Origin of the sequence: Pseudomonas thermotolerans DSM 14292 (assembly GCF_000364625.1) — a bacterium.
Classification (GTDB): domain Bacteria; phylum Pseudomonadota; class Gammaproteobacteria; order Pseudomonadales; family Pseudomonadaceae; genus Aquipseudomonas; species Aquipseudomonas thermotolerans.
Window position 1 is genome coordinate 54,377 of sequence record NZ_KB822614.1, and the last position, 42,418, is coordinate 96,794.

Here is a 42,418-nt window from a genome sequence, read left to right on the forward strand (position 1 = left end):
GCCCGAGGCGCGCCGCCTGACTCGCGGCTACACCCTGCACCTGCAGCTGGAGCCGGTGGCTCCCAACAAGCTGGTGGGCGACTTCCACCTGGTGCTGCCGCCTCAGTTCCATACCGCGCTGACCGGCCGCATCGAGCTGTTCAGCGACCGCCTGCGCTATCGCAACGGCAAGGTGGACACCCGCTACGATTCGCGGGAAACCCTGGAATACGTGGTCACCGACTACCTGCAGCGGCGCTTCGCCACCCGCCAGGTGCGCCTGCAGGCGCTGCCGCCGGTCAACCTGCCGGTCAGCAGCCTCGACCTGCAGGTGGAGGCCGAGGTGGCCGGCAAGCCCCGGCGCCTGCCGCTGCAACTGCGCAAGGGCAAGCGCGGCTGGGCGGTGCAGGGCGATCAGTACCCGGCGCTGCCGGCCGAGCCGGCGCCCCGAACGCTGGAGGTGACGTCCGCGGTCGAGCCCGAACGACCGAAGATCACCCGCCGGCCCCTGAGCCTGGACCTGCTGCAGGGTGATCCGGCTACCTACCGGAACCTCGCCATGCGCGTGGAGACCCAGCGCGGCGCCCAGGCCGAAGGCCGCTTCGCCGGTCTGGACGCTGAGGGCCGGGTGGTCATCCGCCGCAACCTGGGCCGCGGGGCGGGGGAGGCCAGCTTCGCCCTGACCCCCGGGGAGATCATCCGCATCGAGCTGCTCGAGCCCTGAGCCCGCCCTCCGGCGCGGTTCACGCCGCGCCGCCCGCCCCCGTCTGGATGTCCGTACGGCGGGCAAGCTCTTGAAATTCCAGCCAAAGCCCCCACTTGCCAGACATTCGCCGCCGTAGTCGCGGTTCGTGCTATCGAACGAGTGGAGTCAGACGATGAGTGTGGAGACTCAAAAACAGACCCTGGGCTTCCAGACTGAGGTGAAGCAGCTGCTGCACCTGATGATTCATTCCCTGTACTCGAACAAGGAAATCTTCCTCCGCGAGCTGATTTCCAACGCCTCCGACGCCGCCGACAAGCTGCGTTTCGAAGCGCTGGCCAAGCCCGAGCTGCTGGAGGGCGGGGCCGAGCTGAAGATCCGCGTGTCGTTCGACAAGGCCGCCAAGACCCTGACCATCGAGGACAACGGCATCGGCATGAGCCGCGACGAGGTGATCGCCCACCTCGGCACCATCGCCAAGTCCGGCACCGCGGAATTCCTCAAGAACCTCACCGGCGACCAGAAGAAGGACGCCCACCTGATCGGCCAGTTCGGCGTGGGTTTCTACTCGGCGTTCATCGTCGCTGACCACGTCGACGTCTACACCCGCCGCGCTGGCCTGCCGGCCAGCGAGGGCGTGCACTGGGCTTCGAAAGGCGAGGGCGAGTTCGAGGTGGCGACCATCGACAAGCCCGAGCGTGGCACCCGCATCGTCCTGCACCTGAAACCGGGCGAGGAGGAGTTCGCCGACGGCTGGCGCCTGCGTAACGTCATCAAGAAGTACTCCGATCACATCGCCCTGCCCATCGAGCTGCCCAAGGAACATTTCGGCGATGACAAGGACAAGCCGGCCGAGCCCGAGTGGGAGACCGTCAACCGCGCCAGCGCGCTGTGGACTCGCCCGCGCGGCGAGATCAAGGACGAGGAGTACCAGGAGTTCTACAAGCACGTCGCCCACGACTTCGAGAACCCGCTGACCTGGAGCCACAACAAGGTCGAGGGCAAGCTGGAGTACACCTCGCTGCTCTACATCCCCGGCCGCGCGCCCTTCGACCTCTACCACCGCGAGGCGCCACGCGGCCTCAAGCTGTACGTGCAGCGCGTGTTCATCATGGACCAGGCCGACCAGTTCCTGCCGCTGTACCTGCGCTTCGTCAAGGGCGTGGTGGACTCCAACGACCTGTCGCTGAACGTTTCCCGCGAGATCCTCCAGAAGGACCCGGTGATCGACTCCATGAAGTCGGCGCTGACCAAGCGCGTGCTGGACATGCTGGAGAAGCTCGCCAAGGACAAGCCCGAGGACTACCTGAAGTTCTGGAAGAACTTCGGCCAGGTGCTCAAGGAAGGCCCGGCGGAGGACTTCGCCAACCGCGAGAAGATCGCCGGCCTGCTGCGCTTCGCCTCGACCCATGACGCCTCCGGCGAGCAGAGCGTGTCCCTGGGCGACTACCTGGGCCGGGCGAAGGACGGCCAGGACAAGATCTACTACCTCACCGGCGAGAGCTACTCGCAGATCAGGAACAGCCCGCACCTGGAGGTGTTCCGCAAGAAGGGCATCGAGGTGCTGCTGCTCACCGACCGCATCGACGAGTGGCTGATGAGCTATCTCACCGAGTTCGACGGCAAGCAGTTCGTTGACGTCGCCCGTGGCGACCTGGACCTCGGCAAGCTGGACTCGGAAGAGGACAAGAAGGCTCAGGAGGAGCTCGCCAAGGCCAAGGAAGGGCTGGTGGAGCGTCTCAAGGCTGCTCTGGGCGACGAGGTGGCCGAGGTGCGGGTGTCCCACCGCCTGACCGACTCGCCGGCGATCCTCGCCATCGGCGAGCAGGACCTCGGTCTACAGATGCGCCAGATTCTCGAGGCCACCGGGCAGAAGGTGCCGGAGTCGAAGCCGATCTTCGAGTTCAATCCCGGTCACCCGTTGATCGAGAAGCTCGACCAGGAACAGGACGAGGAGCGCTTCGGCGAGCTGTCGCACATCCTCTTCGACCAAGCCGCGCTGGCCGCCGGCAACAGCCTGAGGGACCCGGCCGAGTACGTACGCCGGCTCAACAAGCTGCTCGTGGAACTCTCGGCCTGAGTCGCCGGAAGCGCCTGGAGAACCCGCCTTTTCGGCGGGTTTTCTTTGCCCGGCGCTGGCCGGCTCCGCCCTCAGCGCGGCAGCTCCAGCCGCTCGGTTTCCCCCGGCACCTTCGGCCAGTCGCCGAGTGCCCAGCGCCGCCGTGCCTCCTCGATGCGCTCCGGATCGCTGGCGACGAAGTTCCAGTTCATCCGCCGCGGGCCGACGCGCTCGCCGCCGATCATCACCAGCCAGCAGCCGGTGCAGGCGCTCAGGGTGTAGCTTTCGCCCGGCGGCAGTACCACCAGGCCGTGGCGGGGTAGCGGCTGGTCGTCCAGCAGGGCCTCTCCGTCGAGCAGGTAGAGGGCGCGCTCGCGGTGCTCGTCGGGGATCAGCTGGGTGGCGCCGCTTTCCAGTTGCAATTCGGCGTACAGGGTCGGCGAGCGCACCGGCACCGGCGCCTGCAGGCAGAAGCCGTGGCCGGCGATCAGGCGGATGCGCACCCCCAGCGCCTCACTGACCGGCAGGCTGGCGGCCGGGAGGTGGCTGTAGCTGGGTTCGCAGTCCTCGTCGGCCTCCGGCAGCGCCAGCCAGACCTGCAGACCGTGCAGCCGCGAGCCGCTGCGTCGCAGCGCCTCCGGGGTGCGCTCGACATGGGCGACGCCATGCCCGGCGGTCATCCAGCTGACGTCGCGGGGCTGCACTCGCTGGTCGGAACCGAGGCTGTCCTTGTGCTGCAGCTCGCCTTCGAACAGGTAGGTGAGGGTGGACAGGCCGATGTGCGGGTGCTGGCGGATGTTCACCCCGCTGCCGGGCGGGTAGTCGGTGGCCAGCATGTGGTCGAAGAACACGAAAGGGCCGACGCTGCGGCAGTGCGCCGAGGGCAGCGGGCGCAGGATCGGCTGGCCCTCGACGCTCTCGCGGCGTGGCTGGATCAGCAGCGGTCGGTTCATGCGCCGTCACCCAGACGAGTTTCCACCTGCACCTCGGTGCTGGTCATCAGCTTGTGCACCGGGCACTTGTCGGCGATGCGCAGCAGCTGCTGGCGCTGCGCGTCGTCCAGCGCGCCATGCAGCTCCAGCTCCACGGTCAGGCGGTAGAGGCCCTGGCGCTCCTGGCCGTCGTCGCGACTGACGCGCACCTCCAGGCTATCCAGCGGCAGGCCGCGCTGGCGGGCGTAGAGCATCAGGGTCAGCGCCTTGCAGGCGCCGAGGGCGGAGTCGAACAGGTCGTGGGGCTCGGGACCGGAGCCCTCGCCACCGAGGGATGCCGGCACGTCGGTGTGCAGCAGGTGGTCGCCGACCTCGATGCGGTGGCGCAGGCCGGCTTCGGTGCGGATGCGGATCATGCTGGCTCCTAGGCTAGGTGGATGCTTCCAGCCTAGCCCAGGCGGCGCCGCTCAGGGCAGCGTGGAGAGCCGCACGTCGGCGCCGGGCACCAGTTCGGCGTCCAGGCTGGTGGTGATCTGCTCGCTGGCGAGGCGGGCGCCATTGCGCCAACGGGGGCGTCGGTTGCGCTATTGCGGTGCGCGCGGCCGGTACCAGAGCTCCTCGCGTTCCAGGGGGAGGGGCGGCAGCAGCGGGTTGTCCAGCTCGATCACCCGGCGCCTGTCGAGCTGCAGGCTGGCCAGCGCCTCGCCGAAATGCTGCTGGAACAGGCGCTCGGCGCTGCCGTCGGCGAGCGCCGCCTCCAGACCTCGGCGGATGGTTTCCGCCAGTTCCGGGCGCTGCCGCGCGGTGAAGTAGTAGAAGGCGCTGGGGTAGTGCAGCACCAGGTAGGGGTCGATGGCCAGCTGCAGGCCTTCGCGGGCCATGTTCCGCTGCTCCTGACGAACCAGCACCGCCTCGCGGGGGAAGAGGTCGAAGCGCCCGGCGGCCAGCATGCCGAACAGCCCGGTGTAGCTGTTACTGGTGCGCACCTCGAAGCCGTTGGCACGGAGGATCGAGGTGTCCGGCCAGCCCTGGCGCTGGCCGATGCTGAAGGACTGCAGGTCCTCGCGGCCGTACACGTGGGCGAGCCGCTCGGGGTTGTCGCCGCGCAGCAGGCAGATCCGCCAGCCGATCAGGCCCTTGTAGATGGGGATGCGCACTGGCTGCAGGCGTTCTTCGTTCTCCCGGGTGGTCATGGTCCAGATCACCTGCACACGGCCGTCGTTGTGCGCCAGTGAATGGCGAGCGCGGATCGGCGTCATGGGCTCCGGCGTGGGTTCCAGTCGGTAGTCGCTGCCGCTCCTGGCCAAGGCCAGGCGGAGCAGCTCGATCGGGTAGATCTCCGGACTCTCGCCGCGCTGGTGCAGGGGGTAGACCAGACGTTCCTCCGCCGATGCGCCGAGCACCGCGAGCAGCAGGAAAGGGGCTAGGTAGTAACGAAGCATGCGCAGCATCGACAGCTCCGTGCCAGTGCTCCAAGGATACGCTTCCACCAGCGATTCCGACAGGCGCGGAAGCTGAACCCCGGAGCCGCTGTGGGGTCTACCACTGTCCGAAGCCCAGGAGGATCCCGTGCCCGCCATCCGTTCCTGTCTCGTGCTGGCCGCCCTGTTGCTCGCCGGCGCCGCCGCGGCGCGTGACTACCGCTACAGCGACGCCCACCTGCACTACGTGGACTTCTTCCAGGAAAGTGCCGGCATGGACGAGCTGCTGGCCAGCATGGCGCGCAACCGGGTCGACCACGTGATGCTCGCCGGCATTCCGGTAGCCAAGAAGTGGCACGAGGACGAGCCCAAGCGCCCGCGCTACTACGCCGGCGACGATGCCGCGGCCTACTGGTACAGCGCCACCGACGTGCTGGTCGCCGCGGCGGTCAAGCGGTTGCCGGCGGAGCAGCGCAGGCGCTTCCATCCCTTTCTGTCCGGCTTCAACCCCAACGACAAGAACTCCGACGCCCACATCCGCCGCATGCTGGAGCTGGAACCGGGGCTCTGGCAGGGCATCGGCGAGGTGTTCACCCGCCACGATGACCTCACCTCGCTGACCGAGGGCGACACCCCGCGGGCCAACAACGAGGCCATGGCGCGGATCTACCACCTGGCCGCCGAGCACGATCTGCCGGTGCTGCTGCATTCCAACATCACCTCCAAGCGCGAGCGCAACCCGCTGTACCTGCACGAGATCGAGGAGCCACTGCGCAACCATCCCCATGTGCGCTTCATCTGGGCCCACGCCGGCACCAGCATGGAGATCCACCGTCACCAGAAGCGCCTGGACTTTCTGCTGCCGGTCCTGACGCGCCTGCTGGACGACTATCCGAACCTCTACATCGACCTGTCCTGGACGGTGCTGCGTCCCTACCTGCTGGACGAAGAGGGCAAGCCCGATCCCGACTGGCTGGCTCTGGTCCGCCGCCATTCCGGGCGCTTCATGATCGGCTCGGACGTAGTGGGCAGCTTCGACGGCCTGGGCGAGCAGCTCGGCGCCTTCGACGCCTTCCTCGATGCGCTTCCGGAGGGGGTGGCGCGCAAGGTGGCGCGGGACAACTTCCTCGCCGTGCTGCCGCGCTGGGCACGCGGCAATGCCCCGGCACCCTGAACGAACCTGCGGATTCCCTGTCTGCCGCCGTTAGAGCCAATCGGTATTTGGCGGATCTGTTCTGTGTCGCCGACTATTCGAGTGACTGTACCGGTACAATTGATGAGTCGTCGTCTACTGTTATGGTTCACGAACCTAAGGGAGGCAGGCATGACCAATCTGTTGCTCTATCAGCGCATCGCCCAGCAACTGGCTGATGACATCCGCCGCGGCGTCTATCAGCCCGGCGAGCGTGTACCCTCGGTGCGCAAACTGAGCCAGCAGTTGAGCGTCAGCCATGCCACCGTGCTGCAGGCCTATGCCAGCTTGGAGGACCAAGGGCTGATCCGCGCCCGCCCGCAGTCCGGCTTCTACGTGCACCAGACCCCGGCGCTGACCGCGCCCACCCCCGACATCGCCCGGGTGGAGCGGCCCAGCCTGGTGACCCGCAGCAGCATCATCAACCAGGTGCTCGCCGAGTCGCGCCGCGAGGGCGTGTTCCCCCTGGGCGCCGCGGTGCCCCACGTCGAGTATCTGCCGGTGCGCGCCCTGCACCAGCAGCTCGCCAAGGTCACCCGCTTCCAGAGTCCGCGGGCCTTCAGCTACATGTTCAGCCCGGGCTACGAGCCGCTGCGCCGTCAGGTGGCGATCCGCATGCGCGACGCCGGGGTGGTGGTGGACCCGGCCGAGGTGGTGATCACCCACGGCTGCGTGGATGCCCTGCAGATGTCCCTGCGCGTGCTGACCAAGCCGGGAGATCTGATCGCCACCGAGTCGCCGACCTACTACGGCCTGCTGCAGCTGGCCGACCTGCTTGGCCTCAAGGTCATCGAGATTCCCTGCGATCCAGCCACCGGGATCAGCCTGGAGGCCCTGCAGTTGGCCGCCAACCAGTGGCCGATCAAGGCCCTGGTGCTCACCGCGCGCCTGTCCAACCCGCTCGGCGGGACCATCCCCGAGGAGCGCCAGAAGCAGCTGCTGAGCCTGGCCCGGGACTTCGACATCCAGATCGTCGAGGACGACATCTACGGCGAGCTGCTGTTCGAGCAGGGCACCACCAAGGCCCTCAAGTCCCAGGACCGCGAAGGAAGGGTGGTGTACTGCTCGAGCTTCTCCAAGACCCTCTCGCCCGGGGTGCGCATCGGCTGGATCATCGCTGGCAAGTACCAGGCGGAGATCCAGCGCCTGCAGACCTTCAGCACCCACTCGGCGTGCAGCGTGACCCAGATGGCGGTGGCCGCCTACCTGGAGAACGGCGGCTACGACCGCCACCTGCGCTACATCCGCCAGGAGTACCGCAAGAATCTCACCGCCTTCCAGCTGGCGGTGCAGCAGTACTTCCCGGACGGCACCCAGATCACCCGGCCGAAGGGCGGTTTCATCCTCTGGGTCAGCCTGCCTGCGCGGGTCAACACCAAGGAGCTGCACGTGCGTGCCCTGGACCAAGGCATCAGCATTGCCCCGGGGCTGATCTTCAGCAACACCGAGCAGTTCAACCACTGCATGCGGATGAACTGCGGCATTCCCTGGAACCGCGAGGCGGAACGGGCACTGATGACTCTCGGCATGCTCGCCGGGCAGCTCTGCCAGGAAGTCGCTTAACCCGGATCGCCGCGTGGCTCCGTCTACCTGGGCGAAAGGGATGCTTCGCCCAGGAGAGACGCCATGCTGCCCACCCCGCTTCGCCCGCCACTGCTTTGTGTCCTATCGCTGGCCCTGATCGCCTGCAGTCAGCCACCGGCCGAGCCGCCGCGTGAAGAGGCCGCCGTCCAGCAGAAGGCGCAGAGCCGCGCCCTGGCTGCCGGCAAGGCCAGGCTCGCCGCCCGCGTGCCGCTGGCCGCCATGCCCACGGTGATGCCGGCGCCCAGGGCCGAACGGCTGCCGAGCCATTACCGCGACGAGGGGCGCGAACGCTACCAGCGCTTCGCCGACAACCCGGTGCAGGCGGTGGCCGAGGCGCCGGTGTCCACCTTCAGCACCGACGTGGACACCGGCGCCTATGCCAACGTGCGGCGCTTCCTCGACAGCGGCCGGCTGCCACCGGCCGAGGCGGTGCGCCTGGAGGAGATGGTCAACTACTTCCCCTACGCCTATCCGCTGCCCAAGGGTGACGCGCCCTTCGGGGTGAGCACCGAGCTGGCGGTGACTCCCTGGAACCCCGAGACCCGCCTGCTGCGCATCGCCATCAAGGCCTCCGATCGCCGGGTGGAGGAGCTGCCGCCGGCCAACCTGGTGTTCCTGGTGGATGTCTCCGGCTCCATGGAGCGCCCCGAGGGCCTGCCGCTGGTCAAGGCCACCTTGGGCCTGCTGGTCGAGCAGCTGCGCGAAGAGGACCGGGTATCCCTGGTGACCTACGCCGGCGACTCGCGGCTGGTGCTCGCCCCCACCTCGGGACGCGACAAAGCCAGGATCCGCGCGGCCATCGAGGAGCTGAGCGCCGGCGGCGCCACGGTCGGCGAGGCGGGCATCCAGCTGGCTTACCAGCAGGCCCGCCAGGGTTTCATCGCCGGCGGCATCAATCGCATCCTGCTGGCCACCGACGGCGACTTCAACGTCGGTACCAGCGACTTCGAGAGTCTCAAGCAACTGGTTACCAGTCAGCGGCGCAGCGGGGTGTCGCTGACCACCCTGGGCTTCGGTACCGGCAACTACAACGAGCAGCTGATGGAGCAGCTGGCCGATGCCGGCGACGGCAACTACGCCTACATCGACAACCTGCGCGAGGCGCGCAAGGTGCTAGTGGAGCAGCTCAGCTCCACCCTGGCCACCGTGGCCCGCGACGTCAAGCTACAGATCGAGTTCAACCCCGCCTGGGTCAGCGAATACCGCCTGCTCGGCTACGAGAACCGTCAGCTACGCCGCGAGGACTTCGCCAACGACAAGGTGGATGCCGGGGAGGTCGGGGCCGGGCACACGGTGACCGCGCTCTACGAGATCGTCCCGGCGGGCGCCCGTGGCTGGCTGGAGCCGCTGCGCTACCAGCCGGCCAGGATGACGGAGAACGACAGCCAAGAGCTGGCCTGGCTGCGCATCCGCTACAAGGCGCCGGAGGCGGAACGCAGCCGCCTGCTGGAGGTGCCGGTGCTCGCCGAAGCGCCGCGAGCGATCGCCCAGGCCAGCGAGGACCTGCGCTTCGCCGCGGCGGTGGCGGCGTTCGCCCAGCAGCTCAAGGGCGGCCAGTACACCGGCGACTTCAGCATGGCGGACAGCGCCGAGCTGGCCCGTGGCGCCCGCGGCGAGGACCCCTTCGGCCTGCGCGGCGAATTCGTCCAGCTGGTGGAGCTGGCGTCCGTCCTGCAGGCATCGCAGAATGGCCGCTCCGCCACTGCCAGGGTCGAATGAGGGTGCCCGTCATTCCCGTCACCGACAGTCCGCTCGCCGACGCCGAGCTGCTGCGCCGCTACCGGCGCGGCGATGCCGAGGTCTTCGCCGTGCTCTATGCGCGGCATCGCCTCGGCCTGTTCCGTTTCCTCTGCGGCCTGTGCGGCGACCAGAGCCTGGCCGAGGAAGTCTTCCAGGAAACCTGGCTGAGCCTGATCCGCAGCGCCAGCGAGCAGCGCGAGGCGGTGCAGTTCAAGACCTGGCTGTACCAGATCGCCCGCAACCGACTGATTGACCACTGGCGCAAGCTGGGCCGGCGCGAAGCGCTGTACGACCAGTTCGACGAGCGCCAGCACGCCGAGGCGGATCCGGCGCCGACTCCGGAGCAGCAGCTCGGCCTGGCCCGCGACCGCGAGCGCCTGCAGGCCGCCCTGGCCGACCTGCCGGCCGAGCAGCGCGAGGTGTTCCTGCTGCGTGCCCATGCCGACCTGGAACTGGTGGAGATTGCCGAACTGACCCAGACCCCGGCGGAAACCGTGAAGAGCCGGCTGCGCTACGCCGTGAACAAGTTGCGGCGCCTGCTCGCCGACCCGACCGCCGAGGAGGTATCCGCATGACCAGCGCCCGTCAGCCGGAACGCGAACCCGGTCGCGAACAGCAACTGCTGGAGCATTTCCGCCAGCACACCAGGGACGAGCCCTCGGCGACCCTGGACGCCCGCATCCTCGCCGCGGCCCGTGCCGCCTGCCAGGCGCCCGGGCCATCCCGCTGGCAGCGCCTCAAGGCCTGGCTGGCCGGCGGCGGCCGCCAGCCGCGCTGGTCCCTGGCGCTGGCCGGGGTGGCCTGTCTGGGCATCGGCCTGAGCCTGACCTGGCGCACCCTGCAGCAGGTGCCGCCGGCAGGCCTCGACGCCCCGGTCGAGGCCATGACCTACGACGCTCCGGCGCCCCAGCCCCGGGCCAAGAGCGCGCCGCCGCCGGAGTTCCAGCCGCGGCTCGCCGTCCCGGCCGCTGCCCCCCTGCGCGCCGAACAGGCGCTCCGTGAGGCCGAGCGCAGTGCCGCCAAGGTCCTCGCCGAGCCGCAGCGGAGCCTGCAGCGCCTGCTGGAGCTGCGCCGTGAGGGCCGGGCGGCAGACGCCGAACGGCTGCAGGAACGGCTGCGTCAGGACTGGCCGGAGCTGGACATCGAGGCCGAGCTGCAACGCCTGGAGCGGGCGCGCTGAGCCGGGGGGCGCGGTCGTGGCGTGAACGGGCGCCGGGAGAGGGAACCGGGGCGGTTAGGCCCCGGCGGCTGGGTCAGAAGCGATAGTCGCCGCGCTGGATGCGCTGGTACAGCTCGGCATCCAGGACGCGGTAGCCGGCCTCGCCGGGCAGGCGGACGAACAGCGGGTCGGTCACCTGCTGCGGATCGTAGGCGGCCTTCTTCAGGTCGGCCTTCTTGTACTTGAAGGTGCCGGTGGTCTCCACCTGGGCCAGCAGGCGCAGGAACAGCGGGATGGCGTAGGCCGGCAGCTCGCGGTCCAGGTGCGCGGCCAGGGCCTCGCGGTCCAGCTCCGTGCCGGCGCGCAGGCGCAGCGCGGCCATGCCGCAGCGGCCGTTGGTGCCGGGGATCTCCACGCCGTACACCACCGCGTCCTCGATGCCCGGGAAGGTGGCCAGGACGTTCTCCACCTCGGTGGTGGAAACATTCTCGCCCTTCCAGCGGAAGGTGTCGCCGAGACGGTCGACGAACTGGGCGTGCTTGAAGCCGATGTCACGCATCAGGTCGCCGGTGTTGAACCAGGCGTCGCCCTTCCTGAACACGTCGCGAAAGATCACCGCCTCGCTCTTTTCCGGATCGGTGTAGCCGTCGAACGGCCATTTGTCGGTGATCTCGCTGATCAGCAAGCCAGGCTCGCCCTTGGCGACCTTCTCCATGAAACCCTTCTTGCCGCGCACCGGGCGGTCGTTCTCCAGGTCGTAGCGGACGATGGCGTAGGGCGCTGGGGAGAAGCCTACGGTGTTGTCGAAGTTGAAGACGTTGGTGAAGCCGATGTTGCCCTCGCTGGAGGCGTAGAACTCCACCACCCGCTCGATGCCGAAGCGTTCCTTGAACTCGTTCCAGATCGACGGGCGCAGGCCGTTGCCGATCATGCAGGTCAGGCTGTTGTCGATCTCCTCCGGGCACTCCGGCTGGTTGAGCAGGTAGCGGCACAGCTCGCCGATGTAGCCGAAGCAGGTGGCGCGGTAGCGGGCCACGTCGGCCCAGAAGGCGCTGGCGGAGAACTTGCGGCGCAGGGCGATGGCGGCGCTGCCGGCCAGGGCCGCGCCCCAGCACACGGTGACCGCGTTGTTGTGGTAGCAGGGCAGGGTTAGGTAGAGCACGTCGGCGCTGGTCAGGCCCAACCCGGAATGGCCGAAGCCGCCATAGGCCTTGATCCATTTGCCGTGGCTCATGATCGAGGCCTTGGGTAGGCCGGTGGTGCCCGAGGTGTAGATCAGGAAGCAGGCGTCCTTCATGCGCACCTGGGCGCTGCTCGGCAGGTTGCCTTCGGCCTGGCCTTCGGCCAGGCGCGCCAGGTTGGCCCAGCCGGCCGGTGCCTCGCCGGGGTCCACCAGGGTGTCGCGGTCGGCCAGCCAGTAGAGGTGGCGGTCGGCGTGATGTACCGAGGCACGCACGCTCTCGAAGACCTCGTGCAGCTCCTCCCCGACCACGAAGTGGCTGGGCTTGACCAGGTTCAGGCTATGGGTGAGCACCTGGCCGCGCTGGGTAGTGTTGATCAGCGCGGCCACGGCGCCGAGCTTGGCCAGGGCGGCGAGCACCGCGAAGATTTCCAGGCGGTTCTCCAGCATCACCGCCACCACGCTGCCGTGGCGTACTCCCTCGGCTTGCAGGGCGCGGGCCAGGCGGTTGGCCCAGGCGTTGAAGGCGGCGTAGCTAAGGCGTCGCTGGTCCTGGAGCAGCGCCGGGCGTTCCGGGTTGAGGCGCGCGGCGCGCTCCAGGGCCCAGGCCAGGGAGAGGTTCTTCTCGCGGTTGCGGATCCCGGTGTAGTAGAGGCCGCGCAGTGCCCGCGGGGCGCGGATGGCCATGGACGGCAGGCGGCGCAGGAATCGGGCTGTGGTGATCAGGTCGACGTCGGACATGCTTTTCGCGCTCGTGGTCAGCGTTCTTGCTGTGGCGAGGGACTGTAAAGGCAGGTTGCGGGGACGCCTATGACCCTGGCGCGTGCCACCAGGGGCAGATCGGCGAATGGCCGGGCACGGCGCAGGACCGCCCGGCCCATCCTTTCTCCTCTGGGAGGGGGCTGCTCAGTCGAGAAACAGGTCGCTGGTCAGCGGGCCGCCATCGGGATCGACGCGGTACTGCTCGAAGTCGCTGACTCCCCGTTCGCGGAGGATCTCCTCGTCGATCAGCAGGCGTCCGGTGATCGTGCGGCCGCTGCTGCTGAGGATGGCGTGGGCGGCATCGGCCATGATCGCCGGGGTGCGCGCGTATCTAAAGATCTCCCGACCGCCCAGCTCGAACTCGATGGCCGCGGTGGCGATGATGGTCCGCGGCCAGAGGGCGTTGACGCTGATGCCGTACTTCTTGAACTCCTCGCTCATGCCCAGGGTGAGCATGCTCATGCCGTACTTGGTGACCGTGTAGGGGCCGTGGCTGGCGAACCACTTGCTGGCCAGGTTGAGCGGCGGCGACAGGCTGAGGATGTGGCCGTTGGCGCTCTGCTTGAGGTAGGGCAGGGCCGCCTGGCTGCAGACCAGCACCGCGCGGGTGTTGATCTGGTACATCAGGTCGAAGCGCTTGGGCTCCAGCTGTTCGACGCCGAGCAGGCGGATCGCCCCGGCGTTGTTGACCAGCGCGTCGATGCCGCCGAACTGCTCGGCGGCCCGGGCCATGGCGGCGCGCACCGCCTGCTCGTCACGCACGTCCAGCTGCAGGGGCAGGGCCTTGCCGCCGGCGGCCTCGACCTCCTCGGCGACGCTGAAGATGGTGCCGGCCAGCTTGGGATGGGGTTCGGCGCTCTTCGCCGCGATCACTACATTGGCGCCGTCGCGAGCGGCGCGCAGGGCGATCTCGCGGCCGATGCCGCGGCTGGCGCCGGTGATGAACAGGGTCTTGCCTTGCAGGGACATGCTGCTCCTCCCTCCTCGTGCCGCGAGGGCCGGCCCCGGCGGGACCGGCCGCGCTGCGGATCAGCCTTCGGCCGCCTCGACCTCCACCAGCACCTGGCGGCTCTTCACCTGGTCGCCCTTGCTGGTCTGGATGCGCCGGACGATGCCGTCCACCCCGGCCTTGAGCGGGTGTTCCATCTTCATCGCCTCCAGCACCACCAGCAGCTGGCCCTTGGCGACCCGGTCGCCCTCGGCCACCAGCACGTCGACGATGGCGCCGTCCATGGGCGCCTTGACGGTGCCAGAGCTGGCGGCGTCCTGGGCGCCGGCCGGCTCGTGGGTGACGTCGAGCAGCTCCAGGTTGCCGGCGTGGCCGTGCAGCCAGAGCCGCTGGCCATCCAGATGATAGGCCAGGCGGCGGCGCACGCCGTCGATCTGCAGCGTGGCCCAGCGACCGTCGCTGGCCAGCAGCACCAGCTCCAGGCTGGTTTCGCCGATCCGCGCGGTGAAGCCCGGCTGGTCGCCGCTGGCGGTGACTTCAAGAGCCACCACGTGCTTCTGCTCGCCGTGCCTGAGGGTGAAGCGCCAGGGCGCGTTCTCCACGTTGCGCCAGCCGGCCAGGCCGTGCTGATGGGCGTTGGCCAGCGCCGAGGCTTGGTAGAGCAGGGCGGCGGCCACCGCCAGTTCGGCGGCGCGCGGCGGCTGCGGGGCCAGGCTGGGGTCGGCGGCGAAGTGCTCGGCGATGAACGCGGTGGTGGCCCCGCCTTCGGCGAACACCGGGTGGGCCAGCAGGTTGGCGAGGAAGCGCTGGTTGGCCTTGACGCCGAGCAGCACGCAGTCTTCCACGGCGCGGATCAGCTTGCGGCGCGCCTCGTCACGGGTCGCTCCGTAGGCGATCAGCTTGGCCAGCATGGGGTCGTAGAAGGGCGTCACCGGCTGGCCCTCGACCAGGCCGTGGTCGATGCGGATGCCGTCGAACAGCTCCGGCTCCCAACGCAGCACCTGGCCGGTCTGCGGCAGGAAGTTGCTGGCGGCGTCCTCGGCGTACAGGCGCACCTCGATGGCGTGACCGTCGATGCGGATGTCCTCCTGCTTGAGCGGCAGCGGCTGGCCGGCGGCGACGCGGATCTGCCAGGCCACCAGGTCCTGGCCGGTGACCAGCTCGGTGACCGGGTGCTCCACCTGCAGGCGGGTGTTCATTTCCAGGAAGTAGAAGGCACCGCTGGCGTCGAGGAGGAACTCCACGGTGCCGGCGCCCACGTAGTTGACCGCGGCCGCCGCCTTGACCGCCGCCTCGCCCATGGCGCGGCGCAGCTCCGGGGTCATCACCGGGCAGGGCGCTTCCTCGATGACCTTCTGGTGGCGGCGTTGTACCGAGCAGTCGCGCTCGCCCAGGTAGACGATGTTGCCGTGCTGGTCGCCGAACACCTGGATCTCCACGTGGCGCGGCTGGATCACCGCCTTCTCGAGGATCAGCTCGCCGGAGCCGAAGGCGTTCTGCGCCTCGGAGCGGGCGGTGCGCAGCTGGGCCACCAGTTCCTCGGCGCGCTGCACCAGGCGCATCCCGCGCCCGCCGCCGCCGGCACTGGCCTTGATCATCAGCGGGTAGCCGATGCGCTCGGCCTCGCGGATCAGGGTCTCGTCGTCCTGGTCGGCGCCCTCGTAGCCGGGGATGCAGGGCACGCCGGCCTCCAGCATGGCGATCTTCGACAGGCGCTTGGAGCCCATCAGGTGGATGGCCTCCACCGTGGGACCGATGAACACGATGCCGGCGGCTTCGCAGGCGCGGGCGAAGTCGGCGTTCTCGGAGAGGAAGCCGTAGCCGGGGTGGATGGCGTCGGCGCCGGTTTTCTTCGCGGCGGCGATGATGTTGTCGATCACCAGGTAGGACTGGTTGACCTGGGCCGGGCCGATGCACACGGCCTCGTCGGCCAGCTGCACGTGGCGGGCGTTGGCGTCGGCCTCGGAGTAGACCGCCACGGTGCGGTAGCCCAGGTCCCTGGCGGTGCGCATCACCCGGCAGGCGATTTCCCCACGGTTGGCGATCAGGATCTTGTTGAAAGCGGGCATCTGGGTGCTCCTGCTGAAGTTGGTTCTTTCACCCTCTCCGCCGCGGAGGAGAGGATCAGGGAGAGGTGCTGCGACTCACTGCGCCCACTTGGCCGGGCGTTTCTGCACGAAGGCCATGGTTCCCTCGATGCCTTCCGGGCCGGTCACCGCGGCGGCGAACTGCTCGGCGGCGCGGTCCAGCAGGGCGCCCAGCTCCTCCTGCTCGGTGGCCAGCAGCAGGGCCTTGGTCTGGGCGTTGGCCTGGGGCGCGCACTGGCGGATCTGCTCGAGTACCTCGCCGAGGCGGTTCTCCAGGCGCTCGGCGGGCTCGCAGTAGTGCACCAGGCCCAGACGCAGGGCTTCCGCACCGTCGAAGCGTGCGGCGGTGAGGGCCAGGCGGCGCGCCTGGGTGAGGCCGACGCGCTTGACCACGAAGGGAGCGATCTGCGCCGGGAGGATGCCCAGAGTGGTTTCCGGCAGGCCGAACTTGCTGGTTTCGGCGGCGATGGCGATGTCGGACACGCAGGCCAGACCGAAGCCGCCGCCCAGCACCGCGCCTTCCAGCACCGCGACCAGTACCTGGGGAATGCGTTGGGCTTCCTCCAGCATGGCGCCGAAGGCGCGGTTCAGTTCGCGGTAGGCGTCCGGGCCCTTGGCGCGGGCGCTGGCCATGTCCTTGATGTCGCCGCCGGCGCAGAAGTGGCCGCCGGCGCCGCGCAGCACCAGGGCGCGCACGCTGCCGTCATGGCGCATGCTGTCCAGCACCGCGCGCAGCTCATACACCATGGCCAGGCTCATGGCGTTGCGGCTGTCGGGACGGTTCAGAGTGACGTGCAGCACGCCGGCGTCGAGATTCAGCAGCAGGGTTTCGCAGTTGGGTAGATCAGCCATGGCAGGCTCCTTGAACGATTCTGGCTTGCCCCCGTCCGGCGCCGCTCCCCAGGAGCGGGGAAACGGCGCCGGACGAGGGCAGGCGCACTCAGCCCTTCTTCTTGCCCGGCAGGATGCCCATCAGCTTGCAGATGATGCCGAGCATGATCTCGTCGGCACCGCCGCCGATGGACACCAGGCGCACGTCGCGATAGGCGCGGGACACCGGGTTGTCCCACATGAAGCCCATGCCGCCCCAGTACTGCAGGCAGCTATCGGTGACCTCGCGGCCCAGGCGGCCGGCCTTGAGCTTGGCCATGGAGGCCAGCTTGGTGACGTCGCGGCCTTTGGTGTACTGCTCGGTGGCGTGATAGACGAGGGCGCGCAGGGCCTCGATTTCGGTCTGCAGCTCGGCCATGCGGAAGTGGATGACCTGGTTGTCGATCAGCGGCTGGCCGAAGGTGTGGCGCTGCTTGCAGTAGTCGATGGTGACGTCCACGCAGTATTCCAGGCCCTTGATGATGTTGGCCGCGCCGAACAGGCGTTCCTCCTGGAACTGCAGCATCTGCATCATGAAGCCGGCGCCTTCCGCGCCGATGCGGTAGCGCTGCGGCACCCGGACGTTGTCGAAGAACACCTGGGCGGTCTGCGAGGAGCGCATGCCCAGCTTGTCCAGCGGCGGGCTGACGGTGATCCCCGGGGTGTTCATCGGCACCACGATCAGCGACTTGTTGACGTGCGGCTTGTCGTCGCTGGTGTTGGCCAGCAGGCAGATGAAGTCGGCCTGCGGGGAGTTGGTGATCCACATCTTGTGGCCGTTGATCACGTAGTCGCCGCCGTCCTTGCGGGCGGTGGTCTTCAGGCCCGCCACGTCGGAGCCGGCGCCGGTCTCGGAAACGCCGATGCAGCCGATCATGTCGCCGGCGATGGCCGGGCGCAGGAACTCCTCGCGCAGCTCGTCGGAGCCGAAGCGGGCCAGGGCCGGGGTGCACATGTCGGTCTGCACGCCGATGGACAGCGGCACGCCGCCGCAGTGGGCGGTACCGAACTCCTCGGCGGCGACGATCGAGTAGCTGTAGTCCAGGCCCATGCCGCCGAACTTCTCCGGCTTGGAGATGCCCAAGAGGCCCAGGTCGCCGGCCTTCTTGAAGATCTCCCGCATGGGGAAGCGGCCTTCCTTCTCCCACTCGTCCACGTAGGGGTTGATTTCCTTGTCGACGAAGTTGCGGACCGTGCGGCGGATTTCTTCGTGTTCCTGGGTGAAGAGCATGTTCTTGTTCTCCTGCGTTCGGGACTTCGTCTGCCCCTTTCCCTGGCCCGGCCCGGAAGGGGCGGCGGGCGATTCATGCGTGCCGGCCTGGTGTGGCGGGCCGGCGGCGCGGTGGTTCGCTGCGACCCCCGCCGCGGCAGGGGCCTGACTGCGCCGGCTTACAGCCGCGCCACGCCGAAGGTGTTGGGCTTCAGCGGGCGCACGGCGGCCTCGGCGCAGATGTCCAGCAGGTAGCCGAGCAGCCGGCGGGTGTCGCGCGGGTCGATCAGCCCGTCGTCCCACAGGTTGGCGGTGCCGTACAGCGCGGTGGACTGGCTGTCGAGCTTCTGCGCGGTCATCTGTTCCAGCATGTCGAGCATCTTCGGATCCGGCTCCTTGCCCTCCTTGGCATGCTTCTCCTCGGTGACGATGCGCAGCACCTTGCCGGCCTGGGCGCCGCCCATCACCGCGGTGCGGCTGTTCGGCCAGGCGAAGATGAAGCGCGGGTCCAGGCCGCGCCCGCACATGGCGTAGTTGCCGGCGCCGTAGGAACCGCCGACCACGATGGTCAGCTTGGGCACCCGGGCGTTGGCCACCGCCTGGATCATCTTCGAGCCGTGCTTGATCACGCCGTTCTGCTCCGACTCGGTGCCGACCATGAAGCCGGTGGTGTTGTGGAAGAACAGGATCGGCGTGTTGCTCTGGTCGCAGAGCTGGATGAACTGCGCCGCCTTGGCCGCGCCCTGCGGGGTGATCGGCCCGTTGTTGCCGATGAAGCCGCATGGCTGGCCCTCGATCTGCAAGTGCCCGCAGACGGTCTGGCTGTCGAACTCGTTCTTGAAGTCGAGGAACTCCGAGCCGTCGGCGATGCGCGCGATGATCTCGCGCACGTCGTAGGGCTTCTTGGCGTCCGCCGGGACTATGCCGAGCAGCTCCTCGGCCGGGTACAGCGGCTCGCGCCAGGTTCTGGCCGGGCGGGCCGGCAGCTGCTGGTTCCAGGGCAGCATGGCCATGATGTCGCGAGCGATGCGCACGCCGTCGGCATCGTTCTCGGCCAGGTATTCGGCGGTGCCGGCCACCTGGGCGTGCATCTCGGCGCCACCCAGCTGTTCGTCGGTGGCGATTTCCCCGGTGGCGGCCTTGAGCAGCGGCGGGCCGGCGAGGAACATCTTGGCCTTGCCGCGGACCACCACCACGTAGTCGGAGAGGCCCGGCTGGTAGGCGCCGCCGGCGGTTGAGGAGCCGTGCACCACGGTGATCTGCGGCAGGCCCATGGCCGACATGCGCGCCTGGTTGGCGAAGCCGCGGGCACCCTCGACGAAGATCTCCGCCGCATAGTTGAGGTTGGCGCCGCCGCTCTCCGCCAGGGTGACCACCGGCAGCTTGTTCTCGAAGGCGATCTGCTGCAGGCGCAGGGATTTCTTCAGGCCGCTGGGGGAAATGGTGCCGCCCTTGATGGCGCTGTTGTTGGCGATCACCAGGCAGCGCACCCCGGCGACGTAGCCGATGCCGGCGATGATGCCGCCGCCGGCTTGGGTGCCGTCCTTGTCGTCGTGCAGCTTGTAGCCGGCCAGGGAGCACAGCTCGAGGAAGGGGGCGCCGGGGTCGAGCAGCAGGTTGAGGCGCTCGCGGGGCAGCAGTTGGCCGCGTCGCTCGAACTTCGGCTTGGCTTCCTGGGCCTTTTCCAGCACCTTGCGCTCTACTTCGCGGAAGCTGGCCACGGCCGCCAGCATGGCCTCACGGTTGCGGGCGAAGTCTTCGCCGTGGACGTCGATTGCTGACTGGATCACGGGCATTTTTCTTATTCTCCGTCCTTCAGTACGTCGGGTTGGTAGGCGCGGTGGAAACCGTTGTAAGACTCGCTGTTGCGGGCCTTGCCCAGGGTCCAGGCGCGGGTGCCGAGGCTGGCGGCGCCGTCGATGCGCAGGGTGGCGCCGCTGATGAAGCTGGCGCCGGGGGACAGCAGGAAGACGATGGCCGAGGCGATCTCCGCCTCGGTGGCGATGCGCTGCAGCGGCACGTGATCCTTGAGGGAGCGGATCATGTTCTTCATGGCGTCCGGGTAGGTGTCCATGCCGCTGGAGGCCACCCAGCCGGGGGCCACGGCATTGACCCGCACCCCGGCGTGGCCCCATTCGTAGGCGGCGGTCTTGGTGAAGTTGTCCATGCCTGCGCGGGCCGCCCCGGAGTGGCCCATGCCCGGCATGCCGCCCCACATGTCGGCGAGCATGTTGACGATGCTGCCGCCGTGCTTGGACATGCTCTGCATGAAGACTTCCTTGGCCACCAGGAAACCGCCCACCAGGTTGGTGCGTACCACCGCCTCGAAGCCCTTCTGGTTGATCCCCACCAGCGGCGCCGGGAACTGCCCGCCGGCGTTGTTGACCAGGTGGTGGATGCGCCCGCGTTCCTCGACCACGGCCCGGACCATGGCCTTGACCGCTTCCTCCTCGCGGATGTCGCAGGTGTGGAAGCTGACGCTGCCGCCGTCCTCGACGATCTCCGCGGCGGTCTTCTCGAGTTTCTCCGGCTTGCGACCGACCAGCACCACATGGGCCCCCAGGGACGCCAGTTCGTGGGCGGTGCAGCGGCCGATGCCGCTGCCGCCGCCGGTCACCAGGATGGTCTGGCCGGCGAAGAGATCGGGTCTGAATACCGAGTCGTAGCGCATTGTCGAGTTCCGAATTGGGTTGAAGCCAGGGGCGGCGCGCTGGCCGCCCGTGCATGGGTCAGAGTTGTTCGGCCAGCGCCCTGGGCACCGCCACCGGGAACTCCAGCAGCTGCTGGGCGAAGGCCTTGCCCTGGGGGTCGATGCGCAGGCTGGCGACACCGCCGCCGCCCAGGGCGTTCTCCAGCAGGAAGTTCAGGCTGTGGCTGCCCGGCAGGTACCAGCGGCTGACCTTGCCGGTCTGCGGATCCAGCACATGCTGCATCCACTCGGCCACCGCGCCGGGGGTGAGTGCGCGGGCGATCCATGGCAGGTATTCGGGCTTGCGAGCCATCACCCCGATGTTGCTGTGGTTGCCCTTGTCGCCGGAGCGGGCCACCGCCAGCTTGACCAGCGGCACGCTGACCTCGCCGGCTTCGCTGGCTTCCGGTGCGGGGAGGTCCTCGGCCAGTTGCGCCGGGTCGAAGCGCTCGACGCTGGGCAGAACGACCGGGGTGCGCTGGCCGTCGATCTCCACTTCCAGCTGACAGGCGCTCTTGTCCACCAGGAAGGAGAACAGGCGGATCACCGGGTAGACGGTGGGCCGGCCGCCGACGATGCCGGTGAGGCCCGGGGCCATGCCGGTGGAGGCCTGGGCGATCTCCTTGGAGAACAGCACCAGGGCTTCCTTCTTGGCGTGGCTGACCGCCAGCTTGACCACCAGCTCGCGGGTGTCGCCGCGTCGGCCGTGGGCGCCGTAGGTGGCCTCGCTGCCGAGCAGCTCGATGCTCACCTCGCGGTACGGGCCCCAGCCGCGCTCGGCGAACATCTCGCTGGTCTTGTTGATGATGGCCTGACCGACCCGCTCGGCCTTGGCCTTGGCGTCGATGCCGGCCAGCACGCAGCTGGCGGTGCAGCGGAAACCGTCCGGGTAGGTGGCGCTGACCTTGTAGCTGTCGGTGGGCGGCAGGCCACGGGCGCCGCTGACGCGCACGCGGTTGTCGCCGGCCTGCTCGAGCTTCACCTGGGTGAAGTCACAGACCACGTCGGGCAGCAGGTAGGCGCGCGGGTCGCCGATCTCGTAGAGCATCTGCTCGCCGACGGTGAAGGGGGTGACCAGGCCGCCAGTGTTCTCCGGCTTGGTAATCACGAAGCTGCCGTCGGCCTCCACTTCCAGCACCGGGAAGCCGATGTGTTCGTAGTCCGGCACCAGCTGCCAGTCGGTGAAGTTGCCGCCGGTGCTCTGCGCGCCGCATTCCACCAGATGGCCGGCCAGGGCGGACTGGGCCAGGCGGTCGTAGTCGTTCCAGGCCCAGCCGAATTCATGGACCAGCGCGCCGGTGACCACCGCGCTGTCCACCACGCGGCCGGTGATGACGATGTCGGCACCCTGCTTGAGCGCCTCGACGATGCCCGGGGCGCCCAGGTAGGCATTCACCGAGACGCACATGGGCGGCATGGGCGCGCCGCTGAACATCTCCCTGGTGCCGGCCTTGGCCAGTTCGCCCACCTTGTTCTGCAGGCTGTCGCCGTGCAGCACGGCGATCTTCAGGTTCACGCCGGCCTTCTCGCAGGCGGCGGCCATGGCCGCGGCGCAGGCGCTGGGGTTGACCCCGCCGGCGTTGCTGATGACGCGGATCTTCTTCGTGGCGATCTCGCCCAGCAGGGGCGCCAGCACTTCGACGAAGTCCTTGGCGTAGCCCTCCTGGGGATTCTTCAGGCGGGCCCCGGCCATGATCGACATGGTGATCTCGGCCAGGTAGTCGAATACCAGATAGTCCAACTCGGCACCGCGTACCAGTTGTGCGGCAGCGGTGGAGGTGTCGCCCCAGAAGGCCGAGGCGCAGCCAATGCGTACGGTCTTGCTCATTGGAATTGTTCCCGTCACATAGGATGTGCGATGACATTACCAAGCAAGCGCTTGGTTTGAAAGTCCCCGCGACAAATTTATTCGCCGGAGATACCCCGAGCGCTTGCTTGGTGGGCGGTCCAGCGCATAGATTGCCAGCCATCGAGCGATGGCCGTGGCCGTCCGGACGGGAAGGAGAAACGAAGGTGGAAGAACAGAAGTCCCGCGAAGTGCTCCGCACGCTGGTCGAGAGTGGGCAGGTGACGGACCCGGAAAGCCCGCGTGGCAAGCTGCTGCAGACGGCGGCGCACCTGTTCCGGACCAAGGGCTTCGAGCGCACCACGGTGCGCGACCTGGCCAGCGCAGTGGGCATCCAGTCCGGCAGCATCTTTCACCACTTCAAGAGCAAGGACGAGATCCTCCGCTCGGTGATGGAGGAGACCATCCTCTACAACATTGCGCTGATGCGCGCGGCGCTGGCCGAGGCGGGCACGGTGCGCGAACGGGTGCTGGCGCTGATCCGCTGCGAACTGCAGTCGATCATCGGCGGCACCGGCGAGGCCATGGCGGTGCTGGTGTTCGAGTGGCGCTCGCTGTCGGAGCAGGGCCAGGCCCACATCCTCAAGCTGCGCGACCTCTACGAGGAACTCTGGATGGACGTGCTGAGCGAGGCGAAGGAGGCCGGCTATTTCAAGGGCGATCCCTTCATCCTGCGCCGTTTCCTGACCGGCGCGCTGTCCTGGACCACCACCTGGTACCGCGCCGAGGGCTCGATGAGTCTGGATCAGCTGGCCGAGGCGGCGCTGACCCTGGTGATCAAGGAGGGCTAGCGCCTCAGCTCGCCATGCTGAGGCGGTTGCGGCCTTCGCGCTTGGCGACGTAGAGCGCGTCGTCGGCGCGGCGCAGCAGACTGCGGGCCGACTCGCCCGGCTGCAGGGTGGCGCAGCCGAGGCTGATGGACAGCTGCAGCGGCTTGCCTTCCACGGCGCACTGGAGGTTCTCCACCGCATGGCGCAGGCGTTCGCCGACCAGCGCGGCGGCTTCGCGGCTGGTGTTGGAGAGCAGCACGAGGAATTCCTCGCCGCCGAAGCGGAACACCATGTCCACGTTGCGCAGCTGGCGCTTCAGGGCGCCGGCCACCGAGCGCAGCACCTCGTCGCCGACCCCGTGGCCGTGGGTGTCGTTGATCCGCTTGAAGTGATCCAGATCCAGCATCAGCAGGGACAGTGGCTGCAGGCTGCGCCGCGCCAGGTCCACCTCGCGCTGCAGGGCCTGGTCCATGGCGATGCGGTTGCCGGTACCGGTCAGCGGGTCGCGCAGCGCGCTCTGCACCGCGGCGCGGTAGAGCAGGGCATTGCGCAGGGGGAAGAGCAGACAGGCGAGCAGCGATTCCAACTGGCCCAGCTCTTCGTCGCTGAAGCGCTGGTTGCGGCGGAAGGTCAGCTCGCCCAGGTAGTCGCCGTCGTGGCTGAGGTGGTAGCTGGCCGAATGGGTGGCCCGTTCACCGAACTCCAGGCGCAGGTCGTGGGCCGGCATCTGGTAGACCAGGGCATTCAGCGGAATCAGCTGCTGCACTTCCTGGAAGAACACCTCGAGGATGCGCTCCAGCTCCAGGCTGGTCTGCAGCTGCAGGTTCAGCTGCTGGCGCAGCTGGGCGAGGCTGCGCGGATGCAGAGTGGCCTTGCGCCTGGCGGGAAAGCCCAGACGCTGGAGTTTGGCGGCATCGAAGTCGATGGTGTTGGAGTGGCTTGGGGGCAGCATGATTTCGGTAGAGCCTCTGATGCATAAAGCAGCGATGCAGGGCTTTGAGCGATTTTCATGCCAGTTGGTTCAAAAAGCCTAAAAATCCTTATTTTTCAATAATTTGGCTGTTCTTCTCGATGGCTGGGTGCCATCATTCGCCAGTAAACCGGCGAATGATGGCAAAGAGCTGTCATTTTTCTGGCGAGGCGTCTAGAACGGCTCATTGGGCGTTGAACGCCTGGCCGTTGACGCCCCGGCTGTCCGGTCCCATCAGGTACAGGTAGACCGGCATGATCTCTTCCGGCAGGGGGTTGTTCAGCGGGTTCTCCGCCGGGTAGGCCTGGGCGCGCATGGCGGTGCGGGTGGCCCCGGGGTTGACGCTGTTGGCGCGCACGTTGGCGACGCCGTCCAGCTCGTCGGCGAGGGTCTGCATCAGGCCTTCGGTGGCGAACTTGGAGACCCCGTAGGCGCCCCAGTAGGCGCGTCCCTTGCGACCCACGCTGCTCGAGGTGAAGATCACCGAGGCGTCCGGCGAGAGCTTGAGCAGCGGCAGCAGGGTGCTGGTAAGCATGAAGGTGGCGTTGACGTTGATGTGCATGACGCGCATGAAGTTCTCGCCGGAAAGCAGCTCCAGCGGCGTGCGCGGGCCGACGATGGAGGCGTTGTTGAGCAGGCCGTCGAGGCGCCCGAAGTTGCTCTCGACGGTCGCCGCCAGCTCGTCGTACTGGTGCGGCAGGGCGGTTTCCAGGTTGAAGGGGATGACCACCGGTTGCGGATGGCCGGCCGCCTCGATCTCGTCGTAGACCTGGTTGAGGTTTTCCTCGGTCTTGCCCAGCAGTAATACGGTGGCGCCGTGGGCCGCGAAGGTCTTGGCGGCGGCCGCGCCGATGCCGCGCCCGGCGCCGCTGATCAGGATCACTCGGTCCTTGAGCAGGTCGGGGCGGGCGGTGTAGTCGAACATGGGGGTGTCTCCTCGGAAGGGCTGCGGGCGTCGCGCCGCAGGCTTCAGGTTAAGGCGGATGGCGTCAGGGGCGGCAGGCTAGCAGCCGCACAGCGCCCGATCCAGGATGGCGCGCAGCTCCAGCGGGTGGTCGACCACCACGTCGGCGCCCCAGTGGCGGGCGTTGTCGTCCGGGTGGATGTAGCCGTAGCTGACCGCCGCGGTGCGCGTGCCGGCGGCGCGGCCGGCCTCGATGTCGCGCAGGTCGTCGCCGATGAACAGGGCTTCCGCCGGCTGGATGCCGAGCTTCGCACAGGCCAGCAGGAGCATTTCCGGATCCGGCTTGCTGCGGCTGACGTGGTCCGGGCAGACCAGTACCGCCGAGCGTTCGGCCAGGCCCAGGTCGCGCATGATCGGCTCGGCGTAGCGCAGCGGCTTGTTGGTGACCACTCCCCAGCGCAGGCGGGCGCGCTCGATGTCCTCGAGCAGCTCGGGGATGCCGTCGAACGGCCGGGTCAGCACCGCGCAGTGATTCTGGTAGCGCTCCAGGAACTCCTGGCGCAGCGGTTCGAAGTCCGGGGCCTCGGGATCGAGGGCGAAGCCGGTGGCGACCATTGCCCGAGCGCCGCCGGAGACCACGTCGCGGATGGTCTTCTCGGGCAGCGGCGGCAGGCCGCGCTCGGCGCGCATGGCCTGGGTGATGGCGATGAAGTCCGGCGCGCTGTCGAGCAGCGTGCCGTCCATGTCGAAAAGTACCGCGCGCAGCCGCATCACGCCTCCTTGAGCGTCTGGATCATATAGTTGACGTCGACGTCCGCGGCCAGTTTGTAGTGCTTGGTCAGCGGGTTGTAGGTCAGTCCGACGATGTCCTTGACCTCCAGGCCGACATTGCGGCACCAGGCGCCCAGCTCCGAGGGGCGGATGAACTTCTTGAAGTCGTGGGTGCCGCGCGGCAGCAGGCGCAGCAGGTACTCGGCGCCGATCACGGCGAACAGGTAGGACTTGGGATTGCGGTTGATGGTGGAGAAGAACACCTGACCGCCGGGCTTGACCAGGCGCTGGCAGGCGTCGATCACCGAGGCGGGGTCGGGCACGTGCTCGAGCATCTCCAGGCAGGTGACCACGTCGAACTGCCCGGGCTGCTCCTCGGCCAGGGCCTCGGCGGTGATCTGCCGGTACTCCACCGCCACCCCGGACTCCAGCTGGTGCAGCCGGGCCACGGCCAGCGGCGCCTCGCCCATGTCGATGCCGGTCACCGTGGCGCCGCGCTGGGCCATGGCTTCGCTGAGGATGCCGCCGCCGCAGCCGACGTCCAGCACCTTCTTGCCGGCCAGGCCGCCGACGTGTTCGTCGATCCAGTTGACGCGCAGCGGGTTGATGTCGTGCAGCGGCTTGAACTCGCTCTCGCGGTCCCACCAGCGGTGGGCGAGGGCCTCGAACTTGGCGATTTCGGCGTGATCGACGTTGCTCATGACGACTCCTTGGAAGGGGAAATTCAGTGGACCTTGCCGGCGATGCGTTCACCCCAGGTGCGACTGGTGGCGAGGATGCGCTCTTCGTCCAGGCGGGTCAGCCGGCCAGCGTCGAGCAGTTGCTTGCCGCCCACCCAGAGATGCTGCACGCAGTCGCGGGTGCTGGCGTAGATCAGTTGCGACACCGGGTCGTAGATGGGTTGCTGGGCCAGACGCGAGAGGTCGAAGGCAACCAGGTCGGCAAGCTTGCCGAGTTCCAGGGAGCCGGTTTCCTCCTCCAGACCCAGGGCGCGAGCGCCGTTCAGGGTGGCCATGCGCAGGGCGCGGTGAGCGTCCAGGGCGCTCGCCGAGCCGGCCACGGCCTTGGCCAGCAGGGCCGCCGTGCGGGTCTCGCCGAGCAGATCGAGATCGTTGTTGCTGGCCGCCCCATCGGTGCCGATGGCGACGTTGACGCCGGCGTTCCACAGACGTTCCACCGGGCAGAAGCCGCTGGCCAGCTTGAGGTTGGATTCGGGGCAGTGGATCACGCTGCTGTTGGTTTCCACCAGCAGGCCCAGGTCCTCGTCGTTCACCTGGGTCAGATGCACGGCCTGGAAGCGCGGGCCGAGCAGGCCTAGGCGGGCGAGCCGGGCCAGAGGGCGCATGCCGTGCAGCTCGAGGCTCTGCTGGACCTCGAAGGCGGTCTCGTGGACGTGCATGTGGATGCCGGCGTCCAGCTCCTCGGCCAGCACGCGGACGTTCTCCAGCCGGGCGTCACCCACCGAATAGGGCGCGTGGGGACCGAAAGCCACCTTGATGCGTGGGTGCAGCTTGAGGTTGTCGAACAGCTCCAGGCCCTTGCGCAGCGCCTCGTCGGCGTCGCGGGCGCCGGGGGTGGGGAAGTCCAGCACCGGAATGCACATCTGCGCGCGGATGCCGCTCCTGTGCACCCGTTCACTGGCCACTTCCGGGAAGAAGTACATGTCCGAGAAGCAGCTGATGCCGCCCTTGATCTGCTCGGCGATGGCCAGCTCGGTGCCGTCGCGGACGAACTCCTCGTCGACCCAGCGCGCCTCGGCCGGCCAGATGTGCTCCTTGAGCCAGGCGAGCAGCGGCAGGTCGTCGGCCAGGCCGCGGAACAGGCTCATGGCGGCATGGCCGTGGGCGTTGATCAGGCCGGGGGCGAGGAGGTGGCCGGGCAGCTCGCGGATTTCCCGGGCGGCGTGGCGCATGGCCTCGGCGCGTGGGGCGAGCAGCACGATGCGGCCGTCGCGCACGCCCAGGGCATGGTCCTTCCAAACGACGCCGGCCGGCTCGACGGGAACCAGCCAGGTCGGCAACAGCAGCAGGTCGAGTGGTGTAGACAGGTCGGACATGGTCGGCGTTCTGCGCGCTATCCCGGAGAATCCGGCAGTATAACCGAGCACCCGGTCGGGAGGATGGCTATAATCGGCGGTTTTGTTCTTCAGGTGGGGTAGGTGATGCGCGAACGCATGCTGGCAACGGAAAGGGTCAGGGCCGTCGAATGGCGTGACGGCCGGTTGTACCTGCTCGACCAGCGCCGCCTGCCGTTCGAGGAGCGCTGGCTCGGTCACGATACCGCGGCGGAGGTGGCTGCGGCGATCCGTCACATGGTGGTGCGCGGCGCGCCGGCGATCGGCATCGCCGCTGCCTACGGTCTGCTGCTCGGCGTCCGCGACCGGCTGGCGGCCGGCGGCGACTGGCGGGCGGCGCTCGAGGAGGACTTCGCCGAGCTGGCCGCGGCGCGGCCTACCGCGGTCAACCTGGCCTGGGCGTTGCAGCGCATGCGCGCCCGGCTGGATCGTCTGCGCAACGACGCCGGGGTGCTGGAGGCCCTGGAGGCCGAGGCGCGGGAGATCCACCAGAGCGACCGCGAGGCCAACCTGACCATGGCCCAGTACGGCGTCGAGCTGATCCGCAAGCACGACAAGGCGCCGCAGCGCATTCTCACCCACTGCAATGCTGGAGCCCTGGCCACCGGCGGTTTCGGCACCGCCCTCGGGGTGATTCGCGCAGCCTGGCTGGAGGGGCTGGTGGAGCAGGTCTATGCCGACGAGACCCGGCCCTGGCTGCAGGGCGCGCGACTGACCGCCTGGGAGCTGGCCGGCGAGGGCGTGCCGGTGAGCCTGGTGGCCGACGCCGCCGCCGCGCATCTGATGAAGACCCGCGGCATCGACTGGGTGATCGTCGGCGCCGACCGGATCACCGCCAACTGCGACGTGGCCAACAAGATCGGCACCTACCAGTTGGCAGTCAACGCCATGCACCATGGGGTGCGCTTCATGGTGGTGGCGCCCACCTCGACCATCGACATGAGCCTGGACAGCGGTGACGACATCCCCATCGAGGAGCGCGACGGTCGCGAGCTGCTGGAGATCGGTGGCCAGCCGCTGGCGGCCCGGGTGCCGGCGCTCAACCCGGTGTTCGACGTCACTCCGGCCGACCTGGTGGACGTGCTGGTCACCGAGCGCGGCGTCATCGAGCGTCCCGATGCCGCCAAGCTGGCCCTTCTGATGTGCCGCAAGCGCCTGCACTGATCCGTGCACCCCGCGCGGGTGGCGTACGTCCGGCTCCCGGTGCCCGGCGTCTGCGGAGTAGGAGTGGGCCGCCCTTTGTGGTAACCTCCGGCAGTTCTAAAGCGGTTGCTCGTGCTCCCCTGACGCATGGCATAACTCTTTGATTTGTCGTGAGTCGTTGCTGGCCAGTGGCCGGCGGCGGCGCGCTTCGCCTCAGTGAAGGATGGCGCGGCGTTTCACTAGAAAAAGGAACCAGGCTTCCCATGGGCGAACTGGCCAAAGAAATTCTCCCGGTCAACATCGAAGACGAACTGCGACAGTCCTACCTCGACTACGCAATGAGCGTGATCGTCGGGCGTGCCCTGCCGGACGCGCGTGATGGCCTGAAGCCGGTGCACCGGCGCGTGCTCTATGCCATGAGCGAGCTGGGCAACGACTGGAACAAGCCCTACAAGAAGTCCGCCCGTGTGGTCGGCGACGTGATCGGTAAGTACCACCCGCACGGTGACAGCGCGGTGTACGACACCATCGTGCGCATGGCCCAGCCGTTCTCCCTGCGCTACCTGCTGGTGGATGGTCAGGGCAACTTCGGTTCGGTGGACGGCGACAACGCCGCGGCCATGCGTTACACCGAGGTGCGCATGGCCAAGCTGGCCCACGAGCTGCTGGCCGACCTGGACAAGGAAACCGTCGACTGGGTGCCCAACTACGACGGCACCGAGCAGATTCCCGCGGTCCTGCCCACCAAGATCCCCAACCTGCTGGTCAACGGCTCCAGCGGCATCGCCGTGGGCATGGCCACCAACATTCCGCCGCACAACCTCGGCGAGGTGATCGACGGCTGCCTGGCGCTGATCGAGAACCCGGAGCTCTCCGTCGACGAACTGATGCAGTACATCCCCGGCCCGGACTTCCCCACCGCGGGGATCATCAACGGCCGCGCCGGCATCGTCGAGGCCTACCGCACCGGTCGCGGGCGCATCTACATCCGCGCCCGCGCCGAGATCGAGGACATCGAGAAGGGCGGTTCGCGGCAGCAGATCGTCATCACCGAGCTGCCCTACCAGCTGAACAAGGCGCGGCTGATCGAGAAGATCGCCGAGCTGGTGAAAGAGAAGAAGATCGAGGGCATCACCGAGCTGCGCGACGAGTCCGACAAGGACGGCATGCGCGTGGTCATCGAGCTGCGCCGCGGCGAGGTCGGCGAGGTGGTCCTCAACAACCTCTACGCCCAGACCCAACTGCAGAGCGTGTTCGGCATCAACGTGGTGGCCCTGGTCGACGGCCAGCCGAAGACCCTGAACCTCAAGGACATGCTCGAGGTGTTCATCCGCCACCGTCGCGAAGTGGTGACCCGGCGGACCGTCTTCGAGCTGCGCAAGGCCCGCGAGCGCGGTCACATCCTCGAAGGCCAGGCGGTGGCACTGTCCAACATCGACCCGGTGATCGAGCTGATCAAGACCTCGCCGACCCCGGCCGAGGCCAAGGAGCGTCTGATCGCCACCCCCTGGGAGTCCAGCGCCGTGCAGGCGATGGTCGAGCGCGCCGGCGCCGAGGCCTGCCGTCCCGAGGACCTGGATCCGCAGTACGGCCTGCGCGACGGCAAGTACTACCTGTCCCCGGAGCAGGCCCAGGCCATCCTCGATCTGCGCCTGCACCGCCTGACCGGTCTGGAGCACGAGAAGCTGCTCGCCGAGTACCAGGAGATCCTCGCCCTGATCGGCGAACTGATCCGCATCCTGACCAGCCCCGAGCGCCTCATGGAAGTGATCCGCGAGGAGCTGGAGAAGGTCAAGGCCGAGTTCGGAGACGCCCGCCGCACCGAGATCCGCGCCGCCCAGGAAGACCTCACCGTGGCCGACCTGATCCCCGAGGAAGAGCGCGTGGTGACCATCTCCCACGGCGGCTACGCGAAGAGCCAGCCGCTGGCCGCCTACCAGGCGCAGCGCCGCGGCGGCAAGGGCAAGTCGGCCACCGGAGTGAAGGACGAGGACTACATCGAACATCTGGTGGTGGCCAACAGCCATGCGACCCTGCTGCTGTTCTCCAGCAAGGGCAAGGTCTACTGGCTGCGCACCTTCGAGATTCCCGAGGCATCGCGCACAGCCCGCGGCCGTCCGCTGGTCAACCTGCTGCCCCTGGAAGAGGGCGAGCGCATCACCGCGGTCCTGCAGGTGGACCTGGAGGCCCTGCAACGGGAGGCCGACGAGGAGGACCTGGAGGAAGAAACCGCCAGCGCCGTGATCGAGGGCGAGCTGGTCGAGGCGGAAGCCGAGGACGCCGACGGCGATACCCCGGAACTGGTCGCCGAGCCCACCGGCGCCTACATCTTCATGGCCACCGCCTTCGGTACCGTGAAGAAGACCCCGCTGTCGCAGTTCAGCCGTCCGCGTTCCAGCGGCCTGATCGCCCTGCGCCTGGACGAGGGCGATACCCTGATCGCCGCCGCCATCACCGACGGCGCCCGCGAGGTCATGCTGTTCTCCAGCGGCGGCAAGGTGCTGCGCTTCGCCGAGAGCCTGGTCCGCCCCATGGGACGGACCGCCCGCGGCGTGCGCGGCATGCGCCTGCCGGAAGGCCAGCGGCTGATCTCCATGCTGATCCCCGAGTCGGGGGCGCAGATCCTCACCGCCTCCGAGCGCGGCTACGGCAAGCGCACCGAGCTGGGCAAGTTCCCGCGCCGCGGGCGTGGCGGCCAGGGGGTGATCGCCATGGTGATCAACGAGCGCAACGGCCCGCTGGTCGGCGCCGTGCAGGTCCAGGAAGGCGAGGAGATCATGCTGATCTCCGACCAGGGCACCCTGGTCCGCACCCGCGTCGACGAGGTCCGCGGGGCGGGGCGCAACACCCAGGGCGTGATTCTCATCAAGCTGGCCGAAGACGAGAAGCTGGTCGGCCTGGAACGCGTACAGGAGCCTTCCGGCGGCGACGAAGACGAGCTGGACGGCGAACAAACCGATGTAGTGGCGCCGGAGGTCGACGCCACCCCGAGCAACGAAGAGTGATACAGACGTGACCAAGCGAGCCCATAACTTCTGCGCCGGCCCGGCCGCGCTTCCCACTGCCGTCCTGGAGCGTGCCCAGGCAGAAATGCTCGACTGGCAGGGCAAGGGGCTCTCCGTGATGGAGATGAGCCATCGCAGCGAGGAGTTCGTCGCCATCGCCGAGAAGGCGGAGCAGGACCTGCGCGAGCTGCTGAACGTGCCCAGCCACTACAAGGTGCTGTTCATGCAGGGCGGCGCCAGCCAGCAGTTCGCCCAGATCCCCCTGAACCTGCTTCCCGAAGGGGCGACCGCCGACTACGTGGAAACCGGCATCTGGTCGAAGAAGGCCCTGGAAGAGGCGCGACGCTTCGGCAACGTCAACGTGGCGGCCAGCGGCAAGGCGCTGGACTTCTTCGACATCCCCGCGCAGAGCGAGTGGCAGCTGACCAAGGGCGCCGCCTATCTGCACTACTGCAGCAACGAGACCATCGGCGGCGTACAGTTCGACTGGGTGCCCGAGGTGGAAGCCCCGCTCGTGGTGGACATGTCCTCGGACATCCTCTCCCGGCCGATCGACGTGTCCCGGTACGGCATGATCTACGCCGGCGCGCAGAAGAACATCGGCCCCTCCGGCCTGGTGGTGGCGATCGTCCGCGAGGACCTGATCGGCCACGCCCGGAGCATCTGCCCGACCATGCTCAACTACAAGACCGCCGCCGACAACGGCTCCATGTACAACACCCCGGCCACCTATTCCTGGTACCTGGCCGGCCTGGTGTTCGAATGGCTGAAGGAGCAGGGCGGCGTCGCGGCCATGGAGCAGCGCAACCGCGCCAAGAAGGAACTGCTCTACAAGGCCATCGACAGTAGCGACTTCTACACCAACCCGATCCGGCCGGCGGCACGCTCCTGGATGAACGTGCCGTTCCGCCTGGCCGACGAGCGCCTCGACAAGGCCTTCCTGGCCGGCGCCGAGGCCCGTGGCCTGCTCAACCTCAAGGGCCACCGCTCGGTAGGCGGCATGCGCGCCTCCATCTACAACGCCCTGGGCCTGGATGCGGTCGAGGCCCTGGTCGCCTACATGGCCGAGTTCGAGAAGGAGCACGCCTGACATGAGCGACGTCGATCAGCTCAAGGCCCTGCGCGTGCGCATCGACAGCCTCGACGAGAAGATCCTCGAGCTGATCAGCGAACGCGCCCGCTGCGCCCAGGAAGTGGCGCGGGTGAAGATGCAGAACCTGGCCGAGGGCGAGAAGCCGGTGTTCTACCGGCCGGAGCGCGAGGCCTGGGTGCTCAAGCACATCATGGAACTGAACAAGGGGCCGCTGGGCAACGAGGAGATCGCCCGGTTGTTCCGCGAGATCATGTCCTCCTGCCTGGCCCTGGAGCAGCCGCTCAAGGTGGCCTACCTGGGCCCGGAGGGCACCTTCAGCCAGGCGGCGGCGATGAAGCACTTCGGCCACGCGGTGATCAGCGTGCCCATGGCGGCGATCGACGAGGTGTTCCGCGAAGTGGCCGCCGGTGCGGTGAACTTCGGCGTGGTGCCGGTGGAAAACTCCACCGAGGGCGCCATCAACCACACCCTGGACAGCTTCCTCGAGCACGACCTGGTGATCTGCGGCGAGGTGGAGCTGCGCATCCACCACCACCTGCTGGTGGGCGAGAACACCCAGACCGAGAAGATCTCCCGGATCTATTCCCACGCCCAGTCCCTGGCCCAGTGCCGCAAGTGGCTGGACGCCCACTACCCGAACGTCGAGCGCGTGGCGGTGTCCAGCAACGCGGATGCCGCCAAGCGGGTGAAGAGCGAGTGGAACAGCGCGGCGATCGCCGGCGACATGGCGGCCAAGCTGTACGGCCTGACCAAGCTCTACGAGAAGATCGAGGACCGCCCGGACAACTCCACGCGCTTCCTGATCATCGGCAACCAGGAAGTGCCGCCGACCGGCGACGACAAGACCTCCATCATCGTCTCCATGCGCAACAAGCCCGGAGCCCTGCATGAGCTGCTGGTACCCTTCCACACCAACGGCATCGACCTGACCCGCATCGAGACCCGGCCGTCGCGCAGCGGCAAGTGGACCTACGTGTTCTTCATCGACTTCGTCGGCCACCACAAGGACCCGCTGATCAAGGACGTGCTGGAAAAGATCAACCAGGACGCCGTGGCACTCAAGGTGCTGGGCTCCTATCCCAAGGCAGTTCTGTAATCTGCAGCGCGCACTGCGTGCCCCGTGCCACCTGAGCCAGGGGGTGGGGCACGCAGCCTGAAGCTCGAGGCTTATAGCTATGTCCTGTGATTTCCTCGCCCTGGCCCAGCCGGGAGTGCAAAAGCTGTCCCCCTACGTACCCGGCAAGCCGGTGGACGAACTGGCCCGCGAACTGGGCCTGGACCCGGCCGGCATCATCAAGCTGGCCAGCAACGAAAACCCGCTCGGTCCCTCGCCCAGGGTGCTGGAGGCGGTGCGTCGCGAACTTTCGGAACTGACCCGCTATCCGGACGGCAACGGCTTCGAGCTGAAGCAGAAGCTCGCCCAGCGCTGCGGCGTGCGCCCGGAGCAGGTGACCCTCGGCAACGGCTCCAACGACGTCCTCGACCTGGTGGCCCGCGCCTACCTGGCGCCCGGCCTGAACGCGGTATTCAGCGAGCACGCCTTCGCCGTCTACCCGATCGCCACCCAGGCGGTCGGCGCCCAGGGCAAGGTAGTGCCGGCCCGTGACTACGGCCACGACCTGGAGGCCATGCTCGCCGCCATCGACGCGCAGACCCGCGTGGTGTTCATCGCCAACCCCAACAACCCGACCGGCACCTGGTTCGGCCCTCAGGCCCTGGCCGACTTCCTCGCCCGGGTGCCGGAACAGGTGCTGGTGGTGCTCGACGAGGCCTACATCGAATACGCCTCCGGCGACGAGCTGCCGAACGGCCTCGACTATCTGGCCCGGTACCCGAACCTGCTGGTCTCCCGCACCTTCTCCAAGGCATATGGCCTGGCCGCCTTGCGGGTCGGCTACGGGCTGTCCTCGCCGCAGGTGGCCGACGTGCTCAACCGCGTGCGCCAGCCGTTCAACGTCAACAGCCTGGCCCTGGCGGCCGCCTGTGCGGCGCTGGACGACAGCGACTACCTGGCCGAGAGCCGACGGATCAACGATGCCGGCATGCGCCAGCTGGAGGAGGGCTTCCGCGCCCTGGGTCTGAAGTGGATTCCCTCCAAGGGCAACTTCATCGCCGTGGACTTCGGCCGCGATGCTGCGCCGATCAATCAGGCGCTGCTGGCCGCCGGGGTGATCGTCCGCCCGGTAGCCGGCTACGGCATGCCCACCTTCCTGCGCGTCTCCATCGGTACCGAGGCGGAGAACGCCCGCTTCCTCGAGGTGCTGGGGCAGGTACTGGCCCGTGGTTGAGCGTCCGCTGAACCGCCTGGTGGTGATCGGCCTGGGCCTGATCGGCGGCTCCTTCGCCAAGGGGCTGCGTGACAAGGGCCTGTTCCGCGAGGTGGTCGGCGTCGATCTGGACGCCGAATCGCGCCGCCTGGCGGTGGAGCTGGGCGTGGTGGACCGCTGCGAGACCGACCTGGCCGCCGCCTGCCGCGGCGCCGACGTGATCCAGCTGGCGGTGCCGATCCTTGCCATGGAGAAGCTCCTCGGCGAGCTGGCCCGCCTCGATTTGGGCGAGGCGGTGCTCACCGACGTGGGCAGCGCCAAGGGCAACGTGGTGCGCGCCGCCCGCGAGTCCTTCGGCGGCGTGCCGGCGCGCTTCGTGCCCGGCCATCCGATCGCCGGCTCGGAGCGGAGCGGGGTGGAGGCGGCCAACGGCGAGCTGTTCCGCCGTCACAAGGTGATCCTCACCCCGCTGGAAGGCAACGACCCGGCGGCCCTGGCGCTGATCGACCGCCTGTGGCGAGCCCTGGGCGCCGACGTGGAGCACATGGAGGTCGAGCACCACGACGAGGTGCTGGCCGCCACCAGCCACCTGCCGCACCTGCTGGCCTTCGCGCTGGTCGACTCGCTGGCCAAGCGCAACGAGAACCTGGAGATATTCCGCTATGCCGCCGGCGGCTTCCGCGATTTCACGCGGATCGCCGGCAGCGACCCGGTGATGTGGCACGACATCTTCCTCGCCAATCGCCAGGCGGTATTGCGTACCCTGGACGCATTTCGCGACGACCTCGACGCCCTGCGCGACGCGGTCGACGCTGGGGACGGGCACAAGCTGCTCGGCGTGTTCACCCGCGCCCGCTTCGCCCGTGAGCATTTCAGCAAAATCCTGGCCCGCAGGGCCTATGTGGACGCCATGCACTCGAACGACCTGATCTACCTTGCCAATCCCGGTGGCTCCCTCTCCGGCCGCATCCGCGTGCCCGGCGACAAGTCCATCTCGCACCGCTCGATCATGCTCGGCTCGCTGGCCGAAGGTACCACCCAGGTCGAGGGCTTCCTCGAAGGCGAGGACGCCTTGGCCACCCTGCAGGCCTTCCGCGACATGGGCGTGGTCATCGAGGGCCCGCACCACGGCAAGGTGACCATCCACGGCGTTGGCCTGCACGGCCTCAAGCCGCCGCCCGGCCCGCTCTACCTGGGCAACTCGGGCACCTCCATGCGCCTGCTTTCCGGCCTGCTCGCCGCCCAGCCGTTCGATACCGTGCTGACCGGCGACGCCTCGCTGTCCAAGCGGCCGATGAGCCGGGTGGCCAAGCCGCTGCGCGAAATGGGCGCGGTGATCGAGACCGGGCCGGAAGGGCGTCCGCCGCTGACCATCCGCGGTGGCCAGAAGCTCACCGGCATGCACTACGACATGCCCATGGCCAGCGCCCAGGTGAAATCCTGCCTCCTCCTCGCCGGCCTCTACGCCGCTGGCGAGACCAGCGTGACCGAGCCGGCGCCGACCCGCGACCACACCGAGCGCATGCTGCGCGGCTTCGGCTACCCGGTGAGCGTGGAAGGCAGCACCGCCCGCGTCGAGTCCGGCCACAAGCTGGTCGCCACCCACATCGAGGTGCCGGCGGACATCTCCTCGGCGGCCTTCTTCCTGGTCGCGGCGAGCATCGCCGAAGGCTCCGAGCTGCTCCTCGAGCACGTCGGGGTGAACCCGACCCGTACCGGGGTGATCGACATCCTCAAGCTCATGGGCGCCGACATCACACTCGAGAACGAGCGGGAAGTGGGCGGCGAGCCGGTGGCGGACATCCGCGTGCGTTCCGCTAAGCTGAAAGGGATCGACATCCCCGAGGACCTGGTGCCGCTGGCCATCGACGAGTTCCCGGTGCTGTTCGTCGCCGCCGCCTGCGCCGAGGGACGCACCGTGCTGCGTGGCGCCGAGGAGCTGCGGGTCAAGGAATCCGACCGCATCCAGGTGATGGCGGATGGCCTGAACGCCCTGGGCGTCAAGGCCGAGCCCACCGCCGACGGCATCATCATCGAGGGCGGTCCGATCGGCGGCGGCGAGGTATGGAGCCATGGCGACCACCGCATCGCCATGTCCTTCAGCGTGGCCGCGCTGCGCGCCACGGCGCCGATTCGCATCCACGACTGCGCCAACGTCGCCACCTCGTTCCCGAACTTCATCGGCCTGGCCAATCAGGCCGGGATCCGCGTCAGCGTAGAAGGTGAAAACTGATGAACAACCGGACTCCGGTCATCACCATCGACGGGCCCAGCGGCTCCGGCAAGGGCACGGTCGCCGGCCTGCTGGCCAAGCGTCTGGGCTGGAAGCTGCTGGATTCCGGGGCGCTCTACCGCCTGCTGGCCTTCGCCGCGCGCAACCACGGCGTCGACCTCACCAACGAAGAGGCCCTCAGGGTGCTGGCCGCCCACCTGGACGTGCAGTTCGTCGCCGCCGAAGGCGGCCAGCCGCAGCGCATCATCCTCGAAGGGGAGGAGGTGACCGACGTGATCCGCACCGAGCAGGTCGGTGCCGGCGCCTCCCAGGTCGCCGCCCTGCCGGCGGTGCGCGAGGCCCTGCTGCAGCGCCAGCGGGCCTTCCGCGAACCGCCGGGGCTGATCGCCGACGGCCGCGACATGGGCACCGTGGTGTTCCCCGACGCGCCGCTGAAGATCTTTCTGACCGCCAGCGCGGAGGAAAGGGCACGCAGGCGCTATCTTCAGTTGAAGGCCAAGGGGCAGGATGTTAATCTAGCGAGTCTGCTAGAAGAGATTCGCGAACGCGATGAGCGCGACATGCAGCGAGCTGTCGCTCCGCTCAAGCCGGCGCCCGACGCGGTCCAACTGGACTCGACCGAACTCTCCATCGAGCAGGTGCTGGAACGCATCTTGAGCGAAGTCGCCGATCGCGACCTTGCCGGATGACCAGGGAAGCGCTTGGGATACCAGTCAAAGCCCGGCGCTTTCCTTGACTCAAACGACCCCACATTGGGCTGGAATGTGGCAGATGGGCGGATGGTCGCCCCGATCAATTCAGGAATCAACATGAGCGAAAGCTTTGCAGAACTTTTTGAAGAAAGCCTCAAGTCCCTCGACATGCAGCCGGGTGCCATCATCACCGGTACCGTGGTCGACATCGATGGTGACTGGGTTACTGTCCACGCCGGTCTGAAATCCGAGGGCGTCATCCCGGTCGAGCAGTTCCTCAACGAACAGGGCGAACTGACCATCAAAGTGGGTGACGAAGTGCACGTCGCGCTGGACGCCGTGGAAGACGGCTTCGGCGAGACCAAGCTGTCCCGCGAGAAGGCCAAGCGTGCGGAATCCTGGATTGTTCTGGAAGCGGCTTTCGCTGCCGAAGAAGTGGTCAAGGGCGTCATCAACGGCAAGGTCAAGGGCGGTTTCACCGTCGATCTGAACGGCATTCGCGCGTTCCTGCCGGGCTCCCTGGTAGACGTGCGCCCGGTGCGCGATACCACCCACCTGGAAGGCAAAGAGCTCGAATTCAAGGTCATCAAGCTCGACCAGAAGCGCAACAACGTCGTGGTTTCCCGCCGCAGCGTGCTGGAAGCCGAGAACAGTGCCGAGCGTGAAGCGCTGCTGGAATCCCTGCAGGAAGGTCAGCAGGTCAAGGGTATCGTCAAGAACCTCACCGACTACGGTGCGTTCGTCGACCTTGGCGGCGTGGACGGCCTGCTGCACATCACCGACATGGCCTGGAAGCGCATCAAGCACCCGTCCGAGATCGTCAACGTCGGCGACGAGATCGAGGTCAAGGTCCTCAAGTACGACCGCGAGCGCAACCGCGTCTCCCTGGGTCTGAAGCAACTGGGCGAAGACCCGTGGGTTGCCATCAAGGCCCGTTATCCGGAAGGTACCCGCGTCATGGCCCGCGTCACCAACCTCACCGACTACGGCTGCTTCGCCGAGCTGGAAGAGGGCGTGGAAGGCCTGGTGCACGTCTCCGAAATGGACTGGACCAACAAGAACATCCACCCGTCGAAGGTCGTTCAGGTCGGCGACGAAGTGGAAGTCATGGTTCTGGACATCGACGAAGAGCGTCGTCGCATCTCCCTGGGTATCAAGCAGTGCAAGACCAACCCGTGGGAAGACTTCTCCAGCCGCTACAACAAGGGCGACCGCATCACCGGTACCATCAAGTCGATCACCGACTTCGGTATCTTCATCGGCCTGGAAGGCGGCATCGACGGTCTGGTGCACCTGTCCGACATCTCCTGGAACGAGCCGGGTGAAGAAGCCGTTCGCCGCTTCAAGAAAGGCGACGAGCTGGAAACCATCATCCTCTCCGTGGATCCGGAGCGCGAGCGCATCTCCCTGGGCATCAAGCAGCTGGAAGACGATCCGTTCTCCAGCTACGTGTCCCTGAACGACAAGGGCTCCGTGGTTCGCGGCACCGTCAAGGAAGTCGATGCCAAGGGCGCCATCGTGACCCTGGCCACCGACGTCGAAGCCGTGCTGAAGGCCTCCGAAATCAGCCGTGACCGCGTCGAAGATGCGCGCAACGTGCTGAAAGTCGGCGACGAAGTCGAAGCCAAGATCATCAGCGTCGATCGCAAGTCCCGCGTCATCAACCTGTCCATCAAGTCGAAAGACGTCGAGGACGAGAAAGATGCGCTGAACCACCTGCGCAAGCAGGAAGTGGAAACCACTGGTCCGACCACCATCGGTGATCTGATCCGTGCCCAGATGGAAAACCAGGGCTAATTACCCAGGGCTTCATCTGAATGTAAAAAGGGCGACCCCTCGGGCCGCCCTTTTTCATTGAGGAGAAGAGTCCAAGGGGGGAGAGCTACTGCGGACTTGACTATTGAGGGAAATTGGGCTGTTCAAAGCCGGCTGCGCATGCTAAAACCCTTCAAGAGCTGATCTAGCCGCTTGAAATAGAAGGGAAAACCATGACCAAGTCGGAGTTGATCGAACGTATCGCCAGTCAGCAGGGACAGTTATCGGCCAAGGACGTAGAGCTGGCCATCAAGACCATGCTGGAGCAGATGTCCCAGGCCTTGGCGACAGGTGACCGTATCGAGATTCGCGGTTTTGGTAGCTTTTCTCTTCACTACCGCGCCCCCCGCATCGGTCGTAACCCGAAGACTGGCGAGTCCGTCCGTCTGGATGGCAAGTACGTACCGCACTTCAAGCCGGGCAAGGAGCTTCGTGATCGGGTCAACGAAGATCTGGGTTCCTGACCCGTTCGTCCGATACCCCGTGATTACCCTCAAATCAATCGCAAGGGAGAAAACTCTCTAGGGAAACTCTGAAAAAGCCCGTTTTTCGCGAAACCGCTGCCCTGTATCCCGCATGGTTACTGGGCAGCATTTTTCGAGAAAGGACTTTTTCAGACCATCCCTAGCTCTCTTGCAGTCTACGTAAATTTCAAGACCGGAGGTGCAGTTGTCCCAGGTTCTGGGTGCGCCGAGAGTGTCACATACCCCGTGATCCGTATGCTCCCTCAGCATCCGTGCTCACAAGGCAGGTCACGCGAGGCGGGGGTCGTAACCCCAAGTGGTGGGGTATTCTTACTTTCTAATTGATGTGGCGGGGCAGGTGTGCCCCGCCATACCACAATAAAGATAGCTAGTGGATGCCGTGATGGATGAGTCTCAAGTAACTCGTGTTGCTGCGAATGACGAAATCGACCTGATTGAATTGTTCCGTTCCCTATGGGAACAGAAGTGGTTGATTTTATTAGTGACTTTCCTTGTTACTGGAGCGGCGGCAGCTTATGCGTTCCTTAGCAAGCCCATTTACGAGGCTCGGGTTGCCGTATTGCCTCCGTCTTTGAGTAACGTTGCTGGTTTTAACTTGGGGCGAACCAAGGAAGTAGGGCTGGAGCCTTTCAAGGTACAGGACGTTTACGAGGTCTTTACCCGTAATCTTCAAGCCGATGAAACTCGGCGTCTTTTCTTCGAAGGTGTCTATCTGCCGTCTCTCGATGAGAGTGAGCGCAAGGCCCCGCGTGACCGGCTCTACGAGTCTTTTAGCAAGGTCCTGAGCATCAAGGCGCCGGATAAGAATCAGCCGAACCGCTATCAAGTGGTGGTGGAGCATGAGGATCCGGAGGTGGCCGCAAATTGGGTTCGTCGATATACGGAAGATGTGGCGCGACGGTCTCTCGAAGAGATGATCGAAAACGCACAGAGGGAGATCGAAGTAAAGGAGCGTGATGTCGAGCAGCGTATCGATAGCCTGCGTGATACGGCAAAAGCGCGCCGAGAAGACCGAATCATCCGGCTACGGGAGGCTCTGACGGTTGCCGAGGCAGTAGGCCTGGAAAAAACCCCGGTGATTAGTGGGCAGGTCGTCGAGCAACTCTCCGCATTCATGGATGGCTCTCTAATGTACATGCGTGGTAGCAAGGCACTGAAGGCCGAGATCCAGGCGCTGGAGAGTCGTGTGTCGGATGATCCGTTTATCCCAACCCTCCGCACCCTGCAGGAGCAGCAAAGGCTCTTCAATAGCTTGAGCATCAATCCCGAAAAGGTCGCTGTGTTTCGCCAAGATGGTGCTGTGGAAACCCCGGATACTCCTGTGAGGCCAAAAAAGGCTCTGGTCATGGCGATTGGGCTGGTATTGGGCGGCATGCTAGGCATTTTTCTGGCGCTTATTCGAGTGCTTTTCCAGCGGCACGAGCGCGAAGCATGAGGTTACTTTCATCACGCGCATGCGCCACGGGCCATCGCGGATCCGCCTGGCGCCTCGCGCACTGCAAGCCTCGTCAGGATGAGCGTGCGCTGGATCACCTCATTCGACAGGGATTTGAAGGCCAAGGCACAAGTGCGAGCGAAGGTCGAGCACCCGTTTCGAGTGATCAAGCGCCAGTTTGGTTACACCAAGGTGCGCTTCCGTGGCCTGGCCAAGAACACCGCACAACTGATTACGCTGTTTGCGCTGTCGAATCTGTGGATGGCGCGGCGGCATTTACTCGCGAACACAGGAGAGGTGCGCCTGTAACACGGCGAATAGCCGCTACGGGGTGCGCGTAGCGGCTAAAAACCCTACATAAGTAGTCGATCTGAGCAGTTTTTGATCGATGGACCGCTT

The 42,418-nt window shown here is 67.2% G+C and carries 34 protein-coding genes and 1 pseudogene (1 of these 35 only partly in view); 19 read left to right on the forward strand and 16 right to left on the reverse strand.

Features of this window, described 5'->3' with window-relative positions; all coding sequences use genetic code 11:
• Positions 1 to 703, forward strand: the 3' portion of a protein-coding gene (locus tag H165_RS0112770; RefSeq protein ID WP_017939324.1) for a hypothetical protein. 530 nt of this gene lie to the left of the window's left edge; the window shows 703 of its 1,233 coding nt (coding positions 531–1,233); its start codon lies off the left edge, out of view; the stop codon is at positions 701 to 703.
• Between the two features lie 154 nt (positions 704 to 857).
• Positions 858 to 2,762, forward strand: coding sequence for a molecular chaperone HtpG (htpG, locus tag H165_RS0112775; RefSeq protein WP_017939325.1), 1,905 nt, complete (start codon positions 858 to 860; stop codon positions 2,760 to 2,762).
• A gap of 71 nt (positions 2,763 to 2,833) precedes the next feature.
• Here htpG and H165_RS0112780 read toward each other — a convergent pair whose 3' ends face one another.
• The 3 genes from H165_RS0112780 to H165_RS0112790 form a co-directional block, all read right to left on the reverse strand.
• Positions 2,834 to 3,694, reverse strand: coding sequence for a pirin family protein (locus tag H165_RS0112780; RefSeq protein ID WP_017939326.1), 861 nt, complete (start codon positions 3,692 to 3,694; stop codon positions 2,834 to 2,836).
• On the reverse strand, positions 3,691 to 4,089 hold the full coding sequence (locus H165_RS0112785; RefSeq protein ID WP_017939327.1) for an OsmC family protein: 399 nt from the start codon (positions 4,087 to 4,089) through the stop codon (positions 3,691 to 3,693). The genes H165_RS0112780 and H165_RS0112785 overlap by 4 nt, the downstream gene beginning before the upstream one ends.
• Before the next feature lie 168 nt (positions 4,090 to 4,257).
• Positions 4,258 to 5,124, reverse strand: coding sequence for a substrate-binding periplasmic protein (locus H165_RS0112790; RefSeq protein ID WP_017939328.1), 867 nt, complete (start codon positions 5,122 to 5,124; stop codon positions 4,258 to 4,260).
• 118 nt (positions 5,125 to 5,242) lie between these two features.
• Here H165_RS0112790 and H165_RS0112795 point away from each other — a divergent pair, with 118 nt between their 5' ends.
• From H165_RS0112795 to H165_RS0112815, 5 genes are all read left to right on the forward strand, one after another.
• On the forward strand, positions 5,243 to 6,268 hold the full coding sequence (locus tag H165_RS0112795) for an amidohydrolase family protein (RefSeq protein ID WP_017939329.1): 1,026 nt from the start codon (positions 5,243 to 5,245) through the stop codon (positions 6,266 to 6,268).
• 150 nt (positions 6,269 to 6,418) lie between these two features.
• Complete coding sequence (locus H165_RS0112800) at positions 6,419 to 7,849, forward strand: aminotransferase-like domain-containing protein (RefSeq protein WP_017939330.1); 1,431 nt, start codon at positions 6,419 to 6,421, stop codon at positions 7,847 to 7,849.
• A 63-nt stretch (positions 7,850 to 7,912) separates the two neighbouring features.
• Entirely contained in the window at positions 7,913 to 9,589 is a 1,677-nt protein-coding gene (locus tag H165_RS0112805) for a vWA domain-containing protein (RefSeq protein ID WP_017939331.1), read from the forward strand.
• The gene (locus tag H165_RS0112810; RefSeq protein ID WP_017939332.1) at positions 9,586 to 10,185 is read left to right on the forward strand and encodes an RNA polymerase sigma factor; all 600 of its coding nucleotides are present in this window, start codon (positions 9,586 to 9,588) and stop codon (positions 10,183 to 10,185) included. The genes H165_RS0112805 and H165_RS0112810 overlap by 4 nt, the downstream gene beginning before the upstream one ends.
• A complete protein-coding gene (locus H165_RS0112815) occupies positions 10,182 to 10,790 on the forward strand; it encodes a hypothetical protein (RefSeq protein ID WP_017939333.1) in 609 nt (202 codons plus the stop codon). The genes H165_RS0112810 and H165_RS0112815 overlap by 4 nt, the downstream gene beginning before the upstream one ends.
• Positions 10,791 to 10,863: 73 nt before the next feature.
• On the opposite strand, the gene H165_RS0112820 is transcribed toward H165_RS0112815, so the two are convergent.
• From H165_RS0112820 to H165_RS0112855, 8 genes are all read right to left on the reverse strand, one after another.
• On the reverse strand, positions 10,864 to 12,690 hold the full coding sequence (locus H165_RS0112820) for a long-chain-acyl-CoA synthetase (protein ID WP_017939334.1): 1,827 nt from the start codon (positions 12,688 to 12,690) through the stop codon (positions 10,864 to 10,866).
• 165 nt (positions 12,691 to 12,855) lie between these two features.
• Positions 12,856 to 13,680 carry an SDR family oxidoreductase gene (locus H165_RS0112825; RefSeq protein ID WP_017939335.1) on the reverse strand — a complete coding sequence of 275 codons (825 nt, stop codon included), beginning with the start codon at positions 13,678 to 13,680 and terminating at the stop codon, positions 12,856 to 12,858.
• 60 nt (positions 13,681 to 13,740) lie between these two features.
• Positions 13,741 to 15,729 carry a geranyl-CoA carboxylase subunit apha gene (gene atuF / locus H165_RS0112830; RefSeq protein ID WP_017939336.1) on the reverse strand — a complete coding sequence of 663 codons (1,989 nt, stop codon included), beginning with the start codon at positions 15,727 to 15,729 and terminating at the stop codon, positions 13,741 to 13,743.
• 75 nt (positions 15,730 to 15,804) lie between these two features.
• Positions 15,805 to 16,599: an enoyl-CoA hydratase/isomerase family protein gene (locus tag H165_RS0112835; protein ID WP_017939337.1), complete on the reverse strand. Its 795-nt coding sequence runs from the start codon at positions 16,597 to 16,599 to the stop codon at positions 15,805 to 15,807.
• An 88-nt stretch (positions 16,600 to 16,687) separates the two neighbouring features.
• On the reverse strand, positions 16,688 to 17,848 hold the full coding sequence (gene atuD, locus H165_RS0112840; protein ID WP_017939338.1) for a citronellyl-CoA dehydrogenase: 1,161 nt from the start codon (positions 17,846 to 17,848) through the stop codon (positions 16,688 to 16,690).
• Between the two features lie 158 nt (positions 17,849 to 18,006).
• Complete coding sequence (gene atuC, locus H165_RS0112845) at positions 18,007 to 19,623, reverse strand: geranyl-CoA carboxylase subunit beta (protein WP_017939339.1); 1,617 nt, start codon at positions 19,621 to 19,623, stop codon at positions 18,007 to 18,009.
• 5 nt (positions 19,624 to 19,628) lie between these two features.
• Positions 19,629 to 20,498, reverse strand: a complete 870-nt coding sequence (locus tag H165_RS0112850; RefSeq protein WP_017939340.1) for an SDR family oxidoreductase — start codon at positions 20,496 to 20,498, stop codon at positions 19,629 to 19,631.
• A gap of 58 nt (positions 20,499 to 20,556) precedes the next feature.
• The gene (locus H165_RS0112855) at positions 20,557 to 22,344 is read right to left on the reverse strand and encodes an acyclic terpene utilization AtuA family protein (protein ID WP_017939341.1); all 1,788 of its coding nucleotides are present in this window, start codon (positions 22,342 to 22,344) and stop codon (positions 20,557 to 20,559) included.
• A 185-nt stretch (positions 22,345 to 22,529) separates the two neighbouring features.
• Between H165_RS0112855 and H165_RS0112860 the strand changes: the two genes are divergently transcribed.
• Complete coding sequence (locus tag H165_RS0112860) at positions 22,530 to 23,153, forward strand: TetR/AcrR family transcriptional regulator (RefSeq protein ID WP_017939342.1); 624 nt, start codon at positions 22,530 to 22,532, stop codon at positions 23,151 to 23,153.
• 4 nt (positions 23,154 to 23,157) lie between these two features.
• On the opposite strand, the gene H165_RS0112865 is transcribed toward H165_RS0112860, so the two are convergent.
• From H165_RS0112865 to H165_RS0112885, 5 genes are all read right to left on the reverse strand, one after another.
• Positions 23,158 to 24,084, reverse strand: a complete 927-nt coding sequence (locus tag H165_RS0112865; protein ID WP_017939343.1) for a GGDEF domain-containing protein — start codon at positions 24,082 to 24,084, stop codon at positions 23,158 to 23,160.
• A gap of 202 nt (positions 24,085 to 24,286) precedes the next feature.
• Positions 24,287 to 25,027: a YciK family oxidoreductase gene (locus H165_RS0112870; protein WP_017939344.1), complete on the reverse strand. Its 741-nt coding sequence runs from the start codon at positions 25,025 to 25,027 to the stop codon at positions 24,287 to 24,289.
• 78 nt (positions 25,028 to 25,105) lie between these two features.
• The gene (gene mupP, locus H165_RS0112875; protein WP_017939345.1) at positions 25,106 to 25,777 is read right to left on the reverse strand and encodes an N-acetylmuramic acid 6-phosphate phosphatase MupP; all 672 of its coding nucleotides are present in this window, start codon (positions 25,775 to 25,777) and stop codon (positions 25,106 to 25,108) included.
• A complete protein-coding gene (gene ubiG / locus H165_RS0112880) occupies positions 25,777 to 26,478 on the reverse strand; it encodes a bifunctional 2-polyprenyl-6-hydroxyphenol methylase/3-demethylubiquinol 3-O-methyltransferase UbiG (protein ID WP_017939346.1) in 702 nt (233 codons plus the stop codon). The genes mupP and ubiG overlap by 1 nt, the downstream gene beginning before the upstream one ends.
• Positions 26,479 to 26,501: 23 nt before the next feature.
• On the reverse strand, positions 26,502 to 27,833 hold the full coding sequence (locus tag H165_RS0112885) for a TRZ/ATZ family hydrolase (protein ID WP_017939347.1): 1,332 nt from the start codon (positions 27,831 to 27,833) through the stop codon (positions 26,502 to 26,504).
• A gap of 105 nt (positions 27,834 to 27,938) precedes the next feature.
• Here H165_RS0112885 and mtnA point away from each other — a divergent pair, with 105 nt between their 5' ends.
• The 11 genes and pseudogenes from mtnA to H165_RS0112940 form a co-directional block, all read left to right on the forward strand.
• Positions 27,939 to 29,015, forward strand: a complete 1,077-nt coding sequence (gene mtnA, locus H165_RS0112890) for an S-methyl-5-thioribose-1-phosphate isomerase (RefSeq protein ID WP_026146608.1) — start codon at positions 27,939 to 27,941, stop codon at positions 29,013 to 29,015.
• Positions 29,016 to 29,257: 242 nt separating this feature from the next.
• Positions 29,258 to 31,999, forward strand: a complete 2,742-nt coding sequence (gyrA, locus tag H165_RS0112895; protein ID WP_017939349.1) for a DNA gyrase subunit A — start codon at positions 29,258 to 29,260, stop codon at positions 31,997 to 31,999.
• A 7-nt stretch (positions 32,000 to 32,006) separates the two neighbouring features.
• A complete protein-coding gene (serC, locus tag H165_RS0112900; protein WP_026146609.1) occupies positions 32,007 to 33,089 on the forward strand; it encodes a 3-phosphoserine/phosphohydroxythreonine transaminase in 1,083 nt (360 codons plus the stop codon).
• A gap of 1 nt (position 33,090) precedes the next feature.
• On the forward strand, positions 33,091 to 34,188 hold the full coding sequence (pheA, locus tag H165_RS0112905; protein WP_017939351.1) for a prephenate dehydratase: 1,098 nt from the start codon (positions 33,091 to 33,093) through the stop codon (positions 34,186 to 34,188).
• Between the two features lie 79 nt (positions 34,189 to 34,267).
• Positions 34,268 to 35,380 carry a histidinol-phosphate transaminase gene (gene hisC / locus H165_RS0112910; protein WP_017939352.1) on the forward strand — a complete coding sequence of 371 codons (1,113 nt, stop codon included), beginning with the start codon at positions 34,268 to 34,270 and terminating at the stop codon, positions 35,378 to 35,380.
• Positions 35,373 to 37,592, forward strand: a complete 2,220-nt coding sequence (locus tag H165_RS0112915; RefSeq protein ID WP_017939353.1) for a bifunctional prephenate dehydrogenase/3-phosphoshikimate 1-carboxyvinyltransferase — start codon at positions 35,373 to 35,375, stop codon at positions 37,590 to 37,592. The genes hisC and H165_RS0112915 overlap by 8 nt, the downstream gene beginning before the upstream one ends.
• On the forward strand, positions 37,592 to 38,281 hold the full coding sequence (gene cmk / locus H165_RS0112920; RefSeq protein WP_017939354.1) for a (d)CMP kinase: 690 nt from the start codon (positions 37,592 to 37,594) through the stop codon (positions 38,279 to 38,281). Before H165_RS0112915 ends, cmk begins: the two co-directional genes overlap by 1 nt.
• 120 nt (positions 38,282 to 38,401) lie before the next feature.
• Positions 38,402 to 40,081 (forward strand): 30S ribosomal protein S1, encoded by a 1,680-nt coding sequence (gene rpsA, locus H165_RS0112925; RefSeq protein ID WP_017939355.1) that lies wholly within the window; start codon positions 38,402 to 38,404, stop codon positions 40,079 to 40,081.
• A 191-nt stretch (positions 40,082 to 40,272) separates the two neighbouring features.
• Positions 40,273 to 40,563, forward strand: a complete 291-nt coding sequence (gene ihfB / locus H165_RS0112930) for an integration host factor subunit beta (protein WP_017939356.1) — start codon at positions 40,273 to 40,275, stop codon at positions 40,561 to 40,563.
• 403 nt (positions 40,564 to 40,966) lie between these two features.
• Complete coding sequence (locus tag H165_RS0112935; RefSeq protein ID WP_017939357.1) at positions 40,967 to 42,019, forward strand: LPS O-antigen chain length determinant protein WzzB; 1,053 nt, start codon at positions 40,967 to 40,969, stop codon at positions 42,017 to 42,019.
• Between the two features lie 117 nt (positions 42,020 to 42,136).
• Positions 42,137 to 42,328 (forward strand): annotated as a pseudogene (locus H165_RS0112940) (transposase); the annotation flags it as partial.
• Between the last annotated feature and the right edge of the window lie 90 nt (positions 42,329 to 42,418).

Excerpts from the sequence above, each read along its gene's own strand:
- H165_RS0112820 (WP_017939334.1), bottom strand. The coding sequence starts at position 12,690 with ATGTCCGACGTCGACCTGATCACCACAGCCCGATTCCTGCGCCGCCTG.
- atuF (WP_017939336.1), bottom strand. The coding sequence starts at position 15,729 with ATGCCCGCTTTCAACAAGATCCTGATCGCCAACCGTGGGGAAATCGCC.
- H165_RS0112785 (WP_017939327.1), bottom strand. The coding sequence starts at position 4,089 with ATGATCCGCATCCGCACCGAAGCCGGCCTGCGCCACCGCATCGAGGTC.
- gyrA (WP_017939349.1), top strand. The coding sequence starts at position 29,258 with ATGGGCGAACTGGCCAAAGAAATTCTCCCGGTCAACATCGAAGACGAA.
- H165_RS0112885 (WP_017939347.1), bottom strand. The coding sequence starts at position 27,833 with ATGTCCGACCTGTCTACACCACTCGACCTGCTGCTGTTGCCGACCTGG.
- htpG (WP_017939325.1), top strand. The coding sequence starts at position 858 with ATGAGTGTGGAGACTCAAAAACAGACCCTGGGCTTCCAGACTGAGGTG.
- H165_RS0112815 (WP_017939333.1), top strand. The coding sequence starts at position 10,182 with ATGACCAGCGCCCGTCAGCCGGAACGCGAACCCGGTCGCGAACAGCAA.
- mtnA (WP_026146608.1), top strand. The coding sequence starts at position 27,939 with ATGCGCGAACGCATGCTGGCAACGGAAAGGGTCAGGGCCGTCGAATGG.
- H165_RS0112865 (WP_017939343.1), bottom strand. The coding sequence starts at position 24,084 with ATGCTGCCCCCAAGCCACTCCAACACCATCGACTTCGATGCCGCCAAA.
- H165_RS0112825 (WP_017939335.1), bottom strand. The coding sequence starts at position 13,680 with ATGTCCCTGCAAGGCAAGACCCTGTTCATCACCGGCGCCAGCCGCGGC.
- H165_RS0112935 (WP_017939357.1), top strand. The coding sequence starts at position 40,967 with ATGGATGAGTCTCAAGTAACTCGTGTTGCTGCGAATGACGAAATCGAC.
- H165_RS0112790 (WP_017939328.1), bottom strand. The coding sequence starts at position 5,124 with ATGCTGCGCATGCTTCGTTACTACCTAGCCCCTTTCCTGCTGCTCGCG.
- H165_RS0112805 (WP_017939331.1), top strand. The coding sequence starts at position 7,913 with ATGCTGCCCACCCCGCTTCGCCCGCCACTGCTTTGTGTCCTATCGCTG.
- atuC (WP_017939339.1), bottom strand. The coding sequence starts at position 19,623 with ATGCCCGTGATCCAGTCAGCAATCGACGTCCACGGCGAAGACTTCGCC.
- ihfB (WP_017939356.1), top strand. The coding sequence starts at position 40,273 with ATGACCAAGTCGGAGTTGATCGAACGTATCGCCAGTCAGCAGGGACAG.
- H165_RS0112850 (WP_017939340.1), bottom strand. The coding sequence starts at position 20,498 with ATGCGCTACGACTCGGTATTCAGACCCGATCTCTTCGCCGGCCAGACC.
- H165_RS0112855 (WP_017939341.1), bottom strand. The coding sequence starts at position 22,344 with ATGAGCAAGACCGTACGCATTGGCTGCGCCTCGGCCTTCTGGGGCGAC.
- H165_RS0112835 (WP_017939337.1), bottom strand. The coding sequence starts at position 16,599 with ATGGCTGATCTACCCAACTGCGAAACCCTGCTGCTGAATCTCGACGCC.
- atuD (WP_017939338.1), bottom strand. The coding sequence starts at position 17,848 with ATGCTCTTCACCCAGGAACACGAAGAAATCCGCCGCACGGTCCGCAAC.
- cmk (WP_017939354.1), top strand. The coding sequence starts at position 37,592 with ATGAACAACCGGACTCCGGTCATCACCATCGACGGGCCCAGCGGCTCC.
- rpsA (WP_017939355.1), top strand. The coding sequence starts at position 38,402 with ATGAGCGAAAGCTTTGCAGAACTTTTTGAAGAAAGCCTCAAGTCCCTC.
- H165_RS0112870 (WP_017939344.1), bottom strand. The coding sequence starts at position 25,027 with ATGTTCGACTACACCGCCCGCCCCGACCTGCTCAAGGACCGAGTGATC.
- H165_RS0112800 (WP_017939330.1), top strand. The coding sequence starts at position 6,419 with ATGACCAATCTGTTGCTCTATCAGCGCATCGCCCAGCAACTGGCTGAT.
- hisC (WP_017939352.1), top strand. The coding sequence starts at position 34,268 with ATGTCCTGTGATTTCCTCGCCCTGGCCCAGCCGGGAGTGCAAAAGCTG.
- pheA (WP_017939351.1), top strand. The coding sequence starts at position 33,091 with ATGAGCGACGTCGATCAGCTCAAGGCCCTGCGCGTGCGCATCGACAGC.
- mupP (WP_017939345.1), bottom strand. The coding sequence starts at position 25,777 with ATGCGGCTGCGCGCGGTACTTTTCGACATGGACGGCACGCTGCTCGAC.
- ubiG (WP_017939346.1), bottom strand. The coding sequence starts at position 26,478 with ATGAGCAACGTCGATCACGCCGAAATCGCCAAGTTCGAGGCCCTCGCC.
- H165_RS0112810 (WP_017939332.1), top strand. The coding sequence starts at position 9,586 with ATGAGGGTGCCCGTCATTCCCGTCACCGACAGTCCGCTCGCCGACGCC.
- H165_RS0112780 (WP_017939326.1), bottom strand. The coding sequence starts at position 3,694 with ATGAACCGACCGCTGCTGATCCAGCCACGCCGCGAGAGCGTCGAGGGC.